The sequence below is a fragment of the Streptomyces sp. NPDC004721 genome, from assembly GCF_053601495.1.
Map to the genome: position 1 here is coordinate 173,015 of NZ_JBSGBZ010000006.1, position 57,105 is coordinate 230,119.

The 57,105-nt window shown below is 70.7% G+C and carries 50 protein-coding genes (2 of these 50 only partly in view); 23 read left to right on the forward strand and 27 right to left on the reverse strand.

All coding sequences use genetic code 11. The features are described 5' to 3' along the window. Positions 1-1,608, forward strand: partial view of an SCO7613 C-terminal domain-containing membrane protein gene (locus tag ACWEK3_RS07480; RefSeq protein ID WP_453249157.1) — the 3' portion only. 741 nt of this gene lie to the left of the window's left edge; only the last 1,608 of its 2,349 coding nucleotides appear in the window; the start codon falls outside the window, past its left edge; the stop codon is at positions 1,606-1,608. Positions 1,609-1,693: 85 nt separating this feature from the next. Next, positions 1,694-2,236 (forward strand): MOSC domain-containing protein, encoded by a 543-nt coding sequence (locus ACWEK3_RS07485; RefSeq protein WP_450546819.1) that lies wholly within the window; start codon positions 1,694-1,696, stop codon positions 2,234-2,236. Positions 2,237-2,547: 311 nt separating this feature from the next. Here ACWEK3_RS07485 and ACWEK3_RS07490 read toward each other — a convergent pair whose 3' ends face one another. From ACWEK3_RS07490 to ACWEK3_RS07505, 4 genes are all read right to left on the reverse strand, one after another. Continuing rightward, positions 2,548-3,063: a GNAT family N-acetyltransferase gene (locus ACWEK3_RS07490; protein ID WP_453249158.1), complete on the reverse strand. Its 516-nt coding sequence runs from the start codon at positions 3,061-3,063 to the stop codon at positions 2,548-2,550. A gap of 235 nt (positions 3,064-3,298) precedes the next feature. Beyond that, complete coding sequence (locus ACWEK3_RS07495; protein ID WP_453249159.1) at positions 3,299-4,249, reverse strand: polysaccharide deacetylase family protein; 951 nt, start codon at positions 4,247-4,249, stop codon at positions 3,299-3,301. Between the two features lie 28 nt (positions 4,250-4,277). Beyond that, complete coding sequence (locus ACWEK3_RS07500) at positions 4,278-5,507, reverse strand: aspartate racemase/maleate isomerase family protein (RefSeq protein ID WP_453249160.1); 1,230 nt, start codon at positions 5,505-5,507, stop codon at positions 4,278-4,280. Continuing rightward, positions 5,504-6,871, reverse strand: coding sequence for an MFS transporter (locus tag ACWEK3_RS07505; protein WP_450546815.1), 1,368 nt, complete (start codon positions 6,869-6,871; stop codon positions 5,504-5,506). The genes ACWEK3_RS07500 and ACWEK3_RS07505 overlap by 4 nt, the downstream gene beginning before the upstream one ends. A gap of 208 nt (positions 6,872-7,079) precedes the next feature. Between ACWEK3_RS07505 and ACWEK3_RS07510 the strand changes: the two genes are divergently transcribed. Next, positions 7,080-7,796 (forward strand): GntR family transcriptional regulator, encoded by a 717-nt coding sequence (locus ACWEK3_RS07510; protein ID WP_453249161.1) that lies wholly within the window; start codon positions 7,080-7,082, stop codon positions 7,794-7,796. Positions 7,797-7,955: 159 nt separating this feature from the next. Here the strand turns inward: ACWEK3_RS07510 and ACWEK3_RS07515 are convergent, their stop codons facing one another. Then, positions 7,956-8,669 (reverse strand): SDR family NAD(P)-dependent oxidoreductase, encoded by a 714-nt coding sequence (locus ACWEK3_RS07515; protein WP_450546813.1) that lies wholly within the window; start codon positions 8,667-8,669, stop codon positions 7,956-7,958. Between the two features lie 103 nt (positions 8,670-8,772). On the opposite strand from ACWEK3_RS07515, the gene ACWEK3_RS07520 reads away from it, so the two are divergent. The 4 genes from ACWEK3_RS07520 (at position 8,773) to ACWEK3_RS07535 (ending at position 14,287) form a co-directional block, all read left to right on the forward strand. Then, positions 8,773-9,621, forward strand: coding sequence for a helix-turn-helix transcriptional regulator (locus ACWEK3_RS07520; protein ID WP_450546812.1), 849 nt, complete (start codon positions 8,773-8,775; stop codon positions 9,619-9,621). A 161-nt stretch (positions 9,622-9,782) separates the two neighbouring features. Next, on the forward strand, positions 9,783-10,961 hold the full coding sequence (locus tag ACWEK3_RS07525) for a GDSL-type esterase/lipase family protein (RefSeq protein WP_453249162.1): 1,179 nt from the start codon (positions 9,783-9,785) through the stop codon (positions 10,959-10,961). Positions 10,962-11,287: 326 nt separating this feature from the next. After that, the gene (locus ACWEK3_RS07530; protein WP_453249163.1) at positions 11,288-12,058 is read left to right on the forward strand and encodes a class I SAM-dependent methyltransferase; all 771 of its coding nucleotides are present in this window, start codon (positions 11,288-11,290) and stop codon (positions 12,056-12,058) included. A gap of 153 nt (positions 12,059-12,211) precedes the next feature. Beyond that, entirely contained in the window at positions 12,212-14,287 is a 2,076-nt protein-coding gene (locus tag ACWEK3_RS07535) for a PhoX family protein (protein WP_453249164.1), read from the forward strand. Positions 14,288-14,341: 54 nt separating this feature from the next. Here the strand turns inward: ACWEK3_RS07535 and ACWEK3_RS07540 are convergent, their stop codons facing one another. Together ACWEK3_RS07540 and ACWEK3_RS07545 are read right to left on the reverse strand one after the other, a co-directional pair. Further along, a complete protein-coding gene (locus tag ACWEK3_RS07540; RefSeq protein WP_453249165.1) occupies positions 14,342-14,926 on the reverse strand; it encodes a hypothetical protein in 585 nt (194 codons plus the stop codon). A gap of 19 nt (positions 14,927-14,945) precedes the next feature. After that, complete coding sequence (locus ACWEK3_RS07545; RefSeq protein ID WP_453249166.1) at positions 14,946-15,719, reverse strand: sulfite exporter TauE/SafE family protein; 774 nt, start codon at positions 15,717-15,719, stop codon at positions 14,946-14,948. Positions 15,720-15,826: 107 nt separating this feature from the next. Here ACWEK3_RS07545 and ACWEK3_RS07550 point away from each other — a divergent pair, with 107 nt between their 5' ends. The 3 genes from ACWEK3_RS07550 to ACWEK3_RS07560 all read left to right on the forward strand — a co-directional run bounded on the left by ACWEK3_RS07550 (position 15,827) and on the right by ACWEK3_RS07560 (position 18,334). Further along, positions 15,827-16,744: a LysR family transcriptional regulator gene (locus tag ACWEK3_RS07550; RefSeq protein WP_390876058.1), complete on the forward strand. Its 918-nt coding sequence runs from the start codon at positions 15,827-15,829 to the stop codon at positions 16,742-16,744. Between the two features lie 197 nt (positions 16,745-16,941). Further along, complete coding sequence (locus tag ACWEK3_RS07555; protein WP_450541484.1) at positions 16,942-17,736, forward strand: SDR family oxidoreductase; 795 nt, start codon at positions 16,942-16,944, stop codon at positions 17,734-17,736. Positions 17,737-17,884: 148 nt separating this feature from the next. Continuing rightward, on the forward strand, positions 17,885-18,334 hold the full coding sequence (locus ACWEK3_RS07560) for a DUF523 domain-containing protein (protein ID WP_453249167.1): 450 nt from the start codon (positions 17,885-17,887) through the stop codon (positions 18,332-18,334). Between the two features lie 160 nt (positions 18,335-18,494). On the opposite strand, the gene ACWEK3_RS07565 is transcribed toward ACWEK3_RS07560, so the two are convergent. Together ACWEK3_RS07565 and ACWEK3_RS07570 are read right to left on the reverse strand one after the other, a co-directional pair. Then, positions 18,495-19,991, reverse strand: a complete 1,497-nt coding sequence (locus ACWEK3_RS07565) for an MFS transporter (protein WP_453249168.1) — start codon at positions 19,989-19,991, stop codon at positions 18,495-18,497. A gap of 230 nt (positions 19,992-20,221) precedes the next feature. Next, a complete protein-coding gene (locus ACWEK3_RS07570; protein WP_453249169.1) occupies positions 20,222-21,151 on the reverse strand; it encodes a sigma-70 family RNA polymerase sigma factor in 930 nt (309 codons plus the stop codon). A 225-nt stretch (positions 21,152-21,376) separates the two neighbouring features. Here ACWEK3_RS07570 and ACWEK3_RS07575 point away from each other — a divergent pair, with 225 nt between their 5' ends. Next, the gene (locus ACWEK3_RS07575; RefSeq protein ID WP_450541478.1) at positions 21,377-22,246 is read left to right on the forward strand and encodes an AraC family transcriptional regulator; all 870 of its coding nucleotides are present in this window, start codon (positions 21,377-21,379) and stop codon (positions 22,244-22,246) included. A 67-nt stretch (positions 22,247-22,313) separates the two neighbouring features. Here the strand turns inward: ACWEK3_RS07575 and ACWEK3_RS07580 are convergent, their stop codons facing one another. Together ACWEK3_RS07580 and ACWEK3_RS07585 are read right to left on the reverse strand one after the other, a co-directional pair. Further along, on the reverse strand, positions 22,314-23,078 hold the full coding sequence (locus tag ACWEK3_RS07580; protein WP_453249170.1) for a glucose 1-dehydrogenase: 765 nt from the start codon (positions 23,076-23,078) through the stop codon (positions 22,314-22,316). Positions 23,079-23,242: 164 nt separating this feature from the next. Next, positions 23,243-24,028: an SDR family NAD(P)-dependent oxidoreductase gene (locus ACWEK3_RS07585; RefSeq protein WP_453249171.1), complete on the reverse strand. Its 786-nt coding sequence runs from the start codon at positions 24,026-24,028 to the stop codon at positions 23,243-23,245. Between the two features lie 165 nt (positions 24,029-24,193). Between ACWEK3_RS07585 and ACWEK3_RS07590 the strand changes: the two genes are divergently transcribed. From ACWEK3_RS07590 to ACWEK3_RS07600, 3 genes are all read left to right on the forward strand, one after another. After that, complete coding sequence (locus ACWEK3_RS07590; RefSeq protein WP_453249172.1) at positions 24,194-24,844, forward strand: TetR family transcriptional regulator; 651 nt, start codon at positions 24,194-24,196, stop codon at positions 24,842-24,844. Between the two features lie 146 nt (positions 24,845-24,990). Next, entirely contained in the window at positions 24,991-25,818 is an 828-nt protein-coding gene (locus tag ACWEK3_RS07595) for a COG4705 family protein (RefSeq protein WP_450541471.1), read from the forward strand. 149 nt (positions 25,819-25,967) lie between these two features. Next, positions 25,968-26,876: a COG4705 family protein gene (locus ACWEK3_RS07600; RefSeq protein WP_450541470.1), complete on the forward strand. Its 909-nt coding sequence runs from the start codon at positions 25,968-25,970 to the stop codon at positions 26,874-26,876. Here ACWEK3_RS07600 and ACWEK3_RS07605 read toward each other — a convergent pair. The 3 genes from ACWEK3_RS07605 to ACWEK3_RS07615 form a co-directional block, all read right to left on the reverse strand. After that, entirely contained in the window at positions 26,857-28,224 is a 1,368-nt protein-coding gene (locus ACWEK3_RS07605; RefSeq protein WP_450541468.1) for a sensor histidine kinase, read from the reverse strand. The genes ACWEK3_RS07600 and ACWEK3_RS07605 overlap by 20 nt on opposite strands. After that, on the reverse strand, positions 28,221-28,883 hold the full coding sequence (locus ACWEK3_RS07610) for a response regulator transcription factor (protein ID WP_450541466.1): 663 nt from the start codon (positions 28,881-28,883) through the stop codon (positions 28,221-28,223). The genes ACWEK3_RS07605 and ACWEK3_RS07610 overlap by 4 nt, the downstream gene beginning before the upstream one ends. Before the next feature lie 288 nt (positions 28,884-29,171). Beyond that, entirely contained in the window at positions 29,172-30,074 is a 903-nt protein-coding gene (locus ACWEK3_RS07615; RefSeq protein ID WP_450541465.1) for a universal stress protein, read from the reverse strand. 280 nt (positions 30,075-30,354) lie between these two features. Here ACWEK3_RS07615 and ACWEK3_RS07620 point away from each other — a divergent pair, with 280 nt between their 5' ends. After that, positions 30,355-30,792, forward strand: a complete 438-nt coding sequence (locus ACWEK3_RS07620; RefSeq protein WP_450541463.1) for a hypothetical protein — start codon at positions 30,355-30,357, stop codon at positions 30,790-30,792. A gap of 15 nt (positions 30,793-30,807) precedes the next feature. On the opposite strand, the gene ACWEK3_RS07625 is transcribed toward ACWEK3_RS07620, so the two are convergent. Then, positions 30,808-31,245 carry a glutaredoxin domain-containing protein gene (locus ACWEK3_RS07625; RefSeq protein WP_450541461.1) on the reverse strand — a complete coding sequence of 146 codons (438 nt, stop codon included), beginning with the start codon at positions 31,243-31,245 and terminating at the stop codon, positions 30,808-30,810. Positions 31,246-31,470: 225 nt separating this feature from the next. On the opposite strand from ACWEK3_RS07625, the gene ACWEK3_RS07630 reads away from it, so the two are divergent. Beyond that, positions 31,471-32,004, forward strand: coding sequence for an HIT family protein (locus tag ACWEK3_RS07630; RefSeq protein WP_453249173.1), 534 nt, complete (start codon positions 31,471-31,473; stop codon positions 32,002-32,004). 21 nt (positions 32,005-32,025) lie between these two features. Here ACWEK3_RS07630 and ACWEK3_RS07635 read toward each other — a convergent pair whose 3' ends face one another. Further along, on the reverse strand, positions 32,026-32,946 hold the full coding sequence (locus tag ACWEK3_RS07635) for a universal stress protein (RefSeq protein WP_450541457.1): 921 nt from the start codon (positions 32,944-32,946) through the stop codon (positions 32,026-32,028). A gap of 182 nt (positions 32,947-33,128) precedes the next feature. Further along, on the reverse strand, positions 33,129-33,755 hold the full coding sequence (locus tag ACWEK3_RS07640; protein ID WP_450541455.1) for a hypothetical protein: 627 nt from the start codon (positions 33,753-33,755) through the stop codon (positions 33,129-33,131). Between the two features lie 260 nt (positions 33,756-34,015). On the opposite strand from ACWEK3_RS07640, the gene ACWEK3_RS07645 reads away from it, so the two are divergent. After that, positions 34,016-34,960: a MerR family transcriptional regulator gene (locus ACWEK3_RS07645; RefSeq protein ID WP_453249174.1), complete on the forward strand. Its 945-nt coding sequence runs from the start codon at positions 34,016-34,018 to the stop codon at positions 34,958-34,960. A gap of 168 nt (positions 34,961-35,128) precedes the next feature. Here the strand turns inward: ACWEK3_RS07645 and ACWEK3_RS07650 are convergent, their stop codons facing one another. Continuing rightward, a complete protein-coding gene (locus ACWEK3_RS07650) occupies positions 35,129-35,788 on the reverse strand; it encodes a class I SAM-dependent methyltransferase (protein WP_450541453.1) in 660 nt (219 codons plus the stop codon). Positions 35,789-36,015: 227 nt separating this feature from the next. Between ACWEK3_RS07650 and ACWEK3_RS07655 the strand changes: the two genes are divergently transcribed. After that, positions 36,016-36,996, forward strand: coding sequence for a helix-turn-helix transcriptional regulator (locus ACWEK3_RS07655; protein WP_450541451.1), 981 nt, complete (start codon positions 36,016-36,018; stop codon positions 36,994-36,996). Between the two features lie 122 nt (positions 36,997-37,118). On the opposite strand, the gene ACWEK3_RS07660 is transcribed toward ACWEK3_RS07655, so the two are convergent. From ACWEK3_RS07660 to ACWEK3_RS07675, 4 genes are all read right to left on the reverse strand, one after another. After that, positions 37,119-38,339 (reverse strand): hypothetical protein, encoded by a 1,221-nt coding sequence (locus ACWEK3_RS07660; protein ID WP_450541449.1) that lies wholly within the window; start codon positions 38,337-38,339, stop codon positions 37,119-37,121. Between the two features lie 178 nt (positions 38,340-38,517). After that, a complete protein-coding gene (locus ACWEK3_RS07665) occupies positions 38,518-39,702 on the reverse strand; it encodes an acyltransferase family protein (protein WP_453249186.1) in 1,185 nt (394 codons plus the stop codon). Positions 39,703-39,857: 155 nt separating this feature from the next. Then, positions 39,858-40,985 (reverse strand): HupE/UreJ family protein, encoded by a 1,128-nt coding sequence (locus ACWEK3_RS07670; protein ID WP_453249175.1) that lies wholly within the window; start codon positions 40,983-40,985, stop codon positions 39,858-39,860. Between the two features lie 96 nt (positions 40,986-41,081). Beyond that, positions 41,082-44,948, reverse strand: coding sequence for a metallophosphoesterase (locus ACWEK3_RS07675; protein ID WP_453249176.1), 3,867 nt, complete (start codon positions 44,946-44,948; stop codon positions 41,082-41,084). Between the two features lie 355 nt (positions 44,949-45,303). On the opposite strand from ACWEK3_RS07675, the gene ACWEK3_RS07680 reads away from it, so the two are divergent. The 3 genes from ACWEK3_RS07680 to ACWEK3_RS07690 all read left to right on the forward strand — a co-directional run bounded on the left by ACWEK3_RS07680 (position 45,304) and on the right by ACWEK3_RS07690 (position 47,488). Beyond that, on the forward strand, positions 45,304-45,717 hold the full coding sequence (locus tag ACWEK3_RS07680) for a globin domain-containing protein (RefSeq protein ID WP_450541445.1): 414 nt from the start codon (positions 45,304-45,306) through the stop codon (positions 45,715-45,717). Between the two features lie 87 nt (positions 45,718-45,804). Beyond that, a complete protein-coding gene (locus tag ACWEK3_RS07685; protein ID WP_450541443.1) occupies positions 45,805-46,911 on the forward strand; it encodes a globin domain-containing protein in 1,107 nt (368 codons plus the stop codon). A 10-nt stretch (positions 46,912-46,921) separates the two neighbouring features. Then, entirely contained in the window at positions 46,922-47,488 is a 567-nt protein-coding gene (locus tag ACWEK3_RS07690; RefSeq protein WP_450541441.1) for a DivIVA domain-containing protein, read from the forward strand. Positions 47,489-47,545: 57 nt separating this feature from the next. Here the strand turns inward: ACWEK3_RS07690 and ACWEK3_RS07695 are convergent, their stop codons facing one another. Then, complete coding sequence (locus tag ACWEK3_RS07695; RefSeq protein ID WP_450541440.1) at positions 47,546-48,124, reverse strand: aldehyde dehydrogenase family protein; 579 nt, start codon at positions 48,122-48,124, stop codon at positions 47,546-47,548. A gap of 21 nt (positions 48,125-48,145) precedes the next feature. Further along, complete coding sequence (locus tag ACWEK3_RS07700; RefSeq protein ID WP_450541499.1) at positions 48,146-48,472, reverse strand: alcohol dehydrogenase catalytic domain-containing protein; 327 nt, start codon at positions 48,470-48,472, stop codon at positions 48,146-48,148. Between the two features lie 441 nt (positions 48,473-48,913). Between ACWEK3_RS07700 and ACWEK3_RS07705 the strand changes: the two genes are divergently transcribed. Further along, complete coding sequence (locus ACWEK3_RS07705; protein ID WP_450541439.1) at positions 48,914-49,243, forward strand: hypothetical protein; 330 nt, start codon at positions 48,914-48,916, stop codon at positions 49,241-49,243. Between the two features lie 187 nt (positions 49,244-49,430). On the opposite strand, the gene ACWEK3_RS07710 is transcribed toward ACWEK3_RS07705, so the two are convergent. Next, on the reverse strand, positions 49,431-50,396 hold the full coding sequence (locus tag ACWEK3_RS07710) for an NAD(P)H-dependent flavin oxidoreductase (protein ID WP_450541438.1): 966 nt from the start codon (positions 50,394-50,396) through the stop codon (positions 49,431-49,433). 168 nt (positions 50,397-50,564) lie between these two features. Next, positions 50,565-54,680 carry a carboxypeptidase regulatory-like domain-containing protein gene (locus tag ACWEK3_RS07715; protein ID WP_453249187.1) on the reverse strand — a complete coding sequence of 1,372 codons (4,116 nt, stop codon included), beginning with the start codon at positions 54,678-54,680 and terminating at the stop codon, positions 50,565-50,567. 641 nt (positions 54,681-55,321) lie between these two features. Between ACWEK3_RS07715 and ACWEK3_RS07720 the strand changes: the two genes are divergently transcribed. Next, positions 55,322-56,071 (forward strand): esterase/lipase family protein, encoded by a 750-nt coding sequence (locus ACWEK3_RS07720; protein WP_450541436.1) that lies wholly within the window; start codon positions 55,322-55,324, stop codon positions 56,069-56,071. Positions 56,072-56,150: 79 nt separating this feature from the next. Here ACWEK3_RS07720 and ACWEK3_RS07725 read toward each other — a convergent pair whose 3' ends face one another. Next, on the reverse strand, positions 56,151-57,105 hold the 3' portion of the coding sequence (locus tag ACWEK3_RS07725) for an RNA-guided endonuclease InsQ/TnpB family protein (RefSeq protein WP_453249188.1). 248 nt of this gene lie beyond the right edge of the window; the window shows 955 of its 1,203 coding nt (coding positions 249-1,203); its start codon lies beyond the right edge, outside the window — the gene reads right to left on this strand; the stop codon is at positions 56,151-56,153.

Below are 57,105 nucleotides of genomic sequence, written 5' to 3' on the forward strand. Positions count from 1 at the left end.
TGGGATGCCTCCGGACCGAGCGCCGCCACCCGTGCGGCGGCGCTCCTCGCCCTCGCCGCGGCGATCGCGCTGTACGCCGCATGGCGCGCTCCGCAGCGCGGCCTTGCCACCGGCGCCGCGGTGGCCGGCGGGCTGCTCCTGGTCGCGGCGCTCGGCGGCATCCCGCGCGCGTCGCTGCCCGGTGTGTGGACGGTGCCCGGCTATCTGGCCTGCGGGGTCGGGCTGCTGTCGGCCGTCCGCGGTCCGCTCCCGGAAGCCGTGCGGCGCGGTGCCGCCTGGGCGTCGGCCGCCGTCCAGACCCTGGCGGTGGTCTGGGCGCTGCCCCTGGTCGTCGTGGCGCTGTGGGGTCCGGTCGGATGGACGGGACGGGTCTGGTCGGGGGCGCCCTCGGATCTGCGCGCCGCGGTGACGGTGTGGGCGCCCTGGCCGGCGGAGGCGGTGGCCGCGCCACTGGTGCTCGCGGTCGTCGCGGCGGTTCTGGCCGGGGCGGCCCCCGCCACCACGACCCGGCGCGACCCGGCCGCGGCCGGTGCCGTGGTCCTGCTCTGGGCGACCGCGCTCGTCCTCCCGGCCGCACTGCAACTCCCGTATGCGGTCGGCCTGTTCACACAGGGGTCGACGATCGTGGCGGCGCTGGCCGTGGCGGCGTACGCGCGGCAGACACCGACGTCCCTCAGCGCCCTCCTCCTTTCCCTGCTCACCGCGGCCGGCCTCGCGCTCCTCTCGCTCGCCACCCAGGGCGCCACCCTGGCCGTGCTCGCCGCGCTGACAGGGATCTTCGCGGTGGCCGCCGTACACCCGCGTCTGACCGCCGTCTGCGCGAGCGCGTCCCTGGCCGGTACGACGGGTCTCGCCTGTGCGGTGGGTGCCGCCGCGGGCTGGCCTGCCGCTCACACGGCACTGCTGGTCCTGGTCGTCCCGGCCGCAGCGGCCCTGCTCGCGGCGCGGGTCCCGCGGACCGGGGTGCCGGTCGAGGCCACGGGCGCCGTCGCGGGGCTCCTGGCCGTCGGGCTGGCCGTCACCGACGCGCCCGTGCTGGCCCTCGTGCTGGCCCTGTGCGGGGTGATCGCCGCGGGCACCGCCGTGCGCGCCGACCGCCGTCAGGCGGGCTACGTTGCCGCCGCGCTGTTCGTGCTGGCCACCTGGGTGCGGCTCGGGTCGTGGGCCGTGGGCGCCCCGGAGGCGTACACCCTGCCGGTGACCGTCCCGGCGCTGGTCGTGGGCCTTGTCCGGCGCCGTCGGGACCCCGGGGCCTCGTCGTGGACGGCGTACGGACCCGGGCTGTCGGCGACGCTCGTGCCGAGCCTGCTCGCGGCGTGGGCCGACGCGGACTGGCCGCGCCCCCTGCTGCTCGGCACGGCGGCCCTCGTCCTCACCCTGCTGGGTGCCCGCCACCGTCTCCAGGCACCGCTCGTCCTCGGCGGGAGCGTGCTCGTGCTGGACGCGCTGCACGAACTCGCCCCCTACCTGGTGCAGTTGGCGGGCGTACTCCCCCGCTGGCTGCCTCCCGCGTTCGCCGGGCTGCTGCTGCTCGTGCTGGGCGCGACGTACGAGCAGCGGCTCCGGGACGCCCGGCGGGTGCGGGAGGTACTGGGGCGGATGCGCTGAGGAACGGCTACGGCATCCGGACGGCGAGTGGTGAGAGACCTCTAGGCTCGTGGCTGACCTTGGTTGCCGAAGAGGGGTTCAGAACATGAGCGGGAGAGTGACGGCGGTCAGCAGCAACGGGGAGTACTCGTTCACCAAGCCGAACCGGGACAGCATCACACTGCTCGCCGGGCTCGGTGTGGAGGGGGACGTGCACGCCGGTGTGACGGTCAAGCACCGGTCGCGCGTCGCGCAGGATCCCACCCAGCCGAATCTTCGCCAGGTCCACCTCATCCATGAAGAGCTCTTCGACGAGGTCGGCGAAGAAGGGTTCACGGTGGCGCCCGGCGAACTCGGCGAGAACATCACCACGCGCGGCATCGATCTGCTCGGTCTGCCGGTCGGCACATTGCTGCACGTCGGCGACTCCGCGGTCTTGGAGGTCACCGGTCTGCGCAACCCCTGTCTGCAGATCGACAACTTCCAGGACGGGTTGCTGAAGCAGGTCGTCGGCCGCGACGAGGCGGGGAACATCGTGCGCAGAGCCGGAATCATGACCATCGTGCGGGAAGGCGGCGTGGCGCGCCCCGGCGACACGATCGAAGCGGAACTGCCCAGTGGTCCGCACCGCCCCCTGGGCCGGGTCTGACGCGACTCCCGCGGAGGCCGTGACACGACGACGGCCGTGCGGTTCTTGAGGATGAGTGACGGGCTGGCCAACGCGGAGGCCGCCGTCGCAGCCGTCCTCGAACTCAGGCTTGACCACCGGCGTCGCCGCCCTGGGGTCCGCGGCCGACGCCAGGTCATCCCGACCACCGCAGCGGACGAGATCGACCGATTCTCCCGTACACCCCCTTCGTGACGCCCTACGCCACGGTGGCGATCGCCTGCGTCCGGGTCGCGCCGGAACATGGGCGGCGATCTCCTTGTCAGGGACGACCGCCCCGACCTGACAGCGCATCAGATACGGATCTCGAGGACCTGTCCCAGCCAGGGTTCTTGGTCGGGCCGCTCCACCGCGAACTCGTCGGTCGGCGTGAAGCCGAGGCGCTGGTACTGCTCAACCAGGCGGCGGTCGCCACCCGCGTAGCAGTCGACGCGGAGCAGGCCGATACCCCGGCGCCGGGTCTCGTCAAGGGCGTCCGCAATCAGTGCGGCGCCGATCCCTGAGCCTGTGCGGGCCCGGTCGGTGACCAGGTTGCGGACGTAGAGCTCACGCTCACCCACCGGCGGGACGCCGGCGGGCGGCTCCTCGGCAAGGACGGCGGAGCCCATCGTGCGGCCGTCCTCTTCCGCGATCCGTACCAGGTACTCGCGGGTGTAGGCGCGGATACGGTCGACGGCCGCCGGGCGGGAGGACCAGGGCTGGTCGCCCCACTGCCCGGTGCGGCCATGGGCGGCCAGCCAGGCGACCGCGGAGTCGAGCAGGGTGAGGATGTCGGCCGCGTCTTCCGGACCGCCTGAACGGATCATCATGCGAACGGTTGTACACGACCGGATGCGACGCGTCGCCAAGTCGTCGGGATTGCATGGGCCGGCTTGACACCAGCCAAGGTTCGGTGCGGCTTCCCCGCGCTTCCGCGGGGAACCGTTCCGGTGCGTCGGCGACCGGGACGAGAGGGTGTCCCTCCCCCTTGTGCCGACCTTGCCCCGACGCACCGTTGCTGCGCGCCCCCCGAGGCGGGCCGTAGGCCGCCTGCCGCGGGCGGGCTCAGCGCATGTCGGCCGGCCGGTCGGACCCGTCGAAGGGGAAGCGGCGGCGGAAGTCGTCCGCCGCGTCCTCCAGCGTGCAGAAGCTGACCCCGTCGTGCCCGGAGACGTAGTCGATGAAGCGTTCCAGCATGAGCAGCACCTGGGGGCGGCCGCTCACGTCGGGGTGCAGCGTGATCGGCAGGACCGCGTAGTCCAACTCGCGATAAACCCAGTCGAACTGGTCCTTCCAGTCCTGTTCCAGGACGCGCGGGCTGACGTAGCCGTGGCTGTTGTGGGCGTGCTTGTTGAACATCATCGGCGGCAGGTCGTCGACGTACCAGTTGCCGCAGAACTCGACGAGGTCGACCTCGTGGCCGTGGATCAGGGGCTTCATCCAGTCCTTGGCCTCGGCGGTGTAGTCGATCTTGGTCCACTGGTCGCCCACGCGGGCGTAGAAGGGGGTGAAGTCGCGGTAGTTCTGCGAGTGGTCGTAGGAGAAGCCGTACTTGTGCAGGAGTTCCGCGGTGTACGGCGACATCTCCCACCAGGGTGCGACATAACCGCGCGGCTTGCGTCCCGTGTACTGCTCGATGAGCTCGACGCACTTGGCGAGGACGTCCTCCTCCTGCTGCGGGGTCATCGCGATCGGGTTCTCGTGCGAGTAGCCGTGGGCGCCGATCTCATGGCCCGCCTCCACGACCATCCGGGTCTGCTCGGGGAAGGTCTCGATGGAGTGGCCCGGGATGAACCAACTGGTGCGTATGCCGTACCGCTCGAACAGCTTGAGCAGGCGCGGGGTTCCGACCTCGCCCGCGAAGACGCCGCGCTGGATGTCGTTCGGGGAGTCCTCGCCGCCGTAGGAGCCGAGCCAGCCGGCGACGGCGTCGACATCGACACCGAGGGCGATCTTGATGTCCTTGGTGGCCGTGGGACCGGTCGTCGTGGCCTGGGTGGTGCTTTCCTGCGTCACAGTACGCATTGCCTTTCGTGCGAAGAGGTCAGAGTCGGTGGTCGAGGGCGCTGTGGATACGGGCCGTGGCGGCGGACAGCGCGGCGGTGTCGGCGTCGGACCAGTCGCGCTCCTCCATGCTGTGCACGGAGAGCCAGCCCGCGAGGGCACCGTCGCGTTCGACGGGGCCGAGCATCTGGGCGTGCACTCCGTAGACGTCGATCAGCGCCTGCGGCGGATGCGGGTCAGCCGCGAAGTGGGGCTGGACGAGGGGGATCCGGCGGCGGTCCAGCCACTCGACGGTGTTGAGCCGCCGCTGGTCGAGGGAGGCGTCACGGCGGATGGACCGCACACCCTCGCGGTACGCCTCGCCCGCCGTGAGGTCCACGTGCAGACCGTGCTCGGGCAGGTCGACGCGGAAGGTGGTGCGGTCGGCGCCGGTCGCGGCGAGCAGGTCCGTCAGCACCTCCTGGAAGCGGGCGCGCAGGCTTCCGGTGCGCAGCAGGTCGCCGTGGCCGGGGAGCGCGGGGGCGGCACCGGCCAGGTCCAGCGACTTCCACAGGGTCGCGGTGACGCTGTCGAACACCGGGACTTTCAGCTCCTGTTCGAGTTGCTCGGCGACCCCGGCGCCGTGCACGTTGGTGCAGACGACGGCGACCGCGTGCGCGTCCCCGCGCGTGGCGTCGCGGATCTGGCGGGCGACTTCTCCCTGCGGGATGCGGGCGAAGGCCTCGTTGTCGCTGATCCCGAACGGCTCGGCCGCCAGGGTGCAGACGACGCCCTCCTTGGCGTACGTCGCCGCGATCCGCTCGGCCACGTCGCGGGTGTAGGGCAGGGCGAGCCCCAGGCGGGTCACGCCGTACGCGGCGCAGGCGTCGAGCAGCGCGAGGGTGGAGGTGGTGGCGGGCACGCCGGTGGCCTCGGTGATCGCGGCGCACAGCGCGCGGTCGCGGTCGACGCCGAGCCAGGAGCCGGAGGTGCCGTTCCAGGCGATCACATCGACCTTGGCGTCGGCGAGTTGCCGGGCGGCGGCGAGCATCGGCGCGGTGTCGAACTGGGCGTCGCAGCCGTCGTCCAGCGCGATGCGGGTGACGGGTACGCGGGCGAAGTGCGCCGTCACACCGGCGTCGGCGCCGGTGGTTCCCAGCAGTCGGTATGTCACCGGTTCCAGGCAGGTGTTGGAAGACGGGGTGAGCATGCCCAGCCGATGGGGCTGCCCGTCGGGCTTCGCGCGCGTCAGCGGCGTCGTCATGGTCGAGGTCGTCGGGGGCGTCGTCATCGGGTTGTGAGCCTCCTGCTGCAGTCGAGGGCGAGGGACGACGCGGTGAAGAGCACACCCGCGCCGACGAAGTACAGAAGGGCCCAGGTGTAGGAGCCCGTGCCGCCGACGATGAAGCCCACGACGATCGGTGTGACGATGCCGGCGATGTTCCCGGAGAGGTTCATGGCGCCGCCGACGATCCCGGCGTTGGCGCGGCCCGCGAGGATGGACGGCAGCGACCAGTACAGACCCGCCCAGCGCAGGAAGAACAGCACGGTGGAGAGCAGGGCGACGGCCGTCATGGCGTCCGGCACCAGCACCACGCCGAGCAGTCCGGCGACGACGACGCCACCGGCGGCACCCAGCAGGGTGCGCATGACCGTGTTGATCGAGGCGCCCCTGGCCTGCCAGCGGTCGGACAGCCATCCGCCGACGAGTTCCCCGACGAAGCCGGCGCCGAAGATGGCCAGGGTGGACCAGCCGATCGACTTGATGTCGAAGCCCTTGGCCTCGGAGAGATAGAGGGGGCCCCAGGTGAGCAGCCCGTAGAAGACGCCGTTGAAGCCCATCCAGCCCAGGCACATCGCCCAGAAGGAACGGTGCTTGAGGTAGGGCAGCAGCCCGGCGCGGCCGCCCTTCTCCCCTTGCGCGTCCTCCTCTGCGTGGGCCTGTTCGATGTACGTGGCCTCGGCTTCGTTGACCCGGGGATGCTCGCGCGGGGTGTTGCGGATGTACCAGGCCGCGTAGAGCCCGACGAGCGAGGTCAGCACACCGGCGATGACGAAGCTGACACGCCAGCTGCCGGTCCAGGTGATCAGGCCGGAGATGATGACGCCGCCGAGCGCCGCGCCGAGCGGGGCGCCGCCGTCCAGCAGCACCGCGCCCCTGCCGCGTTCCCGGGCGGGCAGCCACTGGGCGTTGAGCTTGCCGCCGGCCGGCATCACAGGGGCTTCGACGGCGCCGAGTGCCAGTCGCAGCCCGAGCAGCGACCCCGCACTCGTCGCGCCGGCGGTGAGCGCTTGGACGACGCCCCAGCCGACGCAGGCGCCGGATGCCATGAACCGGGCGCCGAACCGGTCGATCAGCCAGCCGCTGGGCAGTTGCATCAGCGCGTACGTCCAGAAGAACGCACTCAGCACGAAACCGGTGGTCTCTTTGGAGAGGCCGAGATCCTTCGTGATCAGTGGCAGGGCCACCGAGACGGAGCTGCGGTCGATGTAGTTGAGCGCGACGACACCGAGGAGCAGCACGAACATGGTCCAGCGCACCCGACTGGGCCGGCCGCCCGTGGGAGAGGTGGAGCCGGGTGCGGTCTCGACGTCCGTCTCCCGGGCGCTCCCCGGGGCAGGCCCTGAGGTGGGCTGTCTTGCTGAGGCACTCATGGTGAACCCTCGATTCAGCAGGGGAAAGGAGGTGAAAAGGGCACGGTCCGGCACCAGGACAGGACGGGGTCCAGGTGGGACCAGGACAGCTGCAGCAACGTCACAGCCAGGCCGTTCGTCGGCTTGGTATACCTAAAATGGTGGTGCGGAGAACTCCCCGTCAAGGGTTTTGGTATACCTTAATTTCCTCAACACGCCCGGAGGGCTTGTGAACGCGAAGAAGACCGCAGCGGCCTGCGCCGCCCCGGCGGCGCAGCAGCCCGCCGCCAGCTCGGCCACCGGTCCGATGTGGTTGCGCGACCAGGTCTGCGAAGGCCTGCGGGACCGCATCATCACGGGCCGCCTGAGGCCGGGAGACCGCCTCATGGAGCGCGAGGTGGCCGAGGAGTTCGGGGTGTCACGCGTGCCGGTGCGCGAGGCGATCCGCATCCTGCTGTCCGAGGGGTTCCTCCAGGCGCTCTCGCCCCGCCGCATCGTCGTGCGCGGCATGACCCGCGAGGACGTCGAGAACCTCTTCGACATGCGCGAGGCCCTGGAGGTCCTCGCGGCGCGCCGCGCCACCGAGCGCGCGACCGCGGACCAACTCCAGCACCTGGCCAAGATGTTGCAGGCGGCACGGCGGGCCACCATGTCCGGCACGCCCGAGCGCATCTCGCGCGCCAACTCCGCCTTCCATCACCAGATCATGGAACTCGCCGGCAACGACCTCCTCAGCAGCACACTCGGCTCGCTCGAAGGACGACTGCGCTGGCTCTTCCAGCAGATCGACGATCCCCACCCGCTGTGGGACGACCACCGAGGGCTGTACGAGGCGATCGCGGCCGGAGACGCGGAGCGTGCTGCGGACCTCTCGCTCCGGCACATCCAGCACTACCGGAAGGTCGCGCTGAGAGTGCTGTTCGGGGAGCCGCCCTCCCGGCCGTGAACAGCCGAGCCTGTGCGCACACGGCCACGCGGCACGGCGACCTCGAACCGGCCTCGCAGGGACGAGCCGATCACACGGGCGGCCCGGCGCCCGGCTCCTCGCCACGGGGCGCCGGGCCGCCTGGTCAACCGCTTCCCGACTGAAGTGCTGCGACGTCGGTTACCAGGGCAGCTGTCCCGTCACGTCGAAGTAGCCGCCGGTCGGACCGTCCGGGTCCAGTTGTGCCATGCGGACGATGATCTCGGCGCCCTCCTCGACCGTCTGGGTCCCGGTGTTCCCGTTCAGGTCGGTCTTGGTGAAGCCGGGCTCCACCGCGTTGATCCGCATGGCCGGGAACGCCTTCGCGTACTGCACGGTGATCATGTTGACCACGGTCTTCGAAGCCGGGTACGCCACCCCCGGGTAGGCAGCGGCGGGGTGGGCAGGGTCGGCCACGTGCGCGAACGAGGCCAGGCCGCTGCTGACGTTGACCACGACCGGCGACGCGGACCGCCGCAGCAGCGGCAGGAACGCGTGGGTGACGCGTACCGTGCCGAAGACGTTGGTCTCGAAGACCTCCCGCATCAGGTCGGCGGTGAGGTCCGCCGCGCCCACCACCCCGTTGTCCGCGCCGCGCGCCTCGACGCCTGCGTTGTTGACCAGCACGTCGAGGCCTCCGTCGGCCTCGATCGTCTTCACCGCGGCGGCGACGGACGCGTCGTCGGTGATGTCGAGCTGCACGGCCCTGGCCCTGTCGCCCAGTTGCTCGGCGGCGCGACGGCCCCGGGCCGCGTCCCTGCTGCCGACGTAGACGGTGTGGCCCGCGGCGATCAGGCGGCGGGCGGTCTCGTAGCCGAGGCCCTTGTTCGCTCCGGTGATCAGTGTTGTCGTCATGCCTCCACGATCCGCCCCGCCCGCCCGCGCAGCCAGGCGCCCCGCCTTCCTGGGACCAGCGGTACCAGGCAGACCCGCGGCCGGCGGGGGCACACTTGGCCGCATGGCGACGGCGGAGTTCGGCAAAGCGGTGCGCCGCTGGCGCGACCGGGTCCCGCCCGAGGCGGCGGGGCTGCCGACCGGCGGGCAGCGGCGCGCGGCGGGGCTGCGCCGCGAGGAGCTGGCGATGCTGGCCGGGATCTCCGTCGACTACGTCACCCGGCTCGAACAGGGCCGGGCCACCAACCCCTCGTCCCAGGTCGTCGAGGCCCTGGCCCGGGCGCTGCGGCTGTCGGAGGAGGAGCGCGCGCACCTGTTCCGGCTCGCCGGGCTCGCGCCGCCGAGCCCCGAGACGGTGCCGGCGTACATCACCCCGAGCGTCCAGCGGCTGCTGGACCGGCTGACGGGGACGCCCGTGGCGGTCTTCGACGCGTCCTGGGCCCTGCTCATGGCCAACGCGCCGTACGCGGCCCTGATGGGCGACCCGTCCGGCCGGCGCGGCAACGAGCGCAACGGCGTGTGGCGCCACTTCCTCGGTCCGGGGTCCGGGGCCCGGCGCGCACCGCAGGCGCAGCGCGATCACGAGGCCGCGCTCGTCGCCGACCTGCGCGCGGCCGCCGAACGCTACCCGGCCGACCGGCGGCTGCACCGGTTGATCGCCGAACTGCGCGGCGGCAGCGAGCGGTTCGCCGAGCTGTGGGACGCGGGCGCCGTCGGCCGCCACGAGGCCTCGCGCAAGACGATCGATCACCCGCGGGTGGGGCCCGTCACGCTGGACTGCGACGTCCTCACCGTGGCGGGCAGCGACCTGCGGATCATGGTCTACACGGCCGAACCCGGCACCGAGGACGCCGAACGCCTCGCCCTCCTCACCGTCCTCGGCACCCAGGACCTCGTGAGCCCCACCCCCTGAGCATCCCGCCGGATACAGCCTTGGCCTGCATCGATCTCGATTTTGCCTATAGCTGTTAGGGAAATGCATAATGGCTGTCGGGTCGTGGGTTCCCTCGGTAGGCCACTCGGTCCACCGGCACCTGCGAACAACCCGTCACTCTTGATCAACAGGCTGAGGCGATGAACACCGAGCACGACTGGATCACCACACCCGTCACCGCGGACCTCCTGCGCGGCGCCCTCGACGTGGAGCGCACGGCGCACGGACTGCTGCCGCACCGGCTGCCCGCTGGGGCGCGTCGGCAGATCCCCGACGAGCAACTGGCCATGGCCGAGGCCCAGCCGTCCGGCGTACGGCTGGCCTTCCGCACCCGGGCGACCACCATCGGCCTGGTGACCCTGCCCACCAAGAGGGCCTACCGCGGCCTCCCGGCCCCGGCGGACGGCGTGTACGACCTGCTGGTCGACGGCCGCCTCGCGGGCCAGGACACGGTGACCGGCGGCAACGTCCGCACCATCGACATGGCCACCCAGTCCGCCGAACTGCTCGAAGGGCCTCCCGGCACCGCCCGGTTCACCGATCTGCCCGCACGGGACAAGGACGTCGAGATCTGGCTGCCTCACGCGGAGATCACCGAGCTGATCGCCCTGCGCACCGACGCCCCGGTCGAGCCGGCGCCGGACAGCGGCCGCAGGGTGTGGCTGCACCACGGCAGTTCCATCAGCCACGGCTCGAACGCCGCCCACCCGACCGCCATCTGGCCGGCCCTGGCCGCGGCCCGGGGCGGAGTGGACCTGGTCAACCTGGGATTCGGCGGCAGCGCGCTGCTCGACCCGTTCACGGCCCGCGCGATGCGGGACACTCCCGCGGACCTGATCAGCGTCAAGATCGGCATCAATGTCGTCAACACCGACGCGATGCGCCTGCGCGCCTTCACCCCCGCCGTCCACGGCTTCCTCGACACCATCCGCGAGGGGCATCCGACGACGCCGCTGCTGGTCGTGTCCTCCATCCTCTGCCCGGTCCAGGAGGACACCCCCGGCCCCCTCGCGCCCGACTTCCAGGGCGGGACCCTGCGGTTCAAGGCCACGGGCGATCCAGCCGAACGCGCCGCCGGGCGGCTGACGCTCAACGTCATCCGCCGCGAACTCGACCGGATCGTCAGGCAGCGGGCGGCCGACGACCCGAACCTGCACCACCTCGACGGCCGTGAACTGTACGGCGAGACGGACTACGCCGAACTCCCGCTGCCCGACGAGGTCCACCCCGACCCCGCGGGTCACCGCCGCATCGCCGAGAACTTCGCACGGCTCGCGTTCGGCGCCGGCGGCCCCTTCGCCCCCGAGCCCAACGGTTGACCACATCGCGGTCAACTCTCCATCGACGAGGGTGGCGTTGAGCGGACGTGGACGTACCCGATGGCCCGTGTCCGCGGAGGGCCCGGGAGACTAGTGCCCCGGCAGGCAACGTTCGCCCGTCAAGGAGCGGCGTCCGGTGCGTGCTCTGGGGGTACCCCCTGCTCGAAGAGCTTGGGGGAGTGCCGGCCGGAAGTCCTCGTACTGGACGTACTTGGGCTTTCGGCCGGTGCGGCGAGTGGGGGTACCCCCTGCTCGAAGAGCTCGGGGGAGCGTGCCGGGCGTCGCGACGGGACGAACGTTGCCTGTTGGGGCACTAGCCTCGGGCCATGCCCGAGACCTCGGTGACGCGCTTCTACGACGAACTGGCCGACGACTACCACCTGATCTACGCGGACTGGGACGCCGGCCTACGCCGGCAGGGCCAGGCCCTGGACGCCCTGATGGGCGAAGAGCGAGCGGCGGTGCTCGACTGCTCCTGCGGCATCGGCACCCAGGCCATCGGCCTGGCACTGCGTGGGCACCGCGTCACCGGGACGGACCTCAGCCCCCGCGCCGCCGCCCGCGCCGCGCGTGAGGCCGCCCACCGGAATCTGACGCTGCCGACGGCCGCCGCCGACATGCGGCATCTGCCGTTCCCCGACGGCCGGTTCGACGCCGTCGTCTGCGCCGACAACTCCCTGCCCCATCTCCTGACGGAGCAGGACGTCCACACCGCCCTGGCGGAGATGCGCCGCGTCCTGCGCCCCGGCGGCCTGCTGCTGGTCAGCACGCGCCCCTACGACGACCTGCTGCGCACCCGCCCCGCTTCGACACCTCCGCAGGTCCACCGGTCCCCGGACGGCGGGGAACCGACCATCGGCTTCCAGCTATGGCACTGGCACGAGGACGGCGAGCACTACGACCTGGAGCACTTCCAACTCCTTCCGGAAGGCGGGCAATGGCGGGTCACGGTCCGCCGGGCGGTCTACTGGGCCCTCGGCCAGGACCGGCTGGCCTCCCTCGTGGCCGACGCGGGATTCGAGGACCCGGTGTGGCGGATGCCGCATCAGACGGGCTTCTTCCAGCCGCTGCTCACGGCGCGCGCCGGGCAGCAGTGAGGGCCGGGGGCCACGCATGGCACCCCCACCGGCCGCGCCCAACCCCCATACGGCTGTGTCCCGTTCACCGGTCGTTCATCCTCCGGCATGGCTACCGCACACTCGGCGCTCCTAGCGTCACGCTCTACCAAGAGTTCGTATAGGGAGAGTAAAGTGCGCAACCTGCTGCCGCTGATCGGAACGCCGTCCGGTTCGCATCCCGGCGGACGGTCCGCCCTGACCTGCCGCTACCGCTGCGGCGACGCGTGTTTCCACGAGGTGCCCAACACCAGCTCGGGCGAGTACGTCGGCGACGTCATCGCCGGTGCCCTCAGCCGCCGTTCCGCGCTGCGCGCCGCCGCCGTCGTGACCGTGGCCGCCGCCACCGGCACGGCCGCCCTCACGGCCGCGGCGCCGGAGGCCCAGGCGGCCCCGGCGAAGGGGCCGGGCTCCACCGGGGGCAGCGGTGACGCCGCCCGCGGCCTCCGCTTCACTCCTGTCGCCCCCAACACCGCCGACGCCGTCACGATCCCGGCCGGTTACGACCAGAACGTCGTCATCCGCTGGGGCGACCCCATCCTCCGCGGCGCGCCCGCCTTCGACCCCGAGAACCAGACCGCCGCCGCCCAGGCCGGCCAGTTCGGGTACAACAACGACTTCCTCGCCCTCCTGCCGATCCAGGGCGAGCACGACCTCCAGCTCCTCGTCGCCAACCACGAGTACACCGACGAGGTGATCATGTTCCGGGGGTACGACCCCGAGAACCCCACCCGGCAGCAGGTCGAGGTCGCCTGGGCCGCGCACGGTCTGGCCGCCGTCGTGGTCCAGAACGACAAGCGCACCGGGCGCCTCACCGCCGTCCCCCGCCACCCCCTCAACCGTCGTGTGACCGCCACCAGCGAGTTCCGCCTCACCGGGCCGGCCGCCGGGTCCGACCTGCTGAAGACCTCCGCGGACCCGAGCGGCCGCACGGTCCTCGGCACCCTCAACAACTGCTCCGGCGGCGTCACCCCGTGGGGCACCACCCTCCACGGCGAGGAGAACTTCAACCAGTACTTCGCCAACGGCGGCCGGACCACCGACAAGCGGTACGGCATCGGGACCGGTGCCACCGAGCGGAAGTGGGAACGGTTCGACAAGCGGTTCGACATCGCCCAGGAGCCCAACGAGGCCCACCGCTTCGGCTACGTCGTCGAGTTCGACCCGTACGACCCCACCTCCACGCCCCGCAAGCGCACCGCCCTCGGCCGCTTCAAGCACGAGGCCGCCACCGTGCGGCTCACCGCGGACGGGCGGCCCGTCGTCTACTCCGGCGACGACGAGCGGTTCGACTACTTCTACAAGTTCGTCGGCAGCAAGCAGATGCGGCAGGGGAACAGCCGCGGGGCGCGTGAGCACAACCTGACGCTGCTCGACGAGGGCACCCTCTACGTCGCCAAGCTCACCGGCGACTCCCCCGCCTCCGAGATCGACGGCAGCGGCAAGCTGCCGAGCGACGGCGAGTTCGACGGCTCCGGCACCTGGATTCCGCTCGCCACCGCCACCGCCCACGGCGCCGTCTCCCACGTCGCGGGCATGACCGCCGAAGAGGTGCTCGTGTTCACGCGGCTGGCGGGCGACAAGGTCGGCGCCACCAAGATGGACCGCCCCGAGGACATCGAGCCCTCCCCGCACACCGGCAAGGTCTACGTCGTCCTCACCAACAACACCAACCGCGGCAAGAGCGGCCAGGCGCCCGCCGACGAGGCCAACCCGCGCAACGCGAACAAGCACGGGCACATCCTCGAGCTCACAGAAGGTCACGACCGGCCCGAGAGCACCACGTTCGCCTGGTCGGTCTTCCTCGTCGCCGGCGACCCCGCCGACCCGGCCACCTACTTCGCCGGGTTCCCCAAGGACAAGGTCAGCCCCATCTCCTGCCCCGACAACGTGGCCTTCGACCCGCACGGCAACCTCTGGATCGCCACCGACGGCGCCCAACTCGGCTCCCACGACGGCCTCTTCGGCGTCGCCACGCGCGGCGACCGGCGCGGTGAGCTCAAGCAGTTCCTGACGGTGCCCGCCGGCGCCGAGACCTGCGGGCCGATCGTCCAGGACCGGCGCGTGCTGGTGGCCGTGCAGCACCCGGGCGAGATCGACGGCGCATCCGTGGAGAAGCCGGCCAGCACCTGGCCCGACGGCCCCGGCAAGATCGTCCGCCCGGCCGTGGTGTCGGTGTGGCGCACCGACGGCCGCGACATCGGCGCCTGACACCCGACGACGCTCCGGGGGCCGTTCTCGCCGACGGCCCCCCGGAGCGTCTGGTCAGGAGTGGTTCTCGGCGTGGTGTAGAGGACCGAACCGGGTCAAGCCGCCGGAGACCGGTGCGGGACCGAGATCGTCGTCGTCCTGATGGCGCAGGACCCAGTCGTCGAGGTCGAGGGCCGTTTCCCGCGGTTCCCTGGCCATGTAGGCGCGCAGGCAACTCGTCTCGCCGGTCTCGGCGGGACCGGTTCCCTCGGAGCGGAGCAGTTCCTCCCGGAAGACGGTCTCGGCCATGGCGAAGCGGGCCCGGGCGGCTTGCGGAGACACGCCCAGGGTGTCGCCGATGAGCTGCCAGTCGGCGCCACCCATGCGCTCGAACACAGCGGCGGTCTCGAAGAACCGCCGTGCGGCCGCGAGCACTCGGGCGGCGTCGGCCAGTACGGCACCCGGCGAACGGGTGGTCCCGTCGGTGTTCAGCTCGTGCGCGCCGATGGGAACCGCGGCCCGCGCGAGGTCGGCCAGTGCGCAGGCGTCGTAGGCCATCAGCAGCCTCGCTCGCGTCGCATCCGTGTACGGCACGGCGGCTCTCGTGTCGCCGTCGCTCATGTCGGTCAGCCTCGGCTCCCCACGATCGGGGATGGTCATCGCAGCCTCCCCCATGCGGTCAGCCGCGCAGGAAATCGCGCAGGAAATACAGGACGGTCATGATGGCGGCGGTGGTGAGGATGACGCCGCGCAGCAGCCGGGCGGGCAGACGGCGGGCCAAGTGGGCGCCGGCGAAGCCGCCGACCACCGTCCCGGCCACGGTGACGGTGAGGACAAGCGGAGCACTCAGTGCGTCCGAGGCCACGAGGAACAGCACGGTCGCGCCGAGATAGACGGCCGCGAGCTGCACGATCCTCATCGGGTTGCTGTCCGCGGCGTCGAGTCCGAGGCCGATGCTCCACAGAGCCAGCATCATGATGCCTACGGCACCGCCGAAGTAACCGCCGTACACGGAGAGGAGGAACTGTCCGATCAGGACGGCTCGGGAACTCATGCCGGCCGAGCTTCCCCGCACAGTGCTCACCACCCGGGAGATGTGGCGTCCAAAGGCGAGGACGACCGTGGCCAGGGCGAGCAGCCACGGCACCGCGGCGTCGAACGACGAGGCCGGCAGTGCCAGCAGGAGACCGGCACCGACCGCGCCACCGGCCACGCTGATCGCTGTCAGCGTCTTGGTCGACGTCGCCCCGACCGGGGTGAGTTCGCCCTGGTAGACCCATGCACTGGCCACGGCACCCGGTACGAGGGCGACCCGCGACAACGCGTTCGCCGTCACGGGCGGCAGGCCGAGCGCCACCAGAGCGGGCAGCGCCACGAACGTGCCCCCACCACCCATGGCGTTCAGCACTCCCGCGGCGGCACCGGCGAGCAGTACGGGAATCAACTCCAACACCCGCCGAGCATCGCCGCGCGACCGGTGCGTCCACAATGCGTAATCGGCGCAGCCGGCCTAAGCCTGGGCCTTAGGCTGAGCCTAAGGCTGAGCTTTAGGCTGGGACCGTGCGCTATGACCTGGACGACCTGCGGCTCTTTCTTCACATCGTGACGGAGGGGTCGATCACGGCGGGCGCCGAGCGGATGCACCTGAGCCTTCCTTCGGCCAGCGCCAGGGTGCGCTCGCTGGAGCACCACGCCGGCGTGGCCTTGCTGATCCGCGGGCGACGGGGCGTACGGCCCACGCCGGCGGGGACGACGCTGGCACGCCACGCACGCGACGTCCTGGACCAGACCGCGCGGCTCGAAAGCGCCGTCGCCAGCTACACCCGGTCGCCGACCGCTCCGCTGACCCTGTTGGCGGGCGGATCCGCGATGCATCGGCTTGTTCCCCAGGCCCTGGTCTCGTTCCTCCGCGCGCACCCGGACGTCGACGTCACGGTGTGCGAGAGCCGCACTCCGCAAACCGTGCGCATGCTCGCCGACGGCGAGGCGGACCTGGGGGTCGTCGTCGACGACGAGGCACGCGACTGCGGCCTGCGCATGGAGCCGCTCGGCGACGACTCCCTCGTGGTGATCGGCCAGGCCGGAGGAATCATCGCCGGCCGGGCCTCGCTGACGTACAGCGAGGTCGCCGAGCACCCGCTCGTCGGGCTCGACGCCGGCTCCTCGCTGCGCCGCTGGATCGAGAAGCACCTCGGACCGCACGCCCCGGTGGCGCGCTACCGGACCACCGTCGCCGACCTCGGCGTCCTCGTCGCGCTGGCTGCCGCGGGCGTCGGGCTCGCCGTCGTACCGCGCCGCGCCATCGACCCCGACCAGCCACTGACCGTGTGCGAACTGCAGGATCCCTGGGCCCGCCGCCACCATCTGCTGGCCTGGGGCGTCAAGGACCGCGCCTCGTCGACGGCCACCGCGGCGCTCGCCGAACACCTGCGCAACGCGGCACTGTCCGAGGGACACACCGGTGGTTTCGGTCAGTAACTGACCAACCGCAACCGACCGCACTCGGAGCCAGGAGGTCGATGGCCCTCACCCGGCCTCTGTGGCGGGAGGCGGTCTCGGACCACCTGGTGCAAGCTGCGAGAGGAGGCAGCACGTCGCCGGTCACGGCGGGAGGCGGCGGTGGATGCGATCCGGGAAGGGCGGTGATGAGCGTGAGCGATCCTGAGAGCGGACCCGTGAGGGCTGCGGATCAGAGCGACACGTTGCCGGGCGCCGACGCCGAAGCGCCGTTGTCGGGATGCGCGGCTCTGGTGACCGGTGCGTCCAGCGGCATCGGTGCGGCTACCGCCTGGCAACTGGCCCGGCAGGGCGCGGCTGTGGCGGTCGTCGCCCGGCGCACGGGGCGGCTGGAGGAACTGGCCACGAGCATCCGTGACCAGGGCGGCTCGTGCGCCGTTCTCACCGCTGACCTGGGCGATCCGGCACAGGCACGTCAGGCCGTCGAAGACGCCGTCGATCGCCTCGCGCGGTTGGACGTGCTGGTGAACAACGCCGGCTACGTGGCCATGGGTCCCGTCGAGGAGGGTGACCCGGCGGAGTGGCAGCGGATGGTCGACCTCAACCTCAACGCCGTTCTGCAGATGTCACGGTCGGCGCTGCCGCATCTGCTGCGGGCGGCGGCGGACGGGCCGCGCGGGACCGCCGATCTCGTGAACGTCAGCTCGGTCGCGGGCAGGGTGGCGCGAAGGAACAACGCCGTGTACTCGGCGACGAAGCACGCGGTGTGCGCGTTCAGCGAGGCCATGCGCCAGGAAGTGACCGGACGGGGCGTACGGGTGGGGCTGGTCGAACCGGGCCTGACCATGACCGAGATGGCGACCGGCGGCGGGCGCCTCGCCGCCCGTGACATGCCGGAGGATGCCTGGCTGCGTGCCGAGGACATCGCCCGCGCCATCACGTTCATGATCACTCAGCCCGCGCACGCCGCGATCAACGAGATCATGGTGCGCCCGACGGCCCAGGAGCACTGATCGCCCGCGCGGCGAATGTCGGTGCCGGCGCCGTCTCGACGGCCGCACGTCGCATCGTTCACCTGCGCGTCCCCTCCATACGGGGCACAGCGAGTCCGGCGCATCAGCCGCTACCGCACGAGCAAGCCGCCGCGGTTAACCTGGCGGCGTGGAGGCAATCCTGGTCAGTTCGTGTCTGCGCGGGGTGCCGTGCCGGTTCGACGGGCGTCACAAGGTGTCCTCGGAGGTCGAGGAAGCAGTGGCCCGCCGCGAAGTCGTCTCCTTCTGCCCGGAGGTCGCGGGCGGGCTCGTGACCCCGCGGCGGCCTGCGGAGCTGGTGGGCGGCGACGGGCACGACGTGCTCGACGGGACGGCTCGGGTCGTCGACGACACCGGACGAGACGTGACGGCAGAATTCGTGGACGGAGCACGACGCGCCCTCGCGGCGGCGCGGAGCGCAGGCTGCACCGAGGCGCTGTTGATGCCGCGCAGTCCGTCGTGCGGACGCGGTGTGGTCTACGACGGGTCGTTCGCCGGAGAGTTGGTGCCGGGCGACGGGGTCACGGCGGCGCTGCTCGAGCGGAACGGGATCGCCGTGCGACCGGCACCAGGAGTGTGAAGTCTCCTGAGAGACGTATTCCGGCTTCAGATGTAGCGGTCGAAAGATCGGCACCGATGGGGAGGGCCGGGGCAACTCGGCCCTCCCCATCGGTTGTTCCGCCGGCGCCGTGCCCGGAAGGCGCGTCGGGGCGTGCGTCAGGGGTGCCCGCCGGGGAACGTCAGGAGCGCACCTTCTCCGGCTCGGTGGTCGGCTTGGGGCTGGGCGCTCCGGGGACCGGCAGCGGGCCGCTGCGCAGCAGCGCGCCGCTGATGACGGCGCCCAAGGCGAAGATGCCGGCGCACCACCAGAACACCCGGGTGTAGCCGTGGATCGTCGCCAGGTGGAGCAGCGCCTGCCCCGGCCTCCCCTGGGCGTGGCCGGTCAGGTAGTCGGTGGTGGCGCCGGCCGCGATCGTGTTGAGCAGCGCGGTGCCGATGGCGCCGCCGAGTTGCTGGCCGGTGTTGATGGCGGCCGAGGCGATGCCCGCGTCCTGCGGCAGTACCCCGGAGGTGCCGGTGCGCAGCACGGCGGCGAAGATCATGCCCATGCCGAGCCCGATCACCATGATCGGCCCGAGGAGCGTCGAGGCATAGTGGGAGTCCGGCCCGATCCGGGTCAGCCAGGCCATACCGCCCGCGTTGATCAGCATGCCCGCGGAGACCAGCGGCCGCGGACCGAAGAGCGGCATCAGCCGGATGTTTCCCACGGTGCTCGCCACTGCCGTGACGGCCACCATCGGCAGCAGGGCGAGACCCGACTTGATCGCCGAGTACCCCAGGTCGGTCTGCATGTAGTAGATGAGGAACAGCAGCACGCCGAACATGCCGGCGCCGATGACCAGTGCGGCGAGATAGGAGCCGCCGCGGTTGCGGTCGAGCACCACCCGCGGGGGCAGCAGCGGGTAGCGGGCGCGGCGCTGCCAGAAGGAGAACAGGACCACCAGCACACCGACGGCCACGAGGAAGCCCCAGGTCGAGGGGGTGTGCCAGCTGTGCGTCGCCGCGTTGGAGAAGCCGTAGACCAGGCAGAGCATGCCGCCGGACACCACGACCACGCCGGGGACGTCCATCCGGGCGCCCGTGCGCGGCTGCCGGGTGAGCAGCGAGGAGCCGACGATCAGTGAGAAGGCGGCGAAGACCAGGTTGACGTACATGCACCAGCGCCAGTTCAGGGCGGAGGTCAGCGCGCCGCCGATGAGCAGGCCCAGGCCGCCGCCGCTGGCCGCGACCGCACTGAAGACGCCGAACGCCTTGCCGCGCTCCTTGGGGTCGGTGAACGTGGTGGCCAGCAGCGACAGGGTGGTGGGCGCCAGCAGCGCGGCGAAGATGCCCTGGCAGGCGCGGGCGGCCACCAGCATGCCGAAGCTGTTGGCGGCGCCGCCGACCGCGGAGGCGGCCGCGAAGCCGGCCAGGCCGGCGATGAACGTCTCCTTGCGCCCGATGAGGTCGGCCAGTCGGCCGCTGAACAGCAGCAGGCTGCCGTAGCTCAGCGCGTACGCCGTCACGACCCACTGCTTGTCCGCGTCCGAGAAGTGCAGCGAGGTCTGCGCCGACGGCAGCGCCAGGTTCATCACTGTGGCGTCGAGGGTCAGCATGAGGTAGGCGGTGCAGATGACGGCGAGGACCATCCACCGCCGTGAGTCCCCGGCCGCCGGCACGGCGCTGGGTGTGGACATGAGGTGTCTCCTACTCGCATGGGGAGGAATTCAGGCTCAGTCCGTATGACAGGCCGCGGCTGCCGGATGTGACGGGCCGTCCGCCATGGCCCGGACAGCGCCGTCGGCGACGAACTCCCGCACGGCCACCTGGCAACTGTCCGCGGCGGCACCCGAGCGGCTGACCCGCCGCGGGGGCGGGCCGCTGTGGACCGCCCCCTCCCCGCGGCCGGGCGACGTGCCGCGGCGGTTCAGCACAAGACGATGTCGAGGCCGGTGAGGTCGGCCCGTACGTCGATGCCGGTGATCAGGTTGTCGGCGACGCCGAAGCAGTACACGGCCCGCGGCACGCCGTCCGGGGCGTAGGCCAGTGCGGCGGAGCCGTCGACGAGGGCGGGCACCGGGTCCCAGGAGAGCTTGGCGAAGGCGCGGGCGACGGCGTCGGAGCCGCGGATCTCCGCTGCCGCGTGCCTCCCCGTGGCTGCGCCCATCCGCACGACCGTCCGGTCGGAGCGGAGCGCGATGTCCGGGGCGAGCATGGCCAGCAGCGCCTCGAAGTCGCCCTCGCGGGAAGCGGTGAGGAAAGCGTGGATGAGATCGGCCTTGCCGGCCTGGTGGGTGTCGGCGCTCCCGTCCTGTGCCGGCCCGGCCTTCGGGCCTGCGCCCGTTGCGCCCGGGTCGACGCCCTGCCGCTGGAAGCGGCGGCGGGCCCGGCTGGCCAGTTGGCGGGCAGCGGCCGGAGTACGGTCCACGATCGGCGCGATCTCCTCGAAGGGCACCGCGAACATGTCGTGCAGCACGAACGCCAGCCGCTGTGCGGGCGTGAGCGTGTCGAGGATGAGGAGCATGGCGGTGCCGACCGACTCGGCGAGCAGCGCCTCCCGTTCCGGGTCGACCGGTGTGTCCAGGTGGGGCGAGCCGCCGGTCTCGGGGGCGTCCACCAGTTCCTCGCGGCGTGACTTGCGGGACTGGAGCATGTTCAGCGACACGCGGGCCACGATGGTGGTCAGCCAGCCGCTCATGTTCTCCACCGCGGCGGCGTCCGAGCGGCTGGCCCGGAGCCAGGTCTCCTGGACGGCGTCGTCCGCCTCGGCCGACGAGCCGAGCATCCGGTACGCCACCGCGCGCAGGCGGGGGCGGTCGGTCTCGAATCGCGCGGCCAGCCAATCGTGTTCGTGCATCGGGTCACACTCTCCCCACGGGTGCCTCGGTTGTCCGGCGGGCCGGAGCCCACCCATGTGACGCCCGAGGACCGGAAACTGTGACGTGCCCGAGACGGCCGCGCTCGCCCGGCGGTATGAGCGTGCGTCAGCTCCGCTCCCGTCCGGGTGCCTGATCGGATCGGATCGCAGCGGTCGGGTGCGGCCGGAGTGCTTCTGCCAGGGTTGACGTCGAAAGGGGGCCTCGTGATCTCGGCACTGAACCAACTTGTCGATCTTGTGGAGGAGCACCTCGCCGAGGAGCTCGACGTGGACGGGCTGGCCAGGACACGCGGCACGACCGAGTACCACCTGCGCCGGATGTTCTCGTCGTTGGCCGGCATGCCGCTGTCGGAGTACGTGCGCCGGCGCCGTATGACCGTCGCCGCCGCCGACGTCGTCCGGGGCGAGGACGATCTGCTGAGCATCGCCGTCCGGCACGGATACGGCTCGACCGAGGCGTTCGGACGCGCCTTCCGGGCGGTCCACGGCGCCGCCCCCCGTGACGTGCGCCGCGAAGGAGGCCCCCTGCGCACTCAACCGCAACTCAGGTTCCGCCTGACCGTCGAAGGGACCATCCCCATGGACACCCGACTCGTCGACCACCCCGCGTTCCGGCTGGTCGGACACGCCGCCCGCGTTCCGCTCATCCACCAGGGCGTCAACCCGCACATCCAGCAGCACATCACCGCACTGCCGCCGCAGGAGCATCTCCGGCTGAAGGCCCTCAGTGAGACCGAGCCGGGGGGCCTGCTCCAAGTCTGCGACGACCTCGCCCCCGACAGCGCGGAGGGCAGCGAACTGACCTACCTGCACGGGGTCGCCGTCTCCCGGGACACGCCGGCCCCCGACGATCTCGACGCCATCGAGGTACCGGCCGGCATGTGGGCGATCTTCCGCAGCTCCGGACCGTATCCGCAGACGCTCCAGACGACCTGGGCCGCGACCGCGACGGATTGGTTTCCGTCCAACCCGTGGCGTCTGCGGCCAGGTCCCTCGATCGTCACGGTCCTGGAGCGCGCGGACGACTTCAGCACGGCGACCTGCGAGCTGTGGCTGCCCGTCGAACCGGGCTGACGGAGCTCTCCCTTTAGTACGGGCGGCGGCCGCACCATGGAGTGGTACGTCCAGTCGACAGTGGTCCTCACTGCCCCGTGACGTACTTGACGGTCGGTCCGGTGGTCCAGCCGCCGTCCACCGCCAGCTCCGCGCCCGTGACGTAGGACGCGGCGTCCGAGAGGAGAAACACCACGGCGCCCGCGATCTCGGACGGCTCGCCGACGCGGCCCATGGGCGTGTTCGGGTACTTGCCCTCACCCAGCTCGATACCGACGGATGCGGTCATCGGGGTGTAGGTCATGCCGGGGTGCACCGAGTTCACCCGGATTCGGGCCGTGCCGAGTTCCACCGCGCCGATCTTCGTCAGTCCCCGCACGCCCCACTTGGAGGCGCCGTAACCGGCCGTCAGCGCGAGGCCCATCAGGCCCGCGGCGGAGGAGATGTTGACGATCGAACCGCTACCGCTCTCCTTCATCGCGGGGATCACGGTCTTCATGCCGATGAAGACACCGGTGAGGTTGATGTCGAGCACCTTGCGGAAGTGCTCCACGGACTCGGCCTCGAGAAGCTGGCCGGTCGAGATTCCGGCGTTGTTGACAAGGCCGTGTATCCCGCCGAACTCGGCGACCGTGAAGTCGGCGACCCGCTGCCAGTCCTCCTCAGAGGTGACGTCGTGGTGCAGGAAGCGGGCGCTGGCACCGAGTTCCGCGGCGGTGGCCTTGCCTTCGTCGTCCAGCACATCGGTGATCACCACATTGGCTCCGGCCGCGATCGCCTGACGGGCCGCTTCGGCCCCGAGGCCGCGGGCTCCGCCGGTGATGATCACGCTCTTGCCGGTCAGGTCGTTCATGATGCGCTCCTTCGTTGTCGTCATCCATGCGGTGTGGGCGTCGGTGAACGGGGCCGCGGCGGAAGGCGCCGCGGCCTCCGTGAGATCGGCGGCGGACGGCGCCGTCCTCGGGTGCCGCAACCGTCCGTCCTCGGTCGCGGCCCGAGCCGCCGCCGGGGCCTGTCTCAGAAGTGGGTGCCGCCGTCGATGCGGACCTCGGTGCCGGTGATGAAGCTGCCGTCGTCGGAGCCGAGCAGCGCGACCACGGACGCCACCGTCTCCGGGCCGGCGAAACCTTGACCGAGCGCGGGGGAAAGCTTCATGAACAGGCTCATGTCGGCGTCCTCGGGCAGCCCCGGTCCCGCGCTCTGCTTGCTGGCGCCGCTGCCGTCGGTCATGCCGGAGGAGATGGAACCGGGCTGGACGGCGGTGAAGCGGATGCCCTGCTTCGCGTACTCGCTGGCCAGCGCGTGCGTCATGGACTGGATGCCGCCCTTGCTCGCCGCATACGCGGCCATGTAGGGGTGCGCGAACATCGCGGAGGTCGAACTGAAGTTGACGACCGCCGCACCCCGGCCCTCCAGCAGCGCCGGGATGGACTCGCGGATCATGAGGAAGGTGCCGACGAGGTTGACCTGGAGGATGCGGGTGAAGTCCTCGAGGCTCGTCTCGTGGGTGTGCGAGGAGCGCAGGATCCCGGCCGCGTTGACCAGCACGTCCAGACCGCCCAGCGCGGTGACGGCGGCGGCGACCCCGGCGCGTACCGAGGCCTCGTCGGATATGTCGATGACGAGCGTCGTGAGGCGGTCCGCGTGGGCGCCGGCCTTCTCGGCGGTGTCGTTCAGACCCCGCTCGCTGACGTCCGCGGCCACGACGGAGCCACCCTCCGCGAGGATGCGCAGCACCGTGGCCTGGCCGATGCCCGAGCCACCACCGGTGATCAGGACTCGACGGCCTTCGTAGCGGTTCATCTGTTTCTCCAAACCGGCCCTGCGGGTGTCCGGCCAGGGCCCTGTGACGCCGGCTCTCTCTCGCCTTCGGCGTCCTCGATCGACCTACACGTTACGCCTGGGTGGCACGTTTTGCCACTACGTCAATACGTGCCAAAAACGTGCCGCGGGCCGTATCCTTGTGCGGTGAGCACTCATGCCTCCCCCTCCTTGACCGAGCGCCGCAAGGCCGCTACGCAGCTCGAGATCGCGCACGCGGCGATGGAGCTGTTCGCCACGCGAGGCCCTCAGGGCACGACGGCCGAGGAGATCGCTCGGCGCGCGGGGATCGCGCTGCGGACCTTCTACCGGTATTTCCGCTCCAAGGAGGACGCCGTGACCCCGCTGCTCGCGATCGGCGGCGACCGCTGGCGGGCGCTCCTGGAGGCCACGGAGCCGGGGACGCCACTCCCCCGGGCGCTGAAGTCCGCCGTCGAGCAGGTGCTGCTCCCGCCGGACGAGGAGGCCGCCCGGTCGATGCTGCGCACGCGTGGGCTCCTGCGGGCCGCGGCCGAGGACCCCGCGCTGCGGGCGGTCTGGTACCGGGTCAACCAGGAATCCGAGGAGCGGCTCGTCCCGGTGATCGCCCGGCTCTCGGGCGGGCACGTCGAGGACCTGGAGGTACGGCTCACCGCGGCCGCCGCCACCGACGCGATCCGGATCGCCCTGGAGACATGGGCGGGCTCGGAGGCCGGAGTCGAGGGACCCGGCTCCCCCGCCGACCTCGCGGTCCGGTGCCTGCGTCGATTCGGCTACACGGCAGGATCGTTGGGGTCCGGTGACGAGGACGCTCAATAGCGAGTCCGTGCCTGGCCGGCGGTGAGGCCTCGGCAACCGCGACCGCCGCGGCACTCGTGCCCCGGTCGTGAACAAGGCCACGACCGCAAGCCCCGGCGCGGCGCGTAAAGGAAGCGTTCAGGGACTCGGTGGCACGGTCTGGCCTCATGCCCTACGAAGCCTGCGAAACCACTGCGGCACCGGCGGTCGGCCTCGGCCACCGGATGCGCTGGAACAAGGTGCCCGAAGTCACCGTCTACTTCTGGATCATCAAGGTGCTGTGCACGACGGTCGGCGAGACCGCGGCGGACCTGCTGAACGAGAAGGCCGGCCTCGGCCTGACCGGTGTATCGGTTCTGATGAGCGCCCTGCTGGCCGTGGTGCTGGTGGTGCAGTTCCGCACCCGCGCCTACCGCGCCGGCGTGTACTGGCTCGCCGTGGCCCTGATCAGCGTCGTCGGCACGCTGATCAGCGACAACCTCACCGACAACATGGGAGTGCCGCTGGAGACGAGCACCACGGTGTTCGCCGTCGCGCTCGCGGTCGTGTTCGCCGTCTGGTACCGACGTGAGCGGACCCTGTCCATCCACCACGTCGACACCCCGAGCCGTGAGTCCTTCTACTGGCTGGCCGTGCTCTTCACCTTCGCCCTCGGCACCTCCGCCGGCGACCTCGTCTCGGAGCGGATGGATCTCGGCTACTGGCTCTCCGCAGTGCTGTTCGCCCTCGCGATCGCCGCGGTCGCCGTGGCTCACTTCGCGCTCGGCCTGAACGCCGTGTGGAGTTTCTGGATCGCTTACATCCTGACCCGTCCGCTGGGTGCCTCGATCGGCGACTACCTCTCCCAGCCGAGCGCGGACGGCGGTCTCGGACTCGGCACCGTCGTGACCAGTGCGCTCTTCCTGCTGGTCATCCTCGGTCTGGTGGTCTACCTGTCGGCGACGCGCAGGGACGTGATCGAGCCGGACGGAAATGCGCGACAGACGACCACCTGAAAGCGACATAGTGGGGCGTTCAGGTTGTTTTCATGATGTTCCTGCCATCGTGGGGTGCCGGCGGTTTCCTCGCGGTCGGCTCACCCTGACAAGGCGCTCGTCCCTGCGGCACGGGCGCCCCGCTGTTGGACGGACAGGAGCATGGGATCATGGAGCGACCCGAAGTCCTCACCGATCTCGACGTCGCGGGCACGCACCGCCCGGCGGCCGGTACGGCGAAGTCGGTGATGAAGAAACTGCCCGAGGTCACCCTCGCGTTCTGGATCATGAAGATCGCGGCGACCACCCTGGGGGAGACGGCCGGGGACCTCTTCGCGCAGACCCTGAAGCTGGGCTACTTCCTCACCACGATCGCCCTGTTCCTGGTCTTCGTGGTGACCCTGGTCGTCCAGCTGGGATCACGCCGCTACAACCCGTTCTTCTACTGGACCGTGATCCTGTCGACCAGCATGGCCGGCACCACGATGTCCGACTTCATGAACCGCGACGCCAGCGCGAAGTACCTTTCGGACGGTGCCACGTCGCTCGGCTGGGGCCCGCAGGGCCTCGGGCTCGGATACCCGGCGGGCGCCGCGATCCTCATCTCGGTCCTGCTGGTCATCTTCGCCGTCTGGAAGCTGTCCGGGATGACGTTCCAGATCCGCGACATCGTCACCTTTCGCGGTGAGGCGTTGTTCTGGTCGGCGATCCTCGTCTCCAACACGCTCGGCACCTCGATGGGCGACTTCCTCTCGGACAGCTCCGGACTCGGCTACGCCGGTGGCGCGCTGCTCGTCACCGGCGCCCTGGCCGTCCTGGTGGCGCTGATGAAGGTGCCCGTGGTGCCGAACGTGCTTCTGTTCTGGATCGCGTTCGTCCTCACCCGCCCGCTGGGCGCCACCGCTGGGGACTTCCTCACCAAGCCGGTCGCCAAGGGCGGCCTGGACCTGGGCACGGCGGGTTCGTCGGCGGTGCTGCTGGCCATCCTGTTCGGCCTGATGGCCTACGCCCAGGTGCGCGAGCGCAGGACCACCGCCTCGGCGCCCGAGGCGGAAGCGGTCAGCCGGCCGGCACGCTGACGGTGAACCGCGCCCCGGGCGCGTATTCGGGATCGTGGGACACCTCACCGCCGACGGCACGGGCAAGGCGCCGGGCCAGCGGCAGTCCCAGTCCCGCGCCGTCGTGTCCGTCGGTACGGTCGGCCCGCCGTCCGGGCTGGAAGAGCTCGGCCGCGAAGGTCGCGGGTACGCCGGGGCCGTCGTCGACGACGTCGATGCGTACGGCCGTGGGTCCGCGACGCACGACGACGGTCACGCCGGCGTGCGCGTACCGAGCGGCATTGGCCAGCAGCGGACTGACGATCCGCTCCAGCAGTGCGGGCGCGATCCCGGCCTTGAGGTCCGGATCAGCCGCCTCGACGGTGGCCCTCACGCCCGGCGGCGTTCGGAGCTGCTGGATCAGGCCCCGCAGAGCGGGCACGACCTCCACGGTGCCGGGGACCTCCGAGGGATGCACGGCGTTTTCGCGGGCCTCGTTCAGCAGGGTGTCGCAGATGGTGCGCATCGACTGCGCAGCCTCGTCTATCACCTCATGGGTGGCTCGGGTCTCGGCGGCCGAGCGCGGCCGGGACCGCCACCAGTCGAGCTCGATGATGATGCGGCTGAGCGGGGTGCGCAGTTCGTGGGACAGCTCAGCGGTGAGCTGTCGCTCGTGACGCAGCACCGCGCGTATGCGGTCCAGCAGCGCGTCCAGCGAGGCACCGAGCCGGGCGAGCTCGGCGGGCCGTTCCACGACGCCGAAGCGGTCGTCGGAGGCGACGGCGCTCCACTGGGTGGCCTGGTCGGTCATCGTGCCCACCGGACGCAGCGCTCTGCCGACGGCCAGGCGCGTCAGCGCGTAGGTGCACGCGAGCATGACGGCGTCCAGGGTCAGTGACGCCAGCAGCAGGGTGTCGGCCGAACTCCGGTAGGGGGCGAGGTTCAGCGCGGTGACCACCATGGCGGCGGCGTGGCGGCCGGTTACGGGCTGGGAGCACAGCCGGACGTTCTCGGCGGGGACGGTCTCGCAGGCGCGCCTTCCCACGGCGGCGAGGTGTACGGCGGCTCTGGTCAGGGTGCTGTGGGCCGTGGTCGCGGGCGGCTGTTCGAGCAGCCGTGTCCCGGCGTAGATCCAGACGTTCGTGTCGAGCAGTTGGTCGTTGGCGGTTTCCACGACGCGTACCCGGGGGCCGCTGGTGTCGACGGTCGTGGCGACGGCGGCGGCCCGGGTCCGCAACTCGTCGTCCGCCTGATGCTGCAGGTGCCGGCTCGTCGCCGCGTTGAAGGCCACGGTCAGGACGGTCATCAGGAGCGCGGCGGTGGTCAGGGCCACGAGCGAGAGCCGGCCGCGCAGCGTGCGCGGAGCCAGACGGCGCAGCAGCCGTGTCATGACAGCCGGTGTCCGATCCCGCGGGCCGTACCGATGGTCAGACCGCTGCCGGCCGTCCGCAGCTTGCGCCGCAACCGGGTCAGGTACTGGTCCAGGGTGTTGTCGCTGACCTGTGCGCCCGCCGGCCAGGCCGCCCGGACCAGGTCACGACGGCGGACGATGCTTCCGTCCGCGGCGGCCAGGGCGGCCAGCAGGCGGAACTCGGTCGGGGACATCGCGACGTCGGCGCCGCGCACGGTCACGCTGTGCTCGACCGCGTCCAGGACCAGCTCTCCGGCCGTGGCGGCGGGCGGCGGCCCGGCACGCTTGAGTGCCGCTCGCAGCCGGGCGACGAGCTCGGCGAGGTGGAACGGTTTGGGCAGGTAGTCGTCGCCTCCGGCGGAGAACCCGGCCAGCCGGTCGGTGAGCTGGTGCCGGGCGGTGAGGAAGACGATCGGGGCGCGGAACCCGTTGGCGCGCATCGCCTGGCACACATCCCGGCCGTCCGCGTCGGGCAGCCCGATGTCGAGGACGGCGGCGGAGACGTCCTCCGAGACCAGACGCAGAGCCATGGCGCCGTCGGCGGCGCAGACGGGGTCGAAGTCCTCGTCGGACAGGCTGCGGCGCAGGACGTCACGCAGGGCGTGGTCGTCTTCGACGATCAGGATCTTGCGGCGCATGCTCCTCCGTTCTCCGGTGCCCTTTCTCGTAGACGGTCTACCGCACTGTAGACGACGAGGGGCGGCAAGGCCTCTGGAGGCCACCCGTGGTCACGGAGCGCGTCGACGTCGTGACGGCGCCGGTCGCTGGTGTCGAGGATGCAGGGCAGGGCCCCCCGAGGGGGGGCTCGCACAGTAACAGCGTGACAGTGGGACGCCTAGGCACGGCGCAGCCCGCCGGGCAGGGCCGGGCGGGCGCCTTCCAGAGTGGCCGGCAGGACACCGATCGTGATCGGCTACTGCCTGTTCTCACTCATGGGGTACGACGGCCAGCGGGCAACGGACGTGATGGACGGCGGCATGGGTGACGGGGCCGATGCGCGGAACCGTCGGCCGCTCGGACAGGCGGCGGCCGACGACGAGGAGGCTCGCCGCGGAAGCGGCCCGCACCAGCACGGTGGAGGCCTTGCCCTCCACAACGGTCTCCAGGACTTCGGTGCCGGGGTACTTGTCACGCCACACCCTCAGCAGGGTGGACAGGAAGTTCCGCCACTCCTCGGCCTGCGCGGGATCGTTGATCAGACCGATGTCCCCAGGGCCGAGGCTGATCGCGGAAGGCGACTGCCAGGCATACACGACACGCAGCCGGGCGTGCCGGAGGCGGGCCGCCTCGAACGCGAACTCGATCACCTCGTCGCAGGCGTCGGCGAGGTCGATGCCGAGCACCACGTCGCGGAAGCCGGTGCGGGTGGACGGGCTGCCGTCGTCGGCCGGGACGTGCTCGTCCTCGGCCTCCTCCCCCGCCCGCACGAGCACCACGGGACGCGGGGCCGTGGCGACCACCCCCTGGGCGACCGAGCCGACGAGGACTCCCGTGAAGCCGCTGAGGCCCCGTGAGCCCAGCACCAGCAGTTCGGCCTGCTCGGTGGCCTTCAGCAAGGCCGCGGTCGCCGGGCCCTCGACCTGCTCGTCGGTGAGGCGCACGTCAGGTACCGAGCCACGGATGTGCTCCTCGGCCTGCCGCAAGGTGCGACGCGCCACATGCCGCTGCGCGGCGTTCGCGGATTCGCTCTCCGTGTGACTACGGGTCCAGTTCCTGGCATGCACCAGTCGCAGCGGACGGTCGCGGCGCACCGCCTCACGGGCGGCCCACTCGACGGCGGCGAGACTCTCGGCAGATCCGTCCACTCCGACGATGACAGGCGACAGCATGGTGCGCACCTCCGGCGCTCGATCTGCTCGTTACTGTCAGTGTCTTCCCACGATCACTCGGTGGATATGGGCCGCAAGGACTCCCCCAGGCCCATTCGGCCCCTAAGCCGTCCTGAAGGGGCGGAACGACAGGAAGCGTGAGGCCGGGTTGCCCCTGTGCCCGAGAGGCGGATCGTCGTGAACCGTGTCATCATCACCTGCGCCAACGGGACGGGCCGCGGTCGTGCGGCCGTCGACCGGGCGACGCGCGAGGCGTCGCTGCGCGGTCTGCCGCGAGGTGGTGTCCGGCTCACCGCCCGGCGACCTGAGCGCCGCGGCGATGCTCACGCTGGGCCTGTCCACGGCGGAGGACGACACCGCCGGCCCAGCACAGCTGGCCCTTGTAACAACGTCCGCCTGCCCGGTGGTGCTGGTACCGGACGATCTCACCACACTTGGGGTGAACGCCCGTCACCCGGTGGGGCAGGCCGTCGACTTCGCCTTCGACGACGCACGACTATGGGATGTGCGGCTGCACGCCGTGCGCTCCTGGGGACTGCCCTCCTGCGCCGCCGAGTTGCCCTTCGAGGACGTCCTGCTCCTCAGCCCCACCGAGTGCTTGGCCCACCATGCTGAGGGCGCCGCACTGTTGGTCGTGGGACGCGGCACCGGTATGGGCCCGGACGCCCTGCAGTCCCTGCTGCGCGAGGCCGGGTGCCCGGTCGCCATCGTGCCGTGAGATTGCCGCGCCTGATCACGCGGAAGCAGAGAGCTGTTCGCGCACCCATGCAGGATCGGGGTTGGTGTACGGTCGGCCCGCCACGACGACAGTCGGCACGGTCTCATTGCCGTCGTTGGCTGCTCTCACCACTGCCGCTCCAGCCGGGTCACGCCAGATGTCGACCCAATACATCTGGTGGGCGCTACGGCCCAACCGGATGCGCAGTCGCAGACAGTACTGACAGCCCGACCGCCAGAAGACGATCGGCCGACCGTCGACCGCGCTGCGGTGCTGTGCCTCCAGAGCACCGATCGACCGTGGGAAGACCAGAGGCGAGTTCACGCCTGCGAGCAGCACGAACACCACCAGGAGTGCTGCGGCTGCGCCAAAACGCCCCTGGAAGATCATCTCAGTCGCGATGACCGAGCCGCAGAGCACGAACAACATCGGCAGAATCCACGCGCGCGTCATGATGACACAGGCTACCGATGCACCGAAACGCTCCTCGCACTGCACGACCACCCGCGGACCCACTCACCAAGCCGGACTCGGTCACCTTGGACTGCCGAGGCGGCGTGCCCAGAACAACGCGTGTCCCCCACCAGCCGGCACCCGTCGGCAGAGGTCAACGAGCGCGAGACGCCAGCCATGACCGCGACGCACCGCGAACGAATATCGCGACAGAGAGGAGTGCAGGTGTCAACCGAGCGGCAGTCCATGGACCTTGACGCCTACTCGGCCCGCACGCGAAACGGGCCGTGCTTCGTGTGCTCGTTCCTGGCCGGGGATCCGGGCTACGGGCACGAGACGGTCTTCGAGGACCAGGACCATGTGGCGTTCCTCGACCGGTGGCCCACCGTGCCGGGGAAGGTGCTCGTCGCGCCGAAGGCACACGTCGAGCACGTCGTCCGCGACCTGGACGAAGCGGCCTACCTTCGGCTCATGCGGGTCGTTCGCGAGGTCGCCCTGGCCGTGGAGAGCGTCTGCCGGTCCGAGCGGACGTACCTCTACTCCCTCGGCAGTCAACGGGGCAACGCCCACCTCCACTGGCACATCGCCGCCCTGCCGGCCGGTGTCCCGTACGAGCTGCAGCAGTTCCACGCCCTGATGACCGAGAACGGGGTCCTGCCCGTGTCCTCGCAGGAGGCGGCCGAAACGGCCGCGCGCCTCCGGGCGGCCATTGCCGCCCGGGGCGTGCTCCGCGTGCCGGAGGCACCCGGAAGCGTGTGACCACGCCGGTCGAGGTGAGCGTCAGTCGTGGGCCACTACGGCGACGGGGGCGGCGGCATGGTGCAGGACCGCGTGGATCACGGGGCCGAGGCGGGCGCCGAAGGTGGCCCGGCGGATACGCCGGCCGACGACGACCAGGGAGGCCTCGCGCGAGGCCTCGATCAGGAGGAGCGAGGGGCTGCCGAAGTGGGGCTGCTCGACGACCTCCACACCGGGGAACTTCTGCCGCCAGGGGCGCAGCACCTCGGTCACGGCGGCGGCGTCAGCCTTCGCCATCTCCCGCTCGACCGCGGGTTCCAGGCCCATGCCGTAGGCGTAGTAGGGCGGCGGGTTCCAGCCGTGCACGACGTGCAGCGGCACGTTCCGGCGCGCGGCGGCGTCGAAGGCGAACGCGAGCAGCGCCTCGTCGGGGCCGGCGACATCGAGTCCGAGCACGACGGGGCGGACGGCGGCCGCGGTGGACGGTGTTCCGGCCACGTCCGTCTCGGGCTCGTCGGTGGCCTGCTCCCCGGTGGTCTGCTCGTCGGCGCGGACCAGGACGACGGGCCGTTCGGTGGACGCCACCGCCGCGAGCCCGACCGAGCCGACCAGGAAGCCGCGGATCCCGCCCAGGCCGCGCGAGCCGAGGACGAGCAGCTCGGCGTCCCCCGCCGCACGGGCGAGGGCCTCGGCGGGCTTTCCTGTGACGTGTTCGGTGGTCACCTCGACGCCGGGATGACGCGACCGGAGCTCTTCGGCGGCTTCGCGCAGCACCCTCTCGGTCCAGTGCTGGTGGGTGTCGGCACCCAGCAACTGCGCCAGGGCCATGGGTTCCGGTACCGGCTCCCACACCTGGAGGAGCTTCACCGGCAGTCCGCGCAGTTGCGCTTCGCGGGCCGCCCACTCGGCGGCGGCGCGGCTCTCGGGCGAGCCGTCGAGACCCACGGTGATGGTGCGGGACATGATCTCCACCTTCCAGTGTCGTGTTCAGGGAGTTCTGCCAGGCAGGGGCCGTAGTCCTTCAGCGGAGCCGAAGATCCGCGGCGGGGGTTGGCGCGACGGCCCGCGTGGTGCCGGGCCGTCGCGCTGTGCGGCGATCGCGCTGTGGAGTGGTCGCGCTCTGGTGCGATCGCGCTGTGGGTGCTTCAGCGCAGCCAGGTGTGGTCGCGGACGATCGGCAGCCGCGCCCACGGACGGCCCAGGCCCCAGGTGGCGCCCGCGCCCGCTGCCGCCACGGCGACCAGGGCGACGGCGTAGATCAGGTGGTAGTCGGCGAACGGATTCGTCGACATGCTTGGGGCTCCGTTCGACAGATGCTTGGCCGGAGGCCACTCGGCCATCCACATCAGCGCCATCATCGCCGTGCCCGCCAGGGCGGCCGGCCGCAGCGCCACACCGGTCATGACGGCCACGCCGATGGCGAGCAGGCCCAGCATGAACAGCCAGTCCGCCCACGTCTGACCGGCCCACGAGTGGAACGTCGACTCCATCGGCCCGACGGCGACGGAGCTGAGGAAGCCCTTCGTCGGCGATCCGCCGTCGATCCAGCCCCTGCCGGACGCGGTCGCGTAACCGAGGCCGAGGACCTTGTCCAGGAACGCCCACAGGAAGACGAAACCGGTCAGGATGCGCAGGGATGCGAGGGCGTACGCCTGAGCGGCGGTGTGCGTGTCGAGCTGTGCCGACGCGGCGGACGCGGAGGCGGTCCGGTTGCGGCGGAAGGCCGGCAGATGGATGCCCAGGTTCCGGTGCGGGTGCTCGTCCACGGCCATGGCAGTGATCCCTTCGCGAGTGTCCGTTCCTTGTCCCTACGCTCCTCACTCTCGTCGCGGACGCCGCGCACCGCCGGATGCCGAAAGGCTACGACCGTTGGGCTGAAGGTCCCCTTCCTGCGGGGCCAGTTGGGCGAGCGCGCCAGGAAGGGCCCGCATGGGACCCTCTTGGTCACGGTGCGGGCCTTGGACGGTTGCTTGCGCGTGGTGCCGTCACAGGGCTTGAGTCTCCTGTAGGGGGAGAGTCAAAGGTGGGGGGCATGAACGGCGACACGCTCTACACGATCGGCGAGCTCGCTCGGCGGACCGGTCTCACGGTCAAAACCATTCGGTTCTACTCCGATCGCGGAATCGTGGCGCCGACGGACCGCAGCCCGGCCGGCTACCGCCGCTACAACGCTGATGCCATAGCACGCCTGGACCTCGTACGGACCCTGCGCGAGCTGGGACTGGATCTTCCCACGATCCGCAAGGTCGTGGACCGGGAGCTCTCATTGCGCGAGGTCGCCGCGGCGCACGCCGAAGCGCTGGCGGTGCAGATCCGCGTACTGAGCCTGCGGCGCGCGGTGCTGACAGCGGTGGCCGAGCGCGGGTCCACCCCCGAGGAGACGGAACTCATGCACCAACTGGCCCAGCATTCAGAGGACGAGCGCCGACGTCTGATCGATGACTTCCTCGAGGCCGTCTTCGGCGGTCTCGATGCCACCCCCGCATTCGCCGGCGTCATGCGCTCGATGACCCCCGAGTTGCCCGCCGACCCCGACGCCGAGCAAGTCCAGGCGTGGATGGAGCTGGCCGAGCTGTCCCGGGATCCGGATTTCCGCACCGGAGTGCGGCGGATGGCCGAGGACCACGCAACCGAGCAGGCTCGAGGCGACACGATGGGTCCACGCCGCGACATTGCCGCAACCGTCCGTGACCTGGTCGGCCCGGCCCTGGCCACCCATGTCGATCCGACCTCACCCCAGGCCGATCCGATCGTCGCGGCACTCACGGCCCACTACGCACACGTACTCGGCCACCCCGACGACATCGGGCTGCGCCGCCGACTGGCGACACGGCTGGAGAACATCAACGACCCCCGCAGAGATCGCTACCTCCAGTTGCTCGCGATGGTCAACGGCTGGCCGCCCCCGGAGAGCCTGGCGCCGCTGTTCGACTGGTCCATCGAGGCCCTGAGTGTCCGGACACGGCCGACGCCCTGAAATGGAGTGCGCTTCCGGGCGGGGTGACGGGTGCGCAGCACGGATGTGGCGTACCAGCCGGCGGACGACACCGAGAGCCCTGCCGCACGAGCGAGTCCAACGCAGCGTGGATGAACGCGACTTGGTTCACCAGTCCCACGTCACCGCAAGGCCATCAGCCCAGTCGCATCACGACGTGGCGGCCGGCGGTTCCGCGATCCCGATGAAATTCGCGGCGACGGTCCGGATGCGAACCGACCATCCCAGCGCGGTGAGGTCGTCCGTGAGGGTGCGGGCGTCGTGGAACACCTTCACGATGCGGTACCGGCTGCCGTCGTCGAGCCGGCGCATCGCCGCGGGGACCGTGTTACCCGCGAGGACCTCCTCCTCCGCAGCCCCCGCCGGGCCGTCGTCGATGAAGATCGCCCTGCCGCCCGGCGTGAGCGCTGCCGCGACGAAGTTCCAGAAGTCGGCCAATCGCGTCGGCGGGACATGGGACAACCAGAAGGCGAAGAACACCGTCTCGTAGCGTCGCGGCGGCTGCCATTCGAACAGATCGGCCTGCACGAACCGGACGTTGTCGGACACGGCTCGCGTCCGTGCGATGTCCAACACCTCGGCTGCCGCGTCGACAGCCGTCACCGACCGCGCCCGTGCTGCGAGCACCGAGGTCCACTGGCCCGTTCCGCAAGCCAGTTCCAGCACGTCTCCAGCAATCGGGAGCCCATCGGCGGCGGACAGCAGCTCCCGCAGTTCCTCGCGTTCCGCATACGGTCTGTCGTACTGGGTCGCACCGGCCCTGTAATAGGCCATCTGTTCCGCGAGAAGAGCATCGTCATCGGTGGCCATGACCCCGACCATACAGACGGCATCTCCGTGCGTACCGCCCCCAGGCCGGGGTCAACGCGTTCGGCCGGCGCGACCGGCGGCGGTACGGGGCCGGAATGACGTGCAGGACACCGGCATCCGCATGATCACGTGCTGCTAGTCTGGCGCTCTTCTGTAATCGGACAGTCACCGTACGAATGGAGTCAGTGGTGGTGGTGCGTTCAGCGCCGCCGGGGTTGGGGGGACACATGCGCGAACTGCGCCCGTTGCAGGCTCTCGGGCTCTCCGCGACGTCGGAGGCCGTCTATCTCGTGCTCGTCGAACAGGGTCCGCAGACCTTGCTCGAACTCACCGAGCGGCCGACGTTGGTCGGGTCGCCTCTCGAAAGCCTCCAGTACTCGGTGACCGAACTCGTTGAGATCGGCCTGGTGTCGCGCACGGACGGCAGGCTGATCGCCCAGCCGCCTCGCGCGATGCTGGAGGCCGTCGCCGAGCGACGCGCGCGCGAGGCCCGGATCGCCTACGAGAGCGCGACGGTGCTGTCGCGGTTCTGGCTCGACCACACCGCGGGTTCGAGCTATGTCGAGGTCGTCGACACCTCCGGCAGACCCGAGGCGGTTCAACAGCGGGTCCACAGCGAGGCGTTGGCGGAGGTGCGCGCACTGTCGATAGGGCCGGTGGGCGGGGGCGATCGGGTGCCGGAGGTCGGGCCCGGAACGTTGAACGCGCTGGGCCGCGGGATCGCCTACCGGGTGGTGTACAGCGCCAACATCCTCCAGGACCCCAAGGCGCTGGAGGTGGCGCACACGTGTGTCGACCACGGGGAGCAGGCCCGGGTCTTCCCCGACGTCGCGCTGAACCTCCTGGTCTGCGACGACCGCTTCGCCGTGGTGTCCGTGACCGCGCCGGACCGCACCGGTCACCACAGCGTCGTCGTCCAGCCGTCGGGGCTGTTGGACGGGTTGATCGGCGTCTTCGAGTCGTACTGGCGGGTGGCCGTTCCGCTCCCGCCGGCCGGTGAGGTCGTCGGGAGCGAGGCCAGTCCGATGAACGAGAGCCGCCAGCTCCTGAGTTACCTCAGTACCGGGCTGACCGACGAGTCGATCGCCCGTGAGCTGGGGGTGAGTGAGCGGACCGTCGCCCGGCGCATCGCCCGCCTCCAGGAGATGCTGGGCGCCAAGACCCGGTTCCAGCTCGGTGTCCAGGCCAGCCGCCGGGGCTGGCTCTGAACCACGGCCCCGGTCGGACCCGTGCGATGGGCGCGCGGGGCGGGCCGGTGTCTGATCCGGCCCGCCCCGCGCGGGTCTTCAGCCGCTCAGGCGGTCAACGCCCCTCCGTGGGAACGCGGTCGTCAGCGGGCGTCCGGCTTGACCAGGTCGGGGAGCTTGGCCTCGAACAGCTCGTCCAGCTTGAGCGCGGGCAGGACGTGCCCCTGGTTCGCCGCGTCGTTGGCCACGCCCGCCGCCCAACTGGACGAGGCAAGGCGCTGGTTCGGCGTGCCGTGGTGGCCCGAGCTGGTGAAGCTGCAGTCGCCGACCTGGTAGAACGACTTCTCGGACTTGAGGAGACGGGCGGCGTTCAGCGCCTCGCCGCGGGCGTGGGTCAGGTAGTACGTCCCGAACGCGTCGGCCATGAGCTCGGTACGGCGGGTGGCCTCCGGGCCTGCCAGGTCGCTCTCGAAGAGGTTGTTCTGGTACTGCACGTGGTGGCCGAACTCGTGGCCCACGATGGCCCGGGGCGCGACGTCGCCCAGACCCACCTCGGTCATGCCCTGGATGATGCCGTCACCCATGATGATCCGGTCGGAGATGCCGAGGGGATCCGGATCGTCCACCTCGCTGTAGGCGAAGGCGTTGAACGTGAAGATCGGGTTCGCGCCACCCTGAAGTACGGGTTCCGAGTCGACCAGCTCGATGAACAGCTCGGCCAGGTCGAGGTTGTCCTCGGCCGTCCCGCCGTACAGCACGGAGAGCGTGCGCGCGAGCCGCTCGGGGCTGGAGTAGACGTCGGCTCCGTGCATGGGAATCAGCTCGATGCCCGCCGAGTCGATGTCCCAGAAGCGCTTGAGGTTCTTCATCTCGGCGGTGAGCTTCTGGGTGTACTCGCCGTTGACGCCGAAGGTGTTCGCCTTCGACTCGGAGCCGAAGACCAGCGCGTCGTAGGTAGGGAAGTCGAAGCCGCCGAAGAGCTGGAGAATCAGGAGGGTGAACGGGTCCTGGACGCCGTTGAGGAGGGTGTTGGCGTACGTCGTCAGTTCGGTGCGCTGGCACTGGTAGTCGCCGGGGTTGATCGCACTGTCGCGGATCTCGCTCCACTGCGACTCGTTCAGGCCGTACTTGGCACGGGCCGCATTGACGCGGGACTCCCAGTCGGCGGGCAGCTTGGCCAGAATCCGGTCAACAAGCGCCTTGGTCTGCGGGGCCATTGCCGAGGTGTCGACGGCCGACTGCAGCGACCGGCTCGCGACGGTCGTGGTCCCTGTCGTATCGGCGGCGTGCGCGGGAAGCGCCATGCCAAAAGCACAGGTCGCGGCGACTGCCATGCTCGCCGCCACGGAGAGGGCCTTTTTCACGGGGGCTCCTTTCGAGGGTGCCCGGTGGGGCATCCGCGGGCGCCGCCCAGTCTGTAAGGCCAACTACCAATTTTTGAACGGTTGTTACTGTCAGAAACCGGCATGTCTGGAACCTGACACTCGCGGTCCCCCGTACCAGCCCCCGCCGACTTTCGGGCGCGACCGGCTTCCGATGGTGTCACTCCCGGTCGGCGCGTCCCGCATTCCGCATCCGGGCGAACGAGGTGTCCAGGCCCCGTTTCAGCGCTCCTGCCAGGGGCCGTTCCACGCAGCGGTGGACCAGATAGCTCAGCACCAGGAAGCAGGCGAGCAGCGAGGCCACCAGCAGCCGGGCGTCCATCGTGTCCCGCAGGCGGTTGATCAGCGTCGTACCGGCCGCGTAGTGCATCAGGTAGAGCGGGTAGGTCAGGCTCCCAGCCGTGACCAGCCACTTCCAGCGGATGCGGTCGGTCAGACCGAGGGCGATGGCGATCATGACGAGCAGGAACACGGTGTAGAGGAGCACCGCGCCCCACCAGTTGGAGACATGCTCGACCTCGTCGATGCGCTGCCCCAGCTCCCGCTGGCCCATGAGCCACGACATGGCAAGGATGCACCACAGGAGCAGGTCCTGACCGAAGCGGTGCATGAGGTAGAGCGCCAGGCCTGCGATGAAGTACCAGGCGGCGTCGGGACCGGCGAGCAGATCGAGGAGCGGGAACGAAGCCACCGGCGCCAGCATCGCGGCGGCACCCCACACACAGCAGAAGACGACGACCTTGCGATAGGTCAGGCCGGTGACCACCACCAGCAGGAAGAGCAGGTAGAAGCGGAGTTCCGCCCACAGGGTCCAGTACACGCCGTCGACGTTCTGCACGCCCGAACCGGACTGGAGCATCGTGAGGTTGAGCAGGACGTCACGCGGCCGCAAGCGTTCCCAGACGCCCGGCAGGGCCGCCAGCACGGCCGTCGTGAACACGATCGCGAACCAGTACGCCGGGTAGAGCCGGATCACGCGCGAGACGAAGAACTGGCGAGGGGTGCGGCCCCAGCACGACATGCAGATCACGAAGCCACTGATCACGAAGAAGATCTCGACGCCGATCCAGCCGTACGTCGCGAAGTGGAACACCGTCGGCATGATCTCGGAGACCGGGCGGTCCCATATCGCGTTGTCCGGCTGGTTGACCCGGCGCGTGCCCGCGTAGTGGTGCACGGCGACCATCAGGGCGGCGAGCAGGCGGATGGCGTCGATGGCGTACAAGCGGGGGCCGGTCCGTACCGAGGTGGCGGGCCCGCGCGGCCGGGTGGGCCGTGGCGGTCGGCCGGTCCCGGCCGCGACCTCCGGTACACGTATGGACAACGTGCCCTGCGCCTCACGCATCGGCACCCAACCCTCCTGACGAAGAAGCACTGCTGAACGATCACGGACGCCTCACGTTACGTCCCTCGCGACCGCCCCCCGCCACAAAAGCGCAGGTAGGTAAGCCGAAGTTGCCACGATGCTCACCGGGCCGACCCGAAGGGTTCTCCAAGACTTCAGGCGGAGCCCATCGGACCGGCGGCGCCCCAGATGCGGTCCAGGAACCAGTAGAGGCTGATCGTCACGATGGCTGTCGTCAGCGTGACCGCGATCCAGCGGGCCGCGGATGTCCGGCGGGCCAGGGTCAGCAAGGGGAAGAGGACGGCGATGAGGCCCAGTTGGGCGGCCTCGATGCCGAGGTTGAAGGTCAGCAGTGACAGCAGCAGCCCCCACGATCCCGGCTCGCGGATGTCGAGCGCGCCGGCGAAGCCCAGCCCGTGGATCAGACCGAAGGCGAAGACCACCGGAAGCCGCCACTTGCCGAACCTGTCCTCGCCCTTCCCGAGGAGGTTGGCGGCCGCCACGACGATGATCGTCGCCGCGATGACCGGCTCGACGAGGGCGCCGGGCACGTCCACCACACCGAGCGCCGCCAGCAGGAACGTGACGCTGTGGGCGGCGGTGAAGGCGGTGGCGGTGACGACGACGTCGCGCAGCCGGAGTGCGCCCATGAGCAGGGCGGTCAGGAAGAGGACGTGGTCGAGGCCGAACAGCAGATGCTCGGTGCCGAGCAGGAGGAACTCCCCCACCTGGTGGGCTGCCTGCTGCTGGGCGGTGTGCAGCGTCGGGTCGCCGGCGGAGAGGACCGCCGAGCCCTCTGTGCCGTCGAGGTCATAGGTGACCAGGGTCTCCGTGCTGTGGACGAAGGTCTCCTGGTCGGGGAAGAGCGCGCTGGAGACGGCGTGCTCGCCTCCGCTCCCGCCTGTGCAGTCGTAGGCGAGGGTCAGCAGCGCGAAGGCCTTGCCGCCTCGCATGCGGATGTCTCCGTCGCCCACTGTGGACGGTGCGCAGGGCTTGTCGTCGTAGGCCACGGCGAACCTCTCGGTGACGTACTCGGTCACCGCGTCGTGGTTGGTCCGGAGCTGGTGGAGCTGCTCGGTGCGTTCCTTGGCCTCGTAGGCCTCGGCGTAGAGCCAGGCCGACTTCATGAGGAGGTCGTATTCGAGTTCGAGTTCGGCCGTGACGTCCGTGCCGTTGCCGGTCAGCCGGGCGTGGGCCTTCGTGGTGGCGTCGTGCGCCGAGGCCGGGGTGCTTCCCATGAGGAGGAAGAGCAGGAGCAGGGGGAGGGCGAACAGCCGGCGCATGGTCTGGTGTCTCCAATGCGGGAGGAGGGCCGCCCCGGACCGGGGTCCGGGGCGGCCGGGTGTCACATACGGTCGGACGTCACCGGCGGTGGTACGTCACCGGCGGTCGAACCAGGCCGACAGCGGCGAGCTGTCGCTCAGCTTGCCGGGACGGCTGTTGGTGTCCCTGGTGACGAAGACGCTCGGCTCGGAGGCGGTCACACCGCCGCCGGAGGAGCGCGCCGTCACGAACCAGGCGTAGGCGGTGCTGTCCTTGAGGTCGTCCCACTTCACCGAGGCGACCTGACCCGACGCCACGGTGCTCCTGCCGATGATCTGCTTCGGCTTGTAGAGCGCCAGCGAGTCCGTCTTGAAGCTGGTCGTGCGGGTGGTGAGATCGACGGGAAGGATCATGTTGTCCTCCCGGCCGTCGTACCGGTGCCGGGGGTCGAACTCGGTGGCGCCGAAGTCGTCCAGCAGCGGGGAGTACGTGTTGACGGTCATCTCGGACCGGGCCACGTTGAACTGGAGCAGCCGCAGGAAGCTCGCGCCGAACTGGAGCTCGTCGTCCGGCTTGTGGCCGCCGATGCCGGTGAGGCCCAGGCGGTCGGCGCGGACCGTGTAGAACTGGTAGTCGGCCAGCAGCTCGACGACGCCCTTGCCGACCTGGCCCACCTTCGGCTTGACATTGGTGCCGACGCCGTGTTCGTGTCCGGCGAGGATGAGGAAGACGTTGGGGTTCTTCTCCACCACGGTCTTGTAGAGCATCGAGCCGTCGGGGGCGGAGAATCCTGCGCCGCGGCCGTCGGAGTTCTCGCTGGGCACCAGGTAGTCGTGGGAGAGCAGGATGCCGTTGCGGTCCGGGTACTTCTTGAAGACGGAGTCGGCCCACTCGGCCTCCTCCCGCGTCACCCCGTACGACAGGCCCACTACCACGAAGTCCAGCCCGCCGGCCGAGAACAGGTCGTAGTGGTTCTGGTTGTCGCCCGGCTTCCACGGGCCGCCGTACTCGGCGTGCTGCCAGCCCTGGGCGGCCGTGTGGTAGCGGTCGGGACCGTAGTACGTGTTGTAGATCGACTCCGGCCCGGTCTCGGTGCCCGACTGGTTGTCGTGGTTGCCGGCGATCACCCCGTTGGGGATGCCGGCCTCGTCCAGGCCGCGCTGGAGCTTGGAGGTGACCTCGAACTCGTTGACCACGGTCTGCTGTTGGGCGTCGGTGGCGGGCTTGCGGATGTTGTCCTCGATGATGTCGCCCGTGTGCGCCGCGTACGCGATCTTCCGCTGCTTCTGGTTGGCCTTGATCCAGTCGACGATCTTGGCGTAGCCGGACTCCCAGACCTTGCGCTCCTCGGCGGCCTCCGGCTTCACCGAGCCCTCGGAGAGGTACTGCGTGTCGGTGAAGTGGGCGATCGAGAAGTCGTACGTGGACGGGTCGGCGAAGGCGTCGGGGTCGCCGGGCTCGATGTCGTCGGCGAACGGGTCCTCACCGGTCACCATGACGTGGACCTGCTGGTGGTCGATGTACCGGTCGTCGACGATGGCGCCGAGCCGGGTCGTGCCCTTGGCCGCGCCACGGGAGCTGGTGAGCAGGTCCCACGCCTGGGTCCTGATGTTCCAGGCCCGCAATCCGGCGAGGCGCTCGGGGTCGATGACGCCCTCCCAGCGGAGCACCGGGGTGTCCACATGGCCCTTCACCTGGACGTCGAACCGCTGGTAGGTGATGTCCGGGCCGGCCGGCGCGTCGAGCGTCCTGCCGTCGAAGGGCAGGAGCCCGTCGGTCCTGACCTGCTTCTCGCCCTTCACCTGAAGGGTGGTGGGCAGTTCCCGCGAGGTGCCCTGGTACGCCTGGTTGGGCGTCAGGATCTCGGCTTCGGAGAAGGTCGCCTCCACCTTGCCGCCGTCGGGCTCGCCGACCTTGGCGGAGAGGGTCGTGGAACCCCGCGCGCCGGTGTCGCCCATCGCCGGGGAGAGGTCGGCCGGGGCGTCCGGGATGCCCGCGGACGTGAAGGCGATCTCCCGGGCGGCGGTGTTGCCGAGTCCGTCGGTGCCGGTCACGGTGAGGGTGTGGGCACCGGCCTTGAGGCCGGGGCCGACCTCGGCGCCGAGCGCGACCGGCTTGCCGTCCAGCTTGACGTCCGGGCCGGAGACCACGGCGGAGGCGTCCTCCAGCTTGACGTCCAGCACGACCGCGGCGTTGATCTTCTGGCCGGCGGCCGGGACGCTGCTCGTGACCGCCGGGCCGGAATTGTCGGTGAACAGGGCGCGGGTGGCGACCTCGCCGGTGGTCGAGGCGGCGGCCAGCTTGTGCTCGCCGTCCGCGAGCTCGGTGGTGTCGAGGTCGGCGCGTAGGCCCTGGGCGGGCGCGTCCACCAGGAACTCGAGGTCGATCTCGGTCAGCAGATTGACGTTGCTGCCGCAGTTGCCGTCGCCCATGCCGTAGGAGCTCTTGAGCATCTGGCCGGCGGCCTTGCCCTTGGCCGGGGTGAGGGCGAAGTTGCTGATCGTGAAGTCGTCCCGGTTGGCGCCGCACGAGGTCTGATACGTGCCGGTCACGAAGTCGATCGTGTTCCAGCCGGGCACCAGGTACTCATTGGGGAAGGTGAAGTCGACGCGCTCGCTGACGTAGTCGCTGTCGAGCACCACCTTCTGGCCGTTGACCAGCAGGTAGTTCTGGTAGCGGGCCTCGATCGAGTTGCTGCCCACGTTGAAGCTGAGGGTCGCGGTGCCCGAGCCCAGAGTCGGGACGACGTGCACGGCCGGGGCGTCGATCGTGTAGTGCAGTTCGACGTCGCGCAGCAGGGTCTGGCTGCTGCCGCAGCTGCCGTCGCCCATGCTGTATGACTGCTCGATGTCACGGCCGGTCACGGTGGCGCCCGCGAGCTCGAGGCCGAGGTCGGAGATCACGAAGTCGTCGCGGTTGGCGCCGCAGCTGTCGGCGTAGACGCCGGTCACGACCTTGATCGTGTTGTCGCCGGGCTTCAGGAACCGGGCCGGGACCGCGATCTTCACTCGCTCGCTGACGTAGCTGCCGCCGATCTCGATGCGCTTGCCGTTGACCAGCAGGTAGTTGTGGTACTTGGCCTCGATCGAGTTGGTGCCGACGTCGAAGGAGAAGGTCGCGGCGCCGGTGCCGAGCGTGGCGCGGGCCTTGGGCTCCTTGCCGTCGACGGTGAGGGAGGCGGTGCCGGCCCCACCGGAGGCCGGTGACGTGGCGGTGACCGTCTGGGCGCCCCGTACCAGAGTGCCGTCCTTGGGCAGCAGGGTGGGTGCGCCGGCCGGGGCGTTGTTCACCGTCACGGTGTGCTTGACCGTGGCGCCGGAGGCGTTCTTCGCGGCGATGGTGTGCTTGCCGTTGGCCAGCTTGGTGGTGTCCAGGTCCGTGGTCAGGCCCGTGGTGCCCTTGGGGTTTCCGTGGACGTAGAACTTCAGGGTCGCCTTCTTCAGCAGCGTCTCGTTGGTGCCGCAGCTGCCGTCGCCGAAGGAGAAGGTGTACGGATTGTCCTCGCCGTCGGCGACTTCGCCCAGCAGCTCCAGGCTGACGTCGGAGAGGACGAAGTCGTCGTAGTTCATGCCGCACGAGGTCTCGATGGCACCGGCGTGGATCTCGACGGTGTTCTCGCCGGTGACCAGGTACTCGTTGGGCACCTCGAGGGTTGCCCGCTCGTTGACGAAGTCGCCGATCTCGGCCTTGTAGGAGCCGTTGACGAGCACGTAGTTGTGGTACCGGGCCTCGGTCGAGTTGGACCCGACGTCGAAGCGCAGCTCGGAGACGCCCAGCGTCCTGGTGGCGTCGATCCGCTGGTCGTCCACGGAGAGTTCGGTGACGCTGTCACCGGCCGCGACGGGTTCCGCGGCGACCTTCCTCCTGCCTTCGAGGTATTCCCCGTCGGCCGGGGTGAGGGCGGGCGCGACCTGGGAGACGGGGGTGGAGGGCTTGGGGTCCTGACCCTTGCCCGAGTCGGGGTTCGCATGAGCGGATGTCACAAGACTGGTGACGAGAAGCATGGCAGTCGCGCCGACGGCCATGAGCCGTCCGCGACTTCTTGCCGGCTGCATCTGACGCAGTTCCTTCCATCGTGCCTGCAGGGCGACGGACACGGTGGATCGACCAGGTGAATGCACGTCAGAAACGAACTTATGAAGACGGGAACTTCAGCTTCCGGGTCGCGGGCAGAGCATACGTGACGCCACTGGCCAGGGGCCGGCCGGGCACTCCCCCCGAGCCGGGACGCCCGCCGGGGCCGCGCTTGTGTACCCCTGTGGACAACTACTTGACGAACTCGTTACAGAAAGCCCTCCACTTGTTCGGTCCACGCGCCTCTGGCTACAGTCGGCCGCCATGACTGCAGACTTTTCACTGATCCGGAGCAGCTTCGCGGCTGTTCAGCCCCACGGCACGCAGGTGACCGCGTACTTCTACGACCACCTGTTCGCCCACCATCCCGATGTGCGCCCCCTGTTCGCGGCTCACCTCGACGAGCAGCGCGACCGCCTGTGGGCCGCGCTGGGTGCCCTGGTCGCCAACCTGGAGAACACCGAGACCCTCATAGGCATGCTGGAGAACCTGGGACGCCGCCACGCGGGATACGGCGTGCTGCCCGAGCACTACCCGGCCGTGGGGGCCAGCCTGATCGCCACCCTGCGCCACTACGCGGGCGATGCGTGGACACCGGCCGTCGAGGAGTCCTGGGCGGCCGTCTACGGGTTGATCAGCAACACCATGCTCGACGCCGGCGCGGCCGCCTCGAAGTGAGCCGCCGCCGGCGGCTCCTCGTAACGAGCCGCCGGCCGGCCCCATTGTCCGAAAGTCAACCCTGATGTCAGCCACCGGAGGGCGGACGTGAGCGATGCACAGGCGCTGAGAGATTCCTTCGCCCTGGTCGGCAAGTCGGGGGACGAAGTGCCCCGCTACTTCTACTCCTATCTGTTCATCATCGCGCCGGAGGTCCGGCCGATGTTCCCGGTGGCCATGGGGGCACAGCGCGATCGGCTCGTCGCCGCCCTGGGCCGGATCGTCGCGGAGGCCGACGATCCGGACCGGCTGGTTCCGTACTTGCGGCAGCTGGGCCGGGACCACCGCAAGTTCCAGGTGGTGGCGCAGCACTACGAGGCGGTGGGGCAGGCGCTGCTGGCCACGCTGGCGTACTTCCTGGGCGAGGCGTGGACTCCGGAATTGCAGCGCGGCTGGACCGAGGCCTACGCCTTGGTGGCCCGCACCATGGTGCAGGCCGCCGAGGCCGATGGCGCGGTGAATCCGGCGTGGTGGAACGCCGAGGTGGTACGGCATGAGCAGCGCGGCTTCGACGTCGCGGTCCTCACTCTGCGTCTGGACCAGCCGATGGCGTACCGGGCCGGGCAGTCCGTGATGGTGGAAGCCCCGATGCGGCCGAGCACCTGGCGGGCGTTCACCCCTGCCAACGCACCGCGTGCCGACCGGACCGTCGAGTTGCACGTACGCTCCGTCGAAGGCGGCCTGCTCAGCCCGGCCCTGGTGTACGGGCTGCGGCAGGGCGACGTGCTGCGCCTCGGCGCCCCGGTCGGCAACAGGCTCACACTCCAGCCGTCCGGCGGCCGGGATCTGGTGCTGATCGGCGGAGGCACCGGCCTGGCCCCACTGCGCGCCCTGGTCGAGGAGATAGCCCAGCACGGTCCCCCGCGCCGGGTGGACCTGTTCGTCGGGGCGCGCGACAACCACGGACTGTACGACATGGCCGCGTTGAGGCATCTGGCGCAGGCACACCCATGGCTTCGCGTCACGCCCCTGGTCGGCGCCCACGCCGGCACCGTCGACAACCGCAGCCTCGCCGGCCCGGTCCTGCGCGCCGCCGCGTGGAATGGATGCTCCTTCTACGTCTGCGGCTCGCCCGCCATGGTCTCAGCCACAGTGCGCGATCTGGCGGACGCGGGCATTCCGCACGACCTGCTGCACTTCGAAGAAGCTCGGTGATCGGAGAAACGTGAACGAGACAGGAGCACCGCATCCGGAGGAGCACCTGGTGACGCCCGAGACGCTGCGGTCGATGACCTTCCCCCGAGCTCCCCTGACCCGTCGCGGCTACAACGAGGAGTCGGTGCACGACGCCCTGCGCCGCTGCGCGTCGACCCTGATAGCGCTGACGGAGGAGAACGACCGACTGCGGACGGACATGCAGCGCCACCGGGACTGGATCCGGGCGAACAACATCGGTGACGGCAACTCTCCCACCGGGGTGCCGACCGTGGACGCCGTACTTCAGCAGGCCCGTGCCCAGCAGGCGGCCGAGCAAACCGTCGTCGCGGCCCGCGATCAGGCCCGCAACATGGTGCGGGCCGCCAGGGCACAGGCCGAGGCGATCCTCCAGCGGATGTGGGAACAGGAGACGCAGGCGGCCGGCGGCGACCAGGAGGAGACCGAGCGGCTCATCTCCTACCTGCGGCAGATCGCACAGTCCCTGGCCGTCACCGCGGACCAGTACGCCAGCAAGCACCCCCAGCCCCCCTCCCCCACCCCCTCGGCCACCACGGCGAGTCCGCACGGCGTCTGACCGGCACACGGGACCGGCACGGAGGGTTCTCGGGAGCCCTGCGTCGGGCGGCCGCCGTCAGGTGCCGCGGAGCAGGCGCGCGGTCACCGTCTTGGGGCGCTGGTACTCGTGCAGGGCCAGGGTGCTCAGGTCCGTGCCGTGGCCCGAGGCGCCCCGGCCGCCGTGCGGGAGTTCCGCGGTCTGCACCAGATGGCAGTTGAGCCAGGCCTCCCCCGCGTTCAGCCGCCCGGCGAGTTCCAGCCCCGTGGTCAGATCACGGGTCCACACGCTCGCCGCCAGCGCCTGCGGAACTCCGTCGGCCAGCGCGACGGCGGCGTGCTCGGCCAGGAGTTCCAGGGTGTCGGGGGTGGTCTCGGCGGGTTTGGCCACCACCGTGTTACCGGCGGCCAGAGCCGGAGCGCACCGCCAGGCCGTCATCATCAGCGGATAGTTCCAGGGCACGACGACGCCCACGACCCCGAGGGGCTCCCAGCGCACCCAGCTCTCATGGCCGTCGACGAGGCGTCCGGCGGCCGGTGCCGACTGGGCGCGGACAGCGGAGGCGTAGAACCGGAAGAGGTCCGCGACCTGCTCCACCTCGCCCGCCGTCTCACTGTCCGGCTCGACGAGGGTGCGGACGCAACCAACAGCCAACATCGGACTGAACGACAAGTGAACTCAGCCGCCTGTGGCCGCCGCACCCGCCCGACGCGCCGTCAACTGCCGAAGAATCACCCAGCGCGTCATGGCGTACCCGAGCAGACCGGTGTACACGGCCATGAGCACCACGAATCCCCCCAGCGGAAGACCCCGCCCAGGCCCGGGTCCCAGTTCTGCCGCATCGTCCGGGGCCAGGCAGTCCTGGGCGTCCCCGCAGTGCGGGCAGGCGCCGCAGGCCCTCCCCGGTGCGATGACCACCCGCCGGCCCGGCTGCCAGTACGGAACACGGGCGCCCACCTCGGCGATGGCGCCCGCCGGCTCATGGCCCGGGGTGACCTCCCCCAGGGGTCAGTCGATGCTGCCGTCGATCACGTGCAGGTCCGACAGGCAGATCCCGCCGGCCGGCACCTCGCCACCGGCTGACCGGATCGCCGCCGTGCGAAACGGGTCCCCCGATAGGAGGCGCCCCCGCTGTTACGAAAGCCGTTCGGCCATTCGTGGGAGTCGAGGCGGCGAGACCGCCGGGAGCGCCACGAATCGTCAGCCGTTTTCCTCCTGATCGCGGGGTGGTTCGGGGCAGGGACCGGGTCGGCGACCCGCGCTCTCCCCGGATCGATGGTCCGTACAAGGGAGAGTTACGGATATATCCGCGTTTCGTAACACGAATCCTTTTGGTCATCTGCTGTCGTCGTGGAGGGCCACAGTGTGGCGCCTCGGCACAGAGCCGGGAATCGGATCGCACGCCCCGCCCGACCAGGGCGGACGTGCACGACCGTGAGGGGATTCATGTCTGTTTCTCGTACGGCGCTCCGCCTGCTCGCCACCTGTGTGGCTTCGGGCGCCCTCGTCGGCGCGGCCGCTCTGCCGGCCCTGGCCGACGGAGACCACGACCGCGACAACGGAAGGAGCTTCTCGCACAGCCGCCCCGTGGAGGGCGTCGGGTTCGGCCGTGACTACGATCGGCGCCGCGGTCACTTCGACGACCGTTACCGCTACCGCGGCTGGCACCACGGCTGGTACAACAACCGCCGGCACTGGGACCGGCACCACGGCTGGTACAACGACCGTCACCACGGCTGGTACGGCGACCGCAACCACTTCCCCGGCCGCCGCTAGCCCGCCTCGGAAGTCGTGCTGTGACGCGGAGGCCGACTGCCACCCTCTGCCACCGCCGTCACAGCCGGTATGACCGCTGCGCCGAAGGGCTGAAGACCGCACGTGCGGTCTTCGGCCCTTCGGCCGTCAACCGCCGGCGCACGACCTGCCGAGCGGCCGTGATCGCCGCTCCCCTGTGATCGCGCGGTCAGCGCCTGCAGGCTCGGGCCAGCGCCTCCTCCGCCTGGGCGGCCAGGGTGCTGACCAGATCGGCCGCGGACGGCTGGTCGTCGATGAGGTCGATGCCCTCGCCGGCCCACTGCGGCAGCGGGGGGATCTCGCCTCGTGTCACGGCGTCCTGGTAGGCCTGCCGTGCATGCGGGTCAGCCGCGAGTTCGTCCTCCCGGCCCCGCCATGCGTCGAGGAAAGGGTGGCTCAGGGTGCGCGCGGTGTACTTCGCCGGCCACCGCGAACCACGGGCGAGGTCCAGCACCCTGTTGCGCTCGGTGTCCTCCCCGCGGCCCTCGACGATCGCCCGGCCTGTCGCGGGGGCGACCAGGGCCTCGGTGGTGGCCTGGAAGCGGGTGCCGAGCAGTGCTCCGGCGGCCCCCAGCGCCAGGGCGGCCGCCACGCCGCGCCCGTCGGCGATCCCGCCGGCCGCAAGCACCGGCACCGGCGCCGCCAGGTCCGCCACGACGGGCACGAACGGCAGCGTGGACCGCCCGTGCCGGGCGCCGTGCCCGCCGGCCTCGGTGCCTTGCGCCACGATCACGTCCGCGCCCAGATCCACCGCCCTGCGGGCCTCCTCCAGGTCGGTGACCTGAAGGATCAACGCCGTACCCGCGCCACGGACGCGCTCCGCGAACGGACCGGGGTCGCCGAAGGACAGCATCACCGCCGCCGGCCTCTGCTCCAACGCTCGCGCGATCGCGGCGTCGTCGATCGCCCACGTCTGGAAGCCGATGCCCCAGGGTTTCCCGGCGCACGCGCCGGCCAGGACGGGCAGTTCGCGGGCCAGCCACTCCCGGTCCCCGTTACCGCTGCCCAGCAGTCCGAGCCCGCCGCCGCGCGAGACCGCCGCCGCCAGGGCGCCACCGGCCGAACCGCCCATCGGCGCCAGGGCGATCGGATGCTCCACGCCGAACAGTTCCGTGAACGCCGTCGACAATCCCATGGCCGCAATCCTCACCCACGCGCGGTGCCGGTCGCAGGGCGATCGACGGACTCGTTCCCACCACACACAACGAGGCGCACGGAGTGAGTCCCGGGCGCGCGGGGCGGTCCGGGTGCGGCACGGGCCGGCCCCGAAGGGCCGGCCCGCGGCTGTTTCACGGGGATGAGGTCACGAGGACTTCTTCAGCGTGAAGTCGCCCGTCGTCGTCTCTCCCTTCTTGAGCTTCACGGTGGTGGTCACCGGCTGGTAGCCGTCCTTGGACACGATCACGCTGACCGGGTTGAGGCGGCTGTCGAACCACAGGGCGTAGGTTCCGTCCTTACCTGTCCGCAGGGTGTAGCTCACCGTCGCGGCGTTGATCTGGACGGTCGCTCCGGCCAGCGGCGCGGTGCCGCCCTTGCCGTCGGCGCCCAGCACGGTGCCGGCGTACTTGCCCCAGTCCTTCGGCGGGCTGACGCGCATCTTCACGTCGACCGGAACCCCGGCGTACGGGGTGTCGGTCTGGACGGTCAGAGCCGCCGTGTAGGCGCCGGGCTGGGTGACCTCGTCGACCCCGGCGTCCAGGCCGACCTTGAGCGTGGTGCTCGCCCCCGGCTGGAGCGTCACCTTCTGCTCGGACACGGACAGCCAGCTGACGTCCGAGGAGCCGCCGCCCTGGTCGTAGCCGGGCAGCACCTCCACGGTGGCCACCGGCGGCGTGAAGCTGCCGCCGGGGTTGCCGCCGACCTTGTAGAAGCCGGTGGCGCCGCCGCCGCGGTAGACGGAGGTGTTGGCGTTGGGCAGGGCGGTCCAGGCGCCGGTGCCCGGGTCGAAGGCGAAGCCCTGGTTGGTGATCGCGGTGCTGTTGTTGGTGACGCCGGACGAGACCAGCAGCAGGCCGTTGGCCGCGGAGTACGCCGAACCCCACAGGTCGATGGGCAGGTCGGCCACCGCCGCCCAGCTGTCGGACGACGGGTCGTAGCTGTAGGCGTGCTTCACCGAGCCGGCGTCGGTGGTGCCGCCGGCGCAGTAGAGCTTGCCGGCGATGCCGCCGCAGGACTCCCAGGAGATCGACTCCGGGTAGGAGGCGATCTGCGACCAGCTGTCGGACGACGGGTCGTAGACCGTGACGTCCTTGGTGCCGCAGACGCTGCCGGTGCAGCCGCCGACGACGTACAGCTTGCCGCCGAGCACCGCGCTGCCCGAGCCCGCGTACGGCTTGGGCGAGGGCGCCTTGGTGGACCAGGTGTTGGACGCCGGGTCGTAGACCTCCAGCTTGGCGTCGGGGTTGCCGCTGGCGCCCCAGCCGCCGACCGCGTACAGCTTGCCGCCGATGAAGCCGCGGGCCGGGGCCTCACGGGTGTCGGTGGCGGATGCCAGCTTCGACCAGGAGCCGCTGTCGGGGTCGTAGGCGTACAGGGCGTTGGTGTCCGCACTGCCGGTGTAGCCGAAGGCCGAGTAGACCTTTCCGCCGTCGACGGCCACGGCGTTGTCCTGGAGCGTGGTGGGCAGGTTGGCCACCGGCTGCCAGGCGTCCCCGGCCGCGTTGGCCACGGCGGCGGACTCCTTCTTGCCGCTGCCGTCGGCCTTGGCCGCGGAGAGCGGGGAGTAGTCGCCCTTCACCAGGTTGAGCGGCGCACCGCCGGTGGACTTCATCGTGAAGCCTCCGGGCTGCTCGCCCAGGGTGAGGGTCGCGGGCGCGCCGCCGGTGTTCTTCACCGTCAGGTCCTGGGCGGCCGCCTTGCCCCAGTCGACCGTCTTGTCGACCGAGCCGGGGGTGATCACCAGTTTGCCGGCCTTCAGTCCGAAGTCGGCCCGGGTGGTGCTGTCCGGTGCCACGTCCACCGTCCTGGCCGCGTCGGTGTAGCGCGACTTGGAGGCGGTGAAGGTGTGGCTGCCGGTCTTGGTGGTGAACATCCAGTAGAAGCCGCCGCCGAGCGCCGGGTCGTCCGGGGTGGCGGCCGTGGTGGCCTTGTCCTGCGCGGCATCCACGTTGACGACGGTGGCGCCGACGACGCCCTCGCCAGTGTTGGCGTCGGTCACCTTGCCGGCGACCAGAGCACCCGCGACGGGCTCGTAGGCACGCTTGCCGACGAACACGTTGTCGAGCTCCCACCAGTAGCCCCAGGTGGCCTTGAAGTGGAAGCGGAGCTGCACGCCGGACTTGCCGGCGTAGGCGGTCAGCGGGACCTCGACGTGGGCGGGGCCGGTGAGCGTGGTGGTGCGGTTCCAGACGTTGGTCCAGGTGGCGCCGCCGTCGGTGCTGACGTCGATGTCGGCGCTCTGGCCGCTGTAGCTCTTGTAGTCGGTGTCGAAGGAGAGCTGGGGGCTGGTGTTGCCCGTCAGGTCGAAGACCGGGCTGATCAGCGAGCTGTCCTGCTTCTTGCCGCTGCCGTAGTGGTCACTGTCGGCCATGGCGAAGCCGCCGGAGCCACCGGTGTGGTTGCCGCGCTTGCCGGGGTCGCCGAAGTCCCAGCCGCCGGTGGTGCCGTCGGCGTTGACCACGCTCCAGCCGTCCGGGGCCGCGGTGGTGGAGTCGAAGGGCTCCGTCGGGCCGGTCAGCTTGACGGCGTATCCGGCGGCCGTGGTCGCCTGGGCGTCGACCGGGACCGAGACGTTCACGGTCTGCGCCGCATCCTCCACGGCCACCTGCTTGGTGACGGCCTGGTAGCCGGGGTACACGGCGGTGACGCGCAGGGTGTAGTTCTCGCCCTGCGGCAGGTCGACGCTGTAGGCGCCGGTGTACGGGTCGGTGAAGACCGGAGCGCCGGGCACGCCGTCGACGGCGATCTTCGCGTAGAGCGGCCAGCCGTGGCCGGAGCCGTCGGTCACCTTGCCGGTGACGGTCTGCCGGGCCACCGCGGCCAGCTCGAAGTCGGCCTTGACGGTGCCGTCCTCGACGACGGTGACCCCGGTGGTCGTCTTGGTCCGGTACCCGTAGGCGGACGCGGTGACGTCGTAGGTGCCGGGCGGCACGGTCAGGCTGTAGTGGCCCTGGGCGTCGGTCGTCGCCCGGTGGTCACCGACCGTGACGGAGGCGCCGGCGAGTGCCTTGCCGGAGGTGTCGGTGACGCTGCCGGAGACCTCGCCGTGCGGGCCGCTGCGGAAGGCGGCGGTGCCGTTGGGCGTTCCCAGGCCGGTCGGCCCGTCGTAGCCGGGCCCCGCGGTACACAGGTAGGCCGGGGTGCAGTTGCCGTTGACGCCCTCCGTCACGTCGTTGAGCGCGGACGGGTTCTGGTACGGGTAGGCGTTCGGGTAGCTGCCCGCGGCGGGGGTACCGGCCACGGCGTACACGCCGGCGATGATCGGCGCGGAGGCGCTGGTGCCGCCGTACACGGCCCAGCCGGAGCCGCCGTAGGTCTGGTACACCGAGACGCCGGTGACGGGGTCGGCGACCGCGGAGACGTCGGCGACGGTCCGCATGTCACAGCCGGTGTCCGTCTGGAAGGCCGGCTTGGGCTCGTACAGCGAACAGCCCGAGCCCGGGCCGCCGTAGCTGTTGTGCCACACCGACTCGGACCAGCCGCGGCCTGTGGTGGTGTCCCGCTTGAGGGCGGTGCCGCCGACCGCGGTCACGAACTGGGAGACGGCCGGGTAGGAGACGCCGTAGTCGTCGTCCCCGGAGGAGGCGACCATCGCCACGCCCGGGTGGTTGTAGTGGGCGTCCAACTCCGTCGTCTCGGACGGGTCCTCACCGCTGCCCGGCGTGGAGGTGTAGCCGGTGCCGTAGGAGTTGGACACGTACTTGGCGCCCTGTGCGACGGCCTGGTCGACGGCGGCTGCGATGTCCTCGAAGCTCGCGCTGTCGGCCTCGACCAGCAGGATGCGGGCGTTGGGGGCGGCCGCGGAGACCATGTCGAGGTCGAGCGATATCTCGCCCGCCCAACCGCTGTCGGGGGCCGGGTAGTTCGTGCCACCGCGCTGGTCGATCTTCTTGAAGCAGCCATTGTCGGTGGTACAGGGGGGCAGGCCGTACTGCTGGCGGTAGACGGTCAGGTCGGCCTCGGCGGTCGGGTCGTCGTAGGCGTCGACGATGGCGATCGTCTGGCCCGCTCCGCCGTTGTCCGGAAGGTTGTACGCGCTTTGCAGATCGGCGGCGCCGAAGCCGCTCGGCGTACTGGCCATCGGCTGGACGCCCTTGGCGGCCTTGATGTCGGTGCGGCGCAGCGCCATGCAGCCGAACTCGCCCTTCTCGGGCGTGCTGCAGACCTGTTCCACGCCGGGATGCGTCGCGGTGGCGGTGGCGCCCCGACTGGATTCCGCGGTGTCGGTGGCGGCCTGGGCGACGGGTAAGCCCGCGGCCATGACGGCGACGGCCGCCGCGGTGAAAGCGGCCAGCCGCGCGGAGATCCTCCGTGCGGCCGGTCTGGAATGCCTCGAAGTGCGCATTGTGTGACTCCCATGCTGCTGAGCTGGGGTCGACCCGTGCGCTGGTTCAAGGTCGACAGCGGATGAGATGCATCCGCCGACGAACAACTAAGTATGATCGTCATGTTCTCGACAAGCAGCATTCATTGGCGGATGTGCGACATGACATGATCCCGCCAAGTTGGTGTCTCGCCGAAATCGTCCGGTCGCCGCTCGTGATGCGCGTGTGAGGTGGGCCACCAAACCATTGCCGCCAGCGGAAACTTCGGCTTAACGTCCCCGCAATCCGTTGGAGCGGACGGGCGTCACCAGCCGGTTTCCGTTCGGCGGCAGCCCTCGGGCGCGGGCTCGGACCGGAGCCTTCTCCGTGCGGCGGGGCGTGCTCCGCCGCGTGGTTCCCGGCAGCGCGCACCCCTGGCGGCGTGAGGAGTGAAGCCATGGTTCTTTCCGGACGGGATCTTTCCGGATGTCGCAGCACGGGAGTGACACCTCCTGGCCCGGCCGAGCCGCCGGGTTCCCGAGGGAGTCTGCTCCCGGCCCGTTCGCTGCCCGGAGCCGTTTTCGGCGCCGCCGTGGAGGTGGCCGCGATCGTCGCGGCACTGGCCCTGTACCCGTCCGGTCTTGGCGAGGGCGGGGAGCGCCGCGGGCCCGGATCCCGGCGGGCGGCGCCGTCGGACGGCGCTGTGGCCCTTCCGGCCGTCTCCGCCGACAGCCCGGTCCTGCTGGTCCACGGCCTGTTCAGCAACCGGGCGATCTTCCACGTGATGAGACGCGGCCTGCGGCAGGCGGGTTTTCGCCGGGTCGCCGTGCTGAACTACAACTGGCTGAGCAACGACGTCCGCAGCGCCGCGCGGTTGCTGGCGGAGCAGGTGGAGCGGATCTGCGAGGGCAGCGGGCACGAGCGTGTCCACGTGATCGGCCACAGTCTCGGCGGCATGGTCGCCCGCTACTACGCGCAGCGCCTGGGCGGCGACGCCCGCGTGCACACCCTGGTCACCCTGGGCGCCCCGCACCACGGCACGCTGGCCGCGGCCGTGCCTCTGCCGCTTCGGGCGATCCGGCAGCTCCGGCCGGGCAGCGACGTGCTCACGGAGCTCGCGGGGCCCGCTCCCGGCTGCGAGACCCGTTTCGTGGCGTTCCACAGTGACCTCGACGAGCTGATCGTCCCCACCGCCAATGCCCGGCTGGTCCACCCCGACCTGCGGATACGCAACGTCCCCGTGCGGGCCGTCGGCCACGTCTCGCTGCCGCTGCACGGCAGGGTCGTCGGCGAGGTCTGCCGCGTGCTCCGCGATGCGCGTGTCGCCGAGCCCCTGGCCGCGGCTTGAGCCGCGGCAGCCCTGCGAACGACCGCCGCATGCCACTCTGTTGACTGCTCCCCTCCCTGAAGGGAAGGGGATTCCTGGCTCAGGCCGCCTCTTGGAGCAGCGCTCCAGGAGGTCTTGCGCCCTCGACACCAGCCGGGTCCAGACCAGCCCGGACGAGCATCACGCGGGCAGAGTTCTCGTCCCGGGGACAGACGGCTCCGCACGCCGTGCAGGTATAGGTGCGTTCCGACGGCGGCAGTGCGTGCTTGGCTCTCGCTCCACACGATCCACAGTCCATGGTGGTGTGCGCGGGACGCACCAGACGCACATCCCGCCCGTGCTTGCGGCCCATCCCGATCAGCGCCTGCTTGGTCGTGCCGATCGCGGCATCGGCCGCCTTGCGGGCCATCGACGTCCTGGCGAGGAACCTGGGCCGGAAGTCCTCCACCGCGATCGCATCGTGGTCGTACACGACCTTCTTCGCCCACTTGCGAGCCGTGTCCTGCCGCTGCCGGGCGATCCTCGCGTAGGTCTTCGCCCGCCACCTCGTCGCCTCCCGATAGCCCCTCGACGCGGCCTGCCCCTTCTTCGGCCTGCGCCGGGCCATCATCCGGTCGTACCGGGACAGCTTCTCCCTGGCTTTCGCGCCATGCTCGGGGTGGGGGAGGTCGTGGGCGTAGGAGGTGGTGGTAGCGGTCTCCCTCACTCCCCAGTCGATGCCGATCACCGCACCGGTCGGCGGCAGCGGCTCGATACGGGCGGGGACGACGAACGAGGCGTACCAGTGGCCGAGGTGGTCGCGGTACACCCGCACCGAGGACGGCTCGGCCGGCAGAGGACGGGACCACACCACGGTCAGGACGATCCCGCCCGCCAGGCGCAGCCGCCCGTCCTTGAGCCGGAACCCGCGCCGCGTGTAGTTCAGTGTCGGATCGGCCCCGCGTTTCCTCTTGTGCCGGGGCATACCGGCCCGCCGCCTGACGGGCAGCCGGTTCTTGATGTCCTTCAGGGCTTTCGCGCGGGATGCGGCGAAGTCACGGACGGTCTGCTGCTGC

Bases quoted from the DNA above. Each gene is read 5' to 3' on its own strand.
- ACWEK3_RS07595 (WP_450541471.1), top strand. From the start codon at position 24,991: ATGCCCTACGAAGCCTGCGAAACCACTGCGGCACCGGCGGTCGGCCTC.
- ACWEK3_RS07580 (WP_453249170.1), bottom strand. From the start codon at position 23,078: ATGAACGACCTGACCGGCAAGAGCGTGATCATCACCGGCGGAGCCCGC.
- ACWEK3_RS07625 (WP_450541461.1), bottom strand. From the start codon at position 31,245: ATGACGCGCGCGTGGATTCTGCCGATGTTGTTCGTGCTCTGCGGCTCG.
- ACWEK3_RS07520 (WP_450546812.1), top strand. From the start codon at position 8,773: ATGGCGACGGCGGAGTTCGGCAAAGCGGTGCGCCGCTGGCGCGACCGG.
- ACWEK3_RS07530 (WP_453249163.1), top strand. From the start codon at position 11,288: ATGCCCGAGACCTCGGTGACGCGCTTCTACGACGAACTGGCCGACGAC.
- ACWEK3_RS07705 (WP_450541439.1), top strand. From the start codon at position 48,914: ATGTCTGTTTCTCGTACGGCGCTCCGCCTGCTCGCCACCTGTGTGGCT.
- ACWEK3_RS07695 (WP_450541440.1), bottom strand. From the start codon at position 48,124: ATGTTGGCTGTTGGTTGCGTCCGCACCCTCGTCGAGCCGGACAGTGAG.
- ACWEK3_RS07650 (WP_450541453.1), bottom strand. From the start codon at position 35,788: ATGGCCACCGATGACGATGCTCTTCTCGCGGAACAGATGGCCTATTAC.
- ACWEK3_RS07490 (WP_453249158.1), bottom strand. From the start codon at position 3,063: ATGATGATCCGTTCAGGCGGTCCGGAAGACGCGGCCGACATCCTCACC.
- ACWEK3_RS07540 (WP_453249165.1), bottom strand. From the start codon at position 14,926: ATGACCATCCCCGATCGTGGGGAGCCGAGGCTGACCGACATGAGCGAC.
- ACWEK3_RS07615 (WP_450541465.1), bottom strand. From the start codon at position 30,074: ATGCTGTCGCCTGTCATCGTCGGAGTGGACGGATCTGCCGAGAGTCTC.
- ACWEK3_RS07665 (WP_453249186.1), bottom strand. From the start codon at position 39,702: ATGCGTGAGGCGCAGGGCACGTTGTCCATACGTGTACCGGAGGTCGCG.
- ACWEK3_RS07605 (WP_450541468.1), bottom strand. From the start codon at position 28,224: ATGACACGGCTGCTGCGCCGTCTGGCTCCGCGCACGCTGCGCGGCCGG.
- ACWEK3_RS07680 (WP_450541445.1), top strand. From the start codon at position 45,304: ATGACTGCAGACTTTTCACTGATCCGGAGCAGCTTCGCGGCTGTTCAG.
- ACWEK3_RS07585 (WP_453249171.1), bottom strand. From the start codon at position 24,028: ATGAACCGCTACGAAGGCCGTCGAGTCCTGATCACCGGTGGTGGCTCG.
- ACWEK3_RS07610 (WP_450541466.1), bottom strand. From the start codon at position 28,883: ATGCGCCGCAAGATCCTGATCGTCGAAGACGACCACGCCCTGCGTGAC.
- ACWEK3_RS07485 (WP_450546819.1), top strand. From the start codon at position 1,694: ATGAGCGGGAGAGTGACGGCGGTCAGCAGCAACGGGGAGTACTCGTTC.
- ACWEK3_RS07655 (WP_450541451.1), top strand. From the start codon at position 36,016: ATGCGCGAACTGCGCCCGTTGCAGGCTCTCGGGCTCTCCGCGACGTCG.
- ACWEK3_RS07565 (WP_453249168.1), bottom strand. From the start codon at position 19,991: ATGTCCACACCCAGCGCCGTGCCGGCGGCCGGGGACTCACGGCGGTGG.
- ACWEK3_RS07710 (WP_450541438.1), bottom strand. From the start codon at position 50,396: ATGGGATTGTCGACGGCGTTCACGGAACTGTTCGGCGTGGAGCATCCG.
- ACWEK3_RS07500 (WP_453249160.1), bottom strand. From the start codon at position 5,507: ATGACGACGCCCCCGACGACCTCGACCATGACGACGCCGCTGACGCGC.
- ACWEK3_RS07645 (WP_453249174.1), top strand. From the start codon at position 34,016: ATGAACGGCGACACGCTCTACACGATCGGCGAGCTCGCTCGGCGGACC.
- ACWEK3_RS07570 (WP_453249169.1), bottom strand. From the start codon at position 21,151: ATGCACGAACACGATTGGCTGGCCGCGCGATTCGAGACCGACCGCCCC.
- ACWEK3_RS07505 (WP_450546815.1), bottom strand. From the start codon at position 6,871: ATGAGTGCCTCAGCAAGACAGCCCACCTCAGGGCCTGCCCCGGGGAGC.
- ACWEK3_RS07635 (WP_450541457.1), bottom strand. From the start codon at position 32,946: ATGTCCCGCACCATCACCGTGGGTCTCGACGGCTCGCCCGAGAGCCGC.
- ACWEK3_RS07715 (WP_453249187.1), bottom strand. From the start codon at position 54,680: ATGGCCGCGGGCTTACCCGTCGCCCAGGCCGCCACCGACACCGCGGAA.
- ACWEK3_RS07670 (WP_453249175.1), bottom strand. From the start codon at position 40,985: ATGCGCCGGCTGTTCGCCCTCCCCCTGCTCCTGCTCTTCCTCCTCATG.
- ACWEK3_RS07515 (WP_450546813.1), bottom strand. From the start codon at position 8,669: ATGACGACAACACTGATCACCGGAGCGAACAAGGGCCTCGGCTACGAG.
- ACWEK3_RS07640 (WP_450541455.1), bottom strand. From the start codon at position 33,755: ATGGCCGTGGACGAGCACCCGCACCGGAACCTGGGCATCCATCTGCCG.
- ACWEK3_RS07525 (WP_453249162.1), top strand. From the start codon at position 9,783: ATGAACACCGAGCACGACTGGATCACCACACCCGTCACCGCGGACCTC.
- ACWEK3_RS07600 (WP_450541470.1), top strand. From the start codon at position 25,968: ATGGAGCGACCCGAAGTCCTCACCGATCTCGACGTCGCGGGCACGCAC.